Below are 55591 nucleotides of genomic sequence, written 5' to 3'. Positions count from 1 at the left end.
AGAACTTTTGTTCCGTTAATCGTGCCACACTGGATGCAATAAACTTGGGTCTATCATCTACAAATGCCATGATTTTTTCGCCCGTATGGGCCAAGAAATCAGCTTTGTACTTTTTGGATTCTTCTTGCAACCACCTAAAAAGGGCCTTCACTGTATTTCGATAAATATTCCCCTTTTTTTCCTTATTGATATTTTTATAATTGCACCCATTCAAAATACCGAACAAACGCCCTTCTCCGTCCGCCTTTTGCAAGTCTTTTTCCAGTCCTTCACCTCCAATAAATTCCGGTGGGGAACTAGGCAACAAAACATCATCCTTATACGATGGTGAAACAGTATGCACAGCGTCCGCGAACCGTATTCCCACTGCCATTAGGTTGATGCAATCTTGGTACCTATAATCCATCAATTTTTGATAATCCAAAGGCACATTGGGAAACCAGTTTTTTAAGGATGAATAGTTGCCATCAAATGGTCGTATTCCTTGAATGGCCAAGTTATGAATACTATAAACTACCCTAATGTCCTTCAGATTGGTGTATTCCGGATGATATTCCCTCAAAAACAACAACAAACTAGAATGCCAGTCGTGCAAGTGCACCATATCCACCTCTCCAAACGCTCCATGCTTTATGGCCTCCGCCACAGCGGTACAAAATATGAAGTATTTAATGGCATCGGTATAAAATGGTTCTTCGGGATCATTATGATAAATATGCGCAATGTCTCCGGCCTCGATTTCTGGATGATGCAGTACATAATGAAAAATGTTCGGAAACTCTTTTTTTGGCTTTACCTCATACAATTCGGCCGTATAAGTGATACCGCGCAGTGAAAAGTTTAAGGCAGTCCTGGGTAGTCCTCCATGATGAAGTCTGGAATACGCTGGTACAACAACGTGCACTTTATCGCCTCGTTCGGATATCTGCCGCGGCACATCCCGAACCACATCGCCCATACCACCTGCTTTACAGTTTTCTAAAGCATCGTTTTCGGCGGCGACAAAAAGAAAGTTATTCATGCGGGAGAATTTGAATTGTAGTTTAGTGAACGCTTAATTTAACCAAAGTTTGTTAGTGAAACAAAAAAAAGCCTTTCCCATTTGGAAAAGGCTTTTGTTATGCTAAAAAATCATTAAGCTTATTTTACCTTGAAAGCTTTTTCCTGAGGATAGTAAGCGATGTCACCCAACTCCTCCTCAATCCTCAATAATTGGTTGTATTTGGCCATACGGTCACTCCTTGAAGCAGAACCAGTTTTAATCTGACCTGTGTTCAATGCCACAGCCAAATCAGCGATGGTGTTGTCTTCTGTTTCACCAGATCTATGAGACATCACAGATGTGTAACCAGCATTCTTAGCCATATTTACGGCTGCGATGGTCTCAGTCAAAGTTCCTATTTGGTTCACTTTGATCAAGATTGAATTGGCGATGCCGTTTTCAATTCCACGAGACAAACGTTCTACATTGGTCACAAACAAATCATCACCAACCAATTGTACCTTGTCACCTATTTTTTCAGTAAGCAACTTCCATCCGTCCCAATCGTTTTCGTCCATACCATCTTCAATGGAAATGATTGGATATTTTTCACAAAGTTCCGCAAGGTATTGTGCTTGTTCTTCAGAAGTTCGAACTACTCCCTTGCTACCTTCGAATTTTGTATAATCGTAAGCACCATCCACATAAAATTCTGCCGAAGCACAGTCCAGGGCAATCATCACATCATCACCCAATTTGTAACCTGCTTTTTCGACTGCTTTTCCAATGGTATCCAAAGCATCTTCGGTACCGCCTTCCAAGGTAGGTGCAAAACCACCTTCGTCACCTACAGCGGTACTCAAGTTGCGGTCGTGCAATACTTTTTTAAGGTTATGGAAAATCTCAGTTCCCATTTGCATGGCATGGCTAAAATCTTTCGCCTTAACTGGCATTACCATAAACTCTTGGAATGCAATTGGTGCATCGGAGTGAGAACCTCCGTTGATAATGTTCATCATTGGAACAGGAAGCGTGTTGGCGCTAACCCCGCCCACATAACGGTACAACGGCATACCTAACTCGTTGGCAGCTGCTTTCGCTGCAGCCAAGGATACTCCCAATATAGCATTGGCTCCCAATTTTGATTTGTTTGGGGTACCATCCAATTCAATCATGGTTTGATCGATATAATTCTGCTCGAAAACAGAAGTTCCTATCAATTCCTCTGCTATAATGGTATTTACGTTGTTCACGGCTTTACCAACCCCTTTACCCATAAAGGAATCGCCACCATCGCGTAACTCAACGGCTTCATGCTCTCCAGTAGAGGCTCCGGAAGGTACTGCTGCCCTTCCCATAATTCCATTTTCGGTTACTACATCTACTTCTACTGTTGGATTTCCTCTGGAATCCAATATCTGTCTTGCATGAATGTTGATAATGATGCTCATTTTAATTCAATGTTTTTAGTTGTGATTATTGGGCTAAGATACAAAAGGTGACGTTTTTAACTCCATGATATTACTCACAAAACGCACTTAATTGCTTAAAAACAAAACTATAACGTTTTAGTTTTTCCTGGCCTTGATCAAATCGAAGAACTGATCGAACAGATAATCCGCATCGTGTGGACCAGGACTTGCCTCTGGGTGGTATTGTACCGAGAATACGTCCTTGTTTTTCATTTTAATACCGGCCACGGTTTGATCGTTCAAATGTGTGTGGGTGATTTCCAGCTCAGCGTTTGCTTCGGTTTCCTCTCTATTCACTGCAAATCCATGGTTTTGGGAAGTTATCTCTCCTTTTCCGGTAATTAAATTTAGAATTGGGTGATTGATACCTCTGTGTCCGTTGTGCATTTTATAGGTTGAAACTCCGTTGGCCAGAGCCAATACTTGGTGTCCCAAACAAATCCCGAACAATGGCTTGTCTGAGGCAATCATTTCTTTTGTTGCTGCCACAGCATCCGTCAAAGGTTCCGGGTCACCAGGCCCGTTGGATATAAAATATCCATCCGGATTCCACTCCTTCATTTCATCATAGGTTGTATTGTATGGGAAGACTTTTATATAGGCTCCTCTTTTTGCCAAGTTTCTCAGAATATTCTTCTTGATTCCAATGTCAAGTGCAGAAATTTTATATTCGGAGTTTTCATCACCGTAGTAATATGGCTCTTTTGTGGAAACCTTGGATGATAGCTCCAATCCTTCCATGCTTGGTACTGTACTCAACTCTTCTTTTAAAGCATCAATGTCGTCCACTTTTGTGGAGATCAACGCATTCATAGCACCATTGTCCCTTATGTAGCTCACCAAAGCACGGGTGTCCACATCGGATATGGCCAATAGGTTGTTTTTGTCCAAGAATTCCAAGAGACTCATTTTAGCATCTGGTCTTGAATAATCGTAACTGAAATTTTTACAAATAAGGCCTGCAATCTTTACGGAATCGGATTCCACTTCATCCTCGTGGGCACCGTAGTTTCCAATGTGTGCATTGGTGGTCACCATTAACTGCCCGTAGTAAGATGGGTCGGTAAAAATTTCCTGGTAACCTGTCATCCCAGTATTGAAACAAACTTCCCCTACTGCGGTACCTTCTCTTCCTCCAACGGCTTTACCATAAAATATGGTTCCATCCGCCAACAAAATCAACGCTTTTTTCTTTGTGTGATACTTCATTTCGTGCTCTAGTTTCAGTTAAGATAAAAAAACATAAAAAAAGGATAAGTTTTCACTTATCCTTTTTCTTAAAATACAATAGTTAATAACATTCTTCTTATTCTTCAGAATCGTCAGTTTTAGTTTCGGCTGCAGGAGCTGCTGGAGCTTCAGCTTGTTTAGCGCTTCCGCCTCCTCTTCTACTTCTTCTGGTTGATTTCTTCTTAGGCTTACCTGCGTTGTAAAGCTCGTTGAAGTCCACCAACTCGATCATTGCCATATCAGCGTTATCTCCCAAACGGTTACCCAATTTAATAATTCTTGTGTAACCTCCTGGTCTATCACCCACTTTTTCGGCAACAGTGCTGAACAATTCTGTTACAGCCTCTTTACTTCTCAAATTACTGAAAACAATTCTTCTGTTGTGCGTACCTTTTTCGGTAGTCTGATTGTTTTCGGTCTTTGCTTTAGTAATCAAAGGCTCGATAAACTTTTTCAACGCCTTGGCTTTTGCCACCGTAGTGTTGATTCTTTTATGTTCAATTAGGGAACTTCCCATATTGGCCAACATGGCCTTTCTGTGGGCAGCTGTTCTACCTAAGTGATTAAACTTCTTTCCGTGTCTCATTGTTATAAGTTATCATCTTGCTACCAAATCCCAATTAATCAGGAGAGCAAAATATGATTATTAATCTTTATCTAATTTGTATTTGGAAAGGTCCATACCAAATTGCAGGCCTTTGTTGATTACCAATTCTTCCAATTCGGTCAAAGATTTTTTACCGAAGTTTCTGAATTTCATCAAATCGTTTTTGTTGAAGGAAACCAAATCTCCCAAAGAATCAACTTCGGCAGCTTTAAGACAGTTCAAAGCCCTTACGGACAAGTCCATGTCTACCAATTTGGTTTTCAACAACTGACGCATATGCAATGATTCCTCATCGTAAGTCTCGGTTTGAGCAATTTCGTCGGCTTCCAACGTAATGCGCTCATCAGAGAACAACATAAAGTGGTGGATCAAAACTTTAGCGGCCTCGGTCAAGGCATCTTTTGGGTGGATGGAACCATCAGTAATGATTTCGAAAACCAATTTTTCGTAATCGGTTTTTTGCTCTACCCTGAAGTTTTCGATGCTGTATTTTACATTCTTTACAGGAGTGTAAACTGAATCAACCGCAATGCTCCCCAAAGGTGCGTTGGATTTTTTGTTTTCCTCCGCGGGAACATAGCCACGACCTTTTTCGATAACAATCTCCATGTTGATGCTCACTTTGGGATCCATGTTGCAGATTACCAAATCTGGGTTCAACACTTGGTATCCTGAAATGAACTTCTGGAAATCACCAGCGGTCATTTGTTCTTTTCCGCTTACGGAAATTGATACAGTTTCGCTCTCAACATCATCAATCTGTCTTTTGAACCTAACTTGTTTTAGGTTCAAAATAATTTCCGTTACGTCTTCAACAACGCCAGGAATAACAGAAAATTCATGTTCAACTCCATCTATGCGCACAGAAGTGATGGCAAAACCTTCCAAAGAGGAAAGCAATACCCTTCTCAGCGCATTCCCAACTGTTAATCCATAACCAGGTTCCAAAGGGCGAAATTCAAATTTCCCTTCGAAATCTGTTGAATCGATCATTATAACTTTATCGGGCTTCTGAAAATTAAGTAATGCCATAATTGGATTAATGTTGAATTCTTATTTAGAGTATAATTCGACGATCAGTTGCTCCTTGATATTCTCAGGGATCTGAAGTCTTTCTGGAACGGCAACAAATGTACCTTCTTTCTTTTCAGAGTTCCATGTGATCCATTCGTAAACGCTGCTATTGTTAGCCAACGAATCTTCTATGGATTGTACGGATTTTGATTTTTCCCTAACACCAACTACATCGCCTGCTTTAAGTGAATAGGATGGAATGTTTACTACCTCTCCATTAACGGTAATATGACGGTGCGATACCAATTGACGTGCTCCTCTTCTTGAAGGGGCAATTCCCATTCTGTAAACGACATTGTCCAAGCGGGACTCACACAATTGAAGCAAGATTTCACCAGCAACACCTTCTTTTCTTTTGGCTTGCGCAAAAAGGTTACGGAATTGCTTTTCCAATATACCATATGTATATTTTGCTTTTTGCTTCTCCATCAACTGGATTGCATATTCAGACTTTTTACCACGGCGTCTGTTGTTACCGTGTTGTCCTGGAGGGTAATTTTTCTTTTCGAATGACTTGTCGTCTCCGAAAATCGCTTCTCCAAATTTTCTAGCGATTTTTGATTTTGGTCCTGTATATCTTGCCATCTTCTATTAGTTGGAAAGTGCGATTATGAATTAAGGCTTATCCTTCGATAATCTAACTGCACCTTCGGGTGAAGACCCTTTTGGGGCCATTATTAATTAAATGAAAATTAAACTCTTCTTCTTTTTGGTGGTCTGCAACCGTTGTGTGGAAGTGGCGTAACGTCAATGATTTCTGTTACCTCTATTCCAGAGTTGTGAATGGAACGGATAGCAGATTCTCTACCATTACCTGGTCCTTTAACATAAACCTTCACTTTTCTCAATCCTGCTTCGTGAGCAACTTTAGCACAATCCTCTGCTGCAACCTGAGCTGCATAAGGAGTATTCTTTTTTGAGCCTCGGAATCCCATTTTTCCAGCGGAAGACCATGAAATAACATCACCTTTCTTATTAGTAAGAGAAATAATGATGTTGTTGAAAGATGCAACAACGTGCGCCTCTCCGGTAGATTCTACGACTACTTTGCGCTTTTTAGCTGATTTAGTACTTGCCTTTGCCATATTTTTTAGTTTCTAGTTGTTAGCTTTTAGTTATTGGAATCCTAGACTTTTACATTTCAAACAGATTCTTCTAACGTCTAAATACTAATGACTACTATATTGTATTATTTAGTTGCCTTTTTCTTGTTGGCAACCGTTTTTCTTTTTCCTTTTCTGGTCCTAGAGTTATTCTTGGTACGTTGGCCTCTTAACGGCAATCCAGATCTGTGACGAATTCCACGGTAACAACCAATGTCCATCAAACGCTTGATGTTCATCGAGGTTTCGGAGCGAAGCTCACCTTCTATTGTGTAAGCCCCAACGGCTTCCCTGATTTTTCCGATTTCATCATCGGTCCAATCAGAAACCTTGGTATCTTCACTTACTTGGGCCGCTGCCAAAATTTCTTGCGCCCTACTTTTACCTATACCGAAGATGTAGGTAAGCGAAATAACGCCACGCTTTTGTTTAGGTATATCTACCCCTGCAATTCTTGCCATAATTACCCTTGTCTTTGTTTAAATCTAGGATTCTTTTTGTTGATTACGTACAATCTGCCCTTTCTGCGAACAATCTTGCAGTCGGCACTTCTCTTCTTTATTGATGCTCTTACTTTCATGTAACTAGTATCTATAAGTAATTCTTGCTTTTGTTAAATCGTATGGACTCATCTCCAACTTCACTTTATCCCCGGGAAGCAACTTAATGTAGTGCATACGCATTTTCCCGGAAATGTGCGCAGTTACCACGTGCCCATTTTCTAATTCTACTCTGAACATTGCATTAGACAATGCTTCAATAATAGTCCCATCTTGTTCTATTGCTGGTTGCTTTGCCATAAATTATGCTACTTTTCTGTTTTTACCGGTTTTCATTAAGCCGTCGTAATGTCTGTTCAACAAATATGAATTTACTTGCTGTACAGTATCTATTGCTACACCAACCATAATCAATAGCGATGTACCTCCATAAAACAATGCCCATCCGGCCTGTACATCCATCAATTTTACAACTACCGCAGGCAATACGGCCAACAGTGCTAAAAAGACAGAACCAGGTAATGTAATCAAGGACATTATTTTGTCCAAATAATTTCCTGTTTCCTTTCCTGGGCGAATACCCGGGATGAAACCACCACTTCTCTTCAAATCATCTGCCATTTTGTTGGTAGGCACGGTGATCGCTGTGTAGAAGTAAGTGAATATTATAATCAATACTGCAAATAGAATGTTGTAAGCCAATCCGAAAATATCAGCGAATTGAACTTCCATCCATTGTCCCGCAGCAGTATCGTTAAATGTTCTACCAATCAAACTTGGTGCGAACATAATTGCCTGTGCAAAAATAATGGGCATTACACCGGATGCATTCAATTTAAGTGGAATGTACTGACGTGCTCCCATTACGTTCTTTTCGTATCCGCCAGAAGCAGTTCTTCTTGCGTACTGAACTGGAATTTGTCTAACAGCCATTGTTAGGTAAACACTGGCCAAAATCACCAAGAACCAAACTATTACCTCGATCAACATGAACATGATCCCTCCTGTGTTGTTGGCAGTTCTTGAAACAAATTCTTGAGCAAATGCTTGTGGTAATGTTGCGATGATACCCACCATAATCAATAAGGAAATACCGTTTCCGATACCCTTATCGGTGATTTTTTCACCCAACCACATTGCAAATACACACCCTGTTACCAATATGATAACAGCTGGAACGATAAAATCCAAACCTTTGCCCAAAACAAATGCACTATCTGGAACACCTAATGCGCCAAGACCATACAAATAAGCGGGGGCCTGAACAATACAGATACCGATGGTTAACCAACGAGTTATCTGATTGATGGTTTTTCTACCGCTCTCTCCTTCTTTTTGCAGTTTTTGCAGATAAGGAATTGCAATTCCCATCAACTGTACCACAATGGAGGCGGAGATGTAGGGCATAATACCCAAAGCGAATACCGAGGCATTCGCAAAAGCACCACCCGTAAAAGCATTAAGAATACCCAAGATACCATTTTCGGTGTTCGAGGATAATTGGGCCAATTGGGCGGTATCAATACCAGGAAGAACAACTTGGGCTCCGAATCGGTAAACCAATAGTAGTCCCAATGTAAGGATGATACGTTGTCTTAGCTCATCAATCTTCCAGATATTTGATATGGTCTCAATAAATTTCTTCATGCTATATTTCTTATAAACTTATTGCCTCACCTCCAGCTGACTCAATAGCAGCTTTAGCGGAAGCAGTAAATTTATGTACAGATACTTTTAGAGCAGCTTTCAATTCACCGTCTCCCAATATCTTTACCAAATCGTTTTTGTGGGCCAAACCGTTTTCAATAAGTGTTTCCAAAGTTACCTCTTTCTTGATGGTTCCCTTGTCTACTAATTCTTGAAGTTTTCCCAAGTTGATTCCCGTGTACTCTTTCCTATTGATGTTTGTGAAACCAAACTTAGGTACACGTCTCTGCAATGGCATCTGACCACCCTCGAAACCAATCTTCTTGGAATATCCAGATCTAGACTTGGCTCCTTTGTGTCCACGGGTAGAAGTACCTCCTTTACCGGAACCTTCTCCACGTCCTACACGTTTTCCTTCTCTGTGCACAGCGCCATCCGCTGGTTTTAGATTATTCAAATCCATGTGCCTTTATATTTTAAGCTTCCTCTGTGGAAACCAAGTGTTTTACCTTATTTACCATTCCAAGGATACTAGGTGTCGCCTCATGCTCAACTACCTGTCCGATCTTACGCAATCCAAGAGCCTCCAAAGTTCTCTTTTGGTTCTGTGGCTTTTTGATGCCGCTCTTTACTTGTTTAACCTTAATCTTTGACATAATATCCTCTATTTATCCTTTAAAGACTTTTTCCAAAGAAACTCCTCTTTGCTTTGCAACGGTGTCAGCACTCCTCAACTGCAACAAGGCATCGAAAGTAGCTTTTACAACGTTGTGCGGGTTGGAAGATCCTTGTGATTTAGACAGTACATCCTGTACACCAACAGCTTCCAATACGGCCCTTACAGCTCCACCGGCAATTACCCCGGTACCATGTGATGCAGGCTTGATGTAAACCCTTGCTCCACCGTATTTTCCTTTTTGCTCGTGAGGAAGTGTTCCTTTGTTCAATGGAATACGAACCAAGTTTTTCTTGGCATCCTCGATAGCTTTGGCGATAGCTGTGGCAACTTCTTTGGATTTTCCCAAACCATGTCCAACAACTCCGTTTTCATCACCAACAACAACAATTGCTGAAAAACCAAAGGCTCTACCCCCTTTAGTTACCTTGGTAACCCTTTGTACTCCAACCAAACGGTCTTTCAACTCCAGTCCTCCTGGCTTTACTGTTTCTACGTTTTTGTATTTCTGGTACATAGTTTATTAGAATTTTAGTCCTGCTTCCCTAGCTCCTTCAGCCAATGATTTTATTCTTCCGTGATATAGGTTTCCTCCCCTATCAAAAGCTACGGCTTCAACACCTAGCTTAAGAGCTTTTTCAGCTATGGCCTTACCCACGTTGGTTGCAACCTCGGACTTAGATCCTTTGGAGTCCACATCCTTATCTCTGGATGAAGCCGCCGCCAAAGTTACACCTTTATCGTCGTCAATCAACTGTGCGTATATTTCTTTATTGCTTCTGAATACAGACAACCTTGGTCTTGCTTCAGTTCCGAAGGATACTTTTCGTATTCTTCTTCGGATGCGTAATTTTCTTTCAGTCTTAGATAATCCCATAGTCTTAATTATTAAGCTGATTTACCTGCTTTTCTTCTTAATTGCTCACCTACAAACTTCACACCTTTACCTTTGTAAGGCTCTGGCTTACGGAAACCTCTAATTTTAGCGGCTACCTGACCTACCAATTGCTTGTCGTGAGATGTTAGTTTTACGATAGGGTTTTTCCCTTTTTCAGAGATAGTCTCAATCTTAACTTCTGGAGCGATGTCCAAAACAATGTTATGAGAGAATCCTAGGGCCAAATCCAATTTTTGTCCTTGGTTGCTGGCTCTGTAACCAACTCCTACAAGTTCCAATTCCTTGGTCCATCCATTGGATACACCTTCTACCATATTATTGATAAGAGCGCGGTATAAACCATGCTTTGATTTAGTTTCCTTGGAATCAGAAGGCCTTTCCAAAACAACGCTTCCGTCCTCGACTTTTATGTCAATTCCCGAAAACTCTTGGGTAAGTTCTCCCAATTTACCTTTTACAGTAACAACGGAATCCTTTACTTCTATAGTGACTCCATCAGGAATTTTAACTGGACTGTTACCTATTCTTGACATTTTTCTTCTCTTTTCTCAATTAATATACGTAGCACAATACCTCGCCACCTACGTTCTCATGCTGGGCTTGCTTACTTGTCATTACTCCGTGAGAAGTAGACACGATAGCGATCCCCAAGCCATTCAATACTCTGGGCAAATCGTTAGAGTTTGAATACTTGCGCAGTCCGGGCTTACTTACCCTCTGCAATTTTTTAATGATGGGCTCCTTGGTAAATTTATCGTACTTAAGGGCTATTTTAATGTTGCCCTGTACTTTATCTTCCTCGAATTTATAGCTCAAAATATATCCTTGATCGAACAATATTTTGGTAATCTGTCTCTTTAGATTGGAACCAGGGATATCTACAACCCTATGACCTGCCATGTTGGCATTTCTCAATCTGGTCAAATAATCTGAAATTGGATCTGTAAGCATTTCTTTTCTTTATCTAAATTACCAACTTGCCTTTTTAACTCCAGGAATCAACCCTTTATTGGCCATTTCTCTGAACATCACTCTCGATAAACCGAAAGTTCTCATGTAACCACGAGGTCTACCTGTTAATTTACAACGGTTTCTCATGCGAACAGGAGAAGCGTTCTTTGGCAACTTCTGCAAAGCCTCATAATCTCCCGCTTCTTTAAGAGCTTTTCTTTTTTCGGCGTATTTTTCTACCATTTTAGCCCTTTTTCTTTCACGGGCTTTCATTGATTCCTTGGCCATACTAGTTCTTTTTAAAGGGTACTCCCAGTTCGGTTAACAATGATTTTGCTTCTTTATCAGTTTCAGCGGAAGTAACAAATGTGATGTCCATTCCGTTGATTCTGTTAATTCTATCTATATTGATTTCTGGAAAGATGATTTGTTCAGTAACTCCCAAATTGTAGTTACCTCTACCGTCGAAACCTGTAGCTTTAACACCAGAGAAATCACGAACCCTAGGAAGGGCACTTGTAATCAATCTATCCAAAAATTCGTACATGCGTTCACCTCTAAGGGTCACTTTTGCCCCAATTGGCATTCCTTTTCTCAATTTGAACGTAGCAACGTCTTTTTTGGAAAGGGTAGCAACCGCTTTTTGACCTGTAATGTTGGTCAATTCATCTACAGCATGATCAATCAATTTCTTATCGGAAACAGCAGCACCGACTCCGCGGCTAACTACTATTTTTTGCAACTTGGGAACTTGCATTACGTTTTTGTAACCAAATTCTTCGGTTAGCGCCTTGATCACGCGCTCCTTATACTCTTGCTTTAATCTTGGAATGTAACTCATGACTAAATTACTTCATTGGATTTTTTGGAAAACCTTACTTTCTTACCATCCCTTACTTCGTATCCTACTCTAGTGGTTTCACCAGATTTTGGATCTATCAAGGAAAGATTGGAAATGTGTATTGGAGCTTCCTTTTTTGTTATGCCTCCTTGAGGGTTGTTAGCACTTGGCTTTTCGTGTTTGGACACCTCATTGACGCCTTCCACGATAGCTTTGTTCTTTTCACGGTCTACTTGAAGCACTTTACCTTCACTGCCTTTGTGGTCTCCCGCAATGACTTTTACCGTGTCCCCTGTTTTTATTTTCAACTTCATCTCTGTGATATTTCTTTTATAGCACTTCAGGCGCCAATGAAACAATCTTCATGAATTGTCTGTCCCTCAACTCTCTGGCAACAGGACCAAATACACGAGTTCCTCTCATCTCACCGGTTGGGTTCAACAACACACATGCGTTATCGTCGAAACGGATGTAAGAACCATCTGGTCTTCTCACTTCTTTCTTAGTTCTTACAACAACCGCTGTAGAAACAGAACCTTTCTTTACAGTACCGTTTGGAGTAGCTTCTTTTACGGTAACAACGATTTTGTCACCCAAGGAAGCATATCTCCTCTTTGTTCCTCCTAGTACGCGGATGGTCAAAACTTCTTTTGCACCGGTATTGTCCGCAACTCTTAATCTTGATTCTTGCTGTACCATAATTATTTAGCTCTTTCTAGGATTTCTACCAACCTCCAGCATTTTGTCTTACTGAGTGGTCTAGTTTCCATTATTTTAACGGTATCACCTTCGTTGCAATCGTTCTTCTCGTCGTGGGCAACATACTTCTTGGTCTTTAGAACGAATTTCCCGTACATTGGGTGCTTCACTCTTTTTACCTCAGAAACCACTATCGATTTCTCCATTTTGTTGCTGGTAACAACGCCTATTCTTTCTTTTCTTAAATTTCTGTTTTCCATAAGGCAGAACCGATTATTGTAATTCCCTTTTAGTTAATTCAGTTGCAAGTCTTGCTACCGTCCTTCTTGTCTTTCTGATCTGTAAAGGATTTTCCAAAGGAGTAACAGCGTGTGCCATTTTAAGATCAGCGTGTTGTTTTTTCAACTCGGCCAATCTCTCCTTTAGCTCTTCAATTGAAAGTTCTTTTATTTCTGATTGTCTCATCTTTCTTCTCAATTAAAAATTAGGCGGAATAATCCCTAGCCACAATAAACTTGGTTTTAACCGGTAGTTTTTGCGCTGCTAGCCTCAAGGCTTCCTTAGCAACATCCATTGGTACACCACCGACCTCGAACATGATTCTTCCAGGCTTAACTACGGCTACCCAATATTCTGGAGCACCTTTACCTTTACCCATACGAACCTCAAGAGGCTTTTTGGTGATAGGCTTGTCCGGGAATATTTTGATCCACAACTGACCTTGTCTTTTCATGTATCTTGTCGCAGCGATACGTGCAGCCTCTATCTGACGGGAAGTAATGAAGTGAGAATCCATAGACTTGATACCGAACATTCCATTGGAAAGCTGGTGTCCTCTCTGGGAGATTCCCTTCATACGCCCTTTCTGGGCCTTACGAAATTTTGTTCTTTTTGGCTGTAACATTTTACCTTACTTTATCTTAATTACTTTCTACGACGGGATTTCTTGTTATCCTTGCCGCCTTTTCCTTGACTCTTGCTCAATCCTACTAATGGGGAAAGATCTCTTTTACCATAAACCTCTCCTTTCATGATCCATACCTTAACTCCTAATCTACCGTAAGTAGTGTGAGCTTCGTGCAAGGCATAGTCCACATCTGCACGGAAAGTGGATAATGGAATTCTTCCTTCTTTGTAAGATTCGGAACGTGCCATTTCAGCGCCGTTCAAACGTCCGGAAATCTGAATCTTGATACCTTCGGCATTCATACGCATTGCTGCTGCAATAGCCATTTTAATAGCTCTTCTGTATGATATCCTGCTTTCAATCTGTCTTGCAACACTTGCAGCTACCAAGTTTGCATCAAGCTCAGGTCTCTTAATCTCGTGAATATTGATCTGAACCTCTTTGTTGGTAATTTTCTTAAGCTCTTCCTTAAGTTTATCCACTTCTTGTCCACCTTTACCGATAATAATACCAGGCCTAGACGTGGTAATGGTAATGGTGATCAACTTTAAGGTTCTCTCTATAATAACCCTAGATACACTAGCTTTCGCTAAACGTGCATAAAGGTATTTTCTAATCTTATCGTCTTCAGCCAGTTTATCGCCATAATCATTTCCTCCGTACCAGTTGGATTCCCATCCCCTGATAATTCCTAAGCGATTTCCTATTGGATTGGTCTTCTGTCCCATATTATTCTTCTAGCTTTGAACGTTGTTATTGGCCTCCAAAATCATAGTAACATGATTGGAACGCTTTCTAATTCTATGTGCTCTACCTTGTGGAGCTGGTCTCAACCTCTTCAACATAGTTCCTCCGTCTACGCGGATTTCCTTGATGTAAAGATCAGCAGCTTCGATATCAGCACCCTCATTTTTAGCTTCCCAGTTGGCAATAGCAGAAAGTAAAAGTTTTTCTAGCTTTCTGGATGCTTCTTTTGGGTTGAACCTTAGGGTAGCCAATGCCATTTCAATTTGCTTACCTCTTATCAAGTCAGCGACCAAGCGCATTTTTCTTGGAGAAGTTGGGCAATTGTTAAGCTTTGCAATAGCAAGTTGCTTTTTCTCTTCTTTTAACCTTTCGGCCATTTCTCTTTTACGAACTCCCATAGCTTACTTACTTTTTACCTTTGTTTTTAGCTCCTGCATGACCCCTAAAAGATCTTGTAGGTGAAAATTCCCCAAGTTTGTGACCCACCATGTTTTCAGTAACAAAAACAGGGACAAATTGTCTACCGTTATGCACTGCGATGGTTTGCCCAACAAAGTCTGGCGTTATCATTGAGGCCCTAGACCATGTTTTGATAACTGATTTCTTCCCTGATTCTATATTGGCCTGGACTTTTTTCTCCAGACTAAAATGAACGTATGGTCCTTTTTTTAACGAACGTGCCATTTACTTTTCTTTTATTTCTTTCTACGTTCTATGATATATCTATTGGTGTCCTTAGTCTTGGAACGAGTTCTAAATCCTTTAGCAGGAATACCGTTCTTAGATCTTGGATGACCTCCTGAAGCTCTACCTTCACCACCACCCATTGGGTGATCAACAGGGTTCATAGCTACAGGTCTAGTTCTTGGTCTTCTACCCAACCATCTGCTTCGACCCGCTTTACCGGATACTAGCAACTGGTGGTCTGAGTTGGAAACCGCCCCGATAGTGGCCAAACATGTAGCCAAAATCATTCTTGTTTCACCAGAAGGCAATTTCAAGGTTACGAACTTACCGTCCTTCGCCATCAACTGGGCAAAAGTTCCGGCGCTTCGTGCCATAATCGCTCCTTGACCAGGTCTCAATTCTATACAAGACACTATAGTACCCAATGGAATTTCGCTCAATGGAAGAGCATTTCCAATTTCAGGAGTAGCACCAGATCCAGACTTAATAGTCTGACCTACCTGCATTCCATTTTGGGCAACCACATATCTTTTCTCACCATCCTTGTACTCTACCAAGGCGATAAATGCAGTTCTGTTAGGATCGTACTGGATAGAAACTACAGTAGCTTCAACACCTTGCTTATCCCTTTTGAAATCGATGATTCGATATCTTCTTTTATGACCACCACCTCTGTGACGCATGGTCATTTTTCCTTGACTGTTCCTACCACCTGACTTTTTTAACGGAGCAAGCAAGCTTTTTTCCGGCTTATCAGTAGTAATCGCGTCAAATCCGTTTACTACTCTAAAACGCTGTCCAGGGGTTATCGGTTTTAATTTTCTAACTGACATCTCTCGTCTTTATAGATTACTGTAAAAATCAATAATATCACCTTCAGCCACATCAACAATTGCTTTTTTGATTGCATTTGTTTTACCGTGCTGAATTCCGGTTTTTGTATAACGACTCTTACGCATTGGACCATAGTTCATGGTTCTTACCTTCTCAACAGAAACACCATAAGTAGCCTCTACCGCTTCTTTGATTTCCAACTTGTTAGCACTTGGGTTAACAAAGAAACCATAGCGATTGAAAAGCTCGCTGTCAGCGGTCATTTTTTCCGTAATTATCGGTTTTATCAACACACTCATGATACTTTTATTTCTTTAGGTTCGATTCAATTCCTTCCAAAGCGCTTTCGGTCAATACTAAACTCGTTGCGTTAACAATTTTGTAAGTATTTAATTCTGAGCCCATTACAACTTCGGAGCGTTCCAAATTACGCGACGACAAATATACGTTATTATTTGAATCGCCCAACACAATAAGGGACTTTTTATTTTCTATCCCCAAGGAAGACAAGAAATTAACGAAATCCTTGGTCTTTGGAGCCTCAAAACTGAAGTCTTCCACAACCACTAAGGATTTTTCCTTAGACTTTAAGCTCAAGGCAGATCTTCTAGCCAATCGCTTCATATTCTTGTTCAACTTTTGGGTGTAGTCTTTTGGTCTTGGACCAAAAATTCTACCACCACCTCTAAATACAGGTGATTTGATACTACCTGCTCTCGCAGTACCAGTACCTTTTTGCTTTTTGATCTTTCTGGTACTACCAGCGATCTCTGCTCTTTCTTTGGCTTTGTGCGTTCCTTGTCTCTGATGGGCCAAGTACTGCTTTACATCCAAATAAATAGCGTGCTCGTTAGGCTCTATGGCGAAAACATCGTCAGAAAGGTCTACCTTTCTACCTGTTTCTTTTCCTTTGATATCTAAAACTGCAACCTTCATTACTTCTCAATTGTTACGTAAGCATTCTTATGACCTGGAACACATCCTTTAACTACCAAAAGATTTTTCTCAGGAACCACTTTCAATACTCTCAAGTTTTGAACTGTCACTCTATCACCACCCATTCTACCGGCCATGCGCATACCTTTCACAACTTTGGAAGGGTAAGATGCTGCACCAATGGAACCAGGGGCTCTCAATCTGTTGTGCTGACCGTGAGTCGCTTGACCAACCCCAGCGAAACCATGACGTTTTACAACACCTTGGAATCCTTTTCCTTTTGATGTACCAATAACATCAACAAATTCTCCTTCTACAAATAGATCGACACCTACGGTATCTCCCAATTTGTATTCTCCTTCAAACCCTTGGAACTCAATGACTTTCTTTTTGGGAGAAGCACCTGCTTTTTTATAGTGACCTGTTTCGGCCTTATTAGCACGTTTTTCTGCCTTGTCATCGAAACCTAGTTGAAGGGCACTGTACCCGTCCACCTCTTCGGTTCTGACTTGGGTAACCACGCATGGCCCAGCTTCCAATACGGTACATGGAACGTTCTTTCCATTCTCGTCGAAAATGCTGGTCATACCGATTTTCTTACCTATTAACCCAGACATATTTAATTAATTAACAATTATTTACTTTTTATAACTCAAGCCAATTTCTTGGCAAAAAAATTGGGTCAAGAAAAACATTCTGTTCTGACCCAGATTTTTTCTTTCTCCGTTTTTCCCGAACCATCGTTCGGGACATGTTGCTCCCGCCTAGGGCAGAAACATTATCAGACTTTGATCTCAACCTCAACACCACTTGGAAGCTCCAGCTTCATAAGGGCATCGATGGTTTTTGATGAAGAGCTGTATATATCCAATAATCTCTTGTAAGAGCTCAATTGGAACTGCTCTCTAGATTTTTTGTTCACGTGAGGTGAACGCAAAACCGTAAATATCTTTTTACGTGTTGGCAAAGGAATTGGTCCAGTTACCACAGCACCTGTTGTTTTTACTGTCTTCACGATCTTCTCAGCAGATTTGTCCACCAAATTGTGATCGTAAGATTTCAATTTTATTCTAATTTTTTGACTCATCTTGCTGAAAAATTAAGCGGTTACTCCTTTAGCTGCTTTAATAACTTCCTCGGCAATAGCGGAAGGAGTATCTGCATAGTGTGAAAATTCCATTGTGGATGTTGCCCTACCTGAAGACAAAGTCCTCAAGGAAGTAACATAACCAAACATCTCCGATAACGGCACTTCAGCCTTAACAACCTTCGCACCTGCTCTATCTGACATATTGCTAACCTGACCTCTTCTTCGGTTCAAGTCACCAACAATATCTCCCATGTTTTCTTCTGGAGTAAGCACCTCCAACTTCATGATTGGTTCCATAATTACCGCTTTCGCTTTCTTAGCAGCAACCTTGTATCCAAGTTTTGCAGCAAGTTCGAATGAAAGTTGGTCGGAATCCACAGGGTGGAAAGAACCATCTTTAAGGGTAATTTTCATAGAATCCATTTCGAAACCGGCCAAAGGACCATTCTTCATAGCTTCTTTGAATCCTTTTTCAACGGATGGGACAAATTCTTTTGGAATATTACCACCTTTAATCACGTTGACAAACTCAAGTCCTGATGTACCTTCTTCCGCAGGCTCCATGGTAAATACGATATCCGCAAATTTACCACGACCACCAGTCTGTTTCTTATATGTTTCTCTGTGATCAGCTATTCCGGTAATAGCCTCCTTGTACTCTACCTGAGGTTGACCTTGGTTAACATCCACCTTAAACTCACGTTTAAGACGATCACAGATAATATCCAAGTGAAGCTCACCCATACCAGAAATAATTGTTTGGCCAGAGGCTTCATCTGTTTTTACCTGGAAAGTTGGATCTTCTTCGGCCAATTTAGCCAAAGCCATACCTAATTTATCAACATCAGCTTTGGTTTTAGGCTCAACTGCGATACCGATAACGGGATCAGGGAAGTCCATACTCTCCAATACAATCGGAGCTTTTTCATCGGACATTGTATCCCCTGTCTTGATATCTTTAAATCCTACAGCTGCACCAATATCTCCAGCTTCGATATAATCAATGGAATTTTGTTTGTTGGAATGCATTTGGTAGATACGTGAAATACGTTCTTTTTTACCTGAACGATTATTCAAAATGTATGAACCTGCATCCAAACGACCAGAATATGCTCTAAAGAATGCCAAACGACCTACGAAAGGGTCTGTTGCAATCTTAAATGCAAGAGCTGCAAATGGCTCTTTTGGGTCTGGTTTTCTTGTGATAGCCTCTCCTGTATCAGGGTGCGTACCTACGATATCATCTTTATCCAAAGGTGATGGCAAGTAGCGGCAAACGGCATCCAACAAGAACTGAACTCCTTTGTTTTTAAAGGAAGAGCCACAAATCATTGGGATAATAGCCCTATCCATAACAGCAGCACGTAAAGCAGCGTGAACCTCATCTTCAGTAATGGAATCTTCATCTTCGAAGAATTTCTCCATCAACTCTTCATCATATTCTGCTACAGCTTCAATCAAGGCAGCTCTATACTCCTTAACTTCAGCCTTCATTTCTTCAGGAATATCAACAACATCAAATGTTGAACCGAAGTTATCCTCGTGCCATACAACAGCTCTGTTCTTGGCCAAGTCAACAATACCTCTAAAATCAGCTTCATCACCAATTGGCAATACAATTGGCACCGCATTGGAACCTAACATTTCCCGAACCTGCTTACACACGTTCAAGAAGTTAGAACCTTGACGGTCCATTTTGTTAACGAATCCAATTCTAGGCACCTTATAGTTATCGGCCAATCTCCAGTTGGTTTCGGATTGTGGCTCAACACCATCTACGGCACTGAACAAGAACACCAATCCATCCAACACACGTAGGGAACGGTTTACCTCAACCGTAAAGTCAACGTGTCCGGGAGTGTCAATAATATTAAAGTGGTAATCTTTTGTATCAGGCAAGGTTTGCGCATTTTCCATGGGAAACTTCCATGTACATGTAGTAGCAGCAGAGGTAATGGTAATACCACGCTCTTGCTCTTGCTCCATCCAGTCCATAGTAGCAGCACCATCGTGCACTTCACCAATTTTATGACTCACACCTGTATAGAAAAGAATACGTTCTGTAGTAGTTGTCTTTCCAGCATCAATATGAGCCGCAATACCTATATTCCTTGTATATTTTAAATCTCTTCCCATTGTATTGATTAGAATCTAAAGTGTGAGAATGCTTTATTGGCCTCGGCCATTTTGTGTGTATCTACTCTTTTCTTCACTGCCGCACCTTCTTCCTTAGCCGCTGCTAAAATCTCAGCTGCCAATTTCTGCGCCATGGATTTCTCGTTACGCTTTCTTGAAAAGCTGATCAACCATTTCATGGCAGTGGAAATTTTTCTATCTGGACGAATCTGCATTGGAATCTGAAATGTTGCACCACCAACTCTTCTACTACGAACCTCTACATGCGGCATAACATTGGAAAGAGCATCTTTCCACAATTCTAATCCTGTTTTTTCTTCGTCAGTGTTCTTTTCATCAACGATTTCAATTGCATCGTAAAAAATCTTAAATGCAACTGACTTCTTACCGTCCCACATCATCATGTTCACGAAACGTGTAACTAGTTGATCGTTAAATTTTGGATCCGGTAATAAAGGTCTCTTTTTTGCCTGCTTTTTTCTCATCGCTTCTTCTTAAAAATGATTAATTTTTAGGACGCTTTGCACCATACTTAGATCGTCGTTGCGTTCTTCCCGCAACACCTGCGGTATCCAATGCGCCACGAACGATGTGATATCGCACACCAGGCAAATCCTTTACTCTTCCGCCTCTTACCAATACTATCGAGTGCTCCTGGAGATTGTGACCTTCACCGGGGATATATGCGTTCACCTCTTTACCATTGGTCAACCTTACCCTTGCAACTTTACGCATTGCAGAGTTTGGTTTCTTTGGCGTTGTAGTGTAAACACGCGTACAAACCCCTCTTCTTTGAGGACACGAATCCAAAGCAGCCGATTTACTCTTCTTGGTAATCGTGGCCCTTCCTTTTCGTACTAATTGTGAAATTGTTGGCATTAAATTTCTTTTAAAAACTAAATAACCCTCATTTTGAGGGCTGCAAATGTAGTGATAATTCCCAATAATTCAAATCCAAGACGATTAAATTTAGAGCTAGACCAAAAAAAGTTTGAATGCCCAACAAAAAACCACCATTACACCCGACAAAACAATTCAACTATTTAAAGAAACAGGGCAAAAAAACAATTAAAATCTGATATATATATTAAGGTATAAATTTTCTAGGAAAAAAATTTACACCTCTTTAACATCTCTTTATCATAATATATGAGACAGAAAAAATAGCTAGCGGAAATAGAAAATGAGATTAAAAAACAGCCTCCCCCACCGCCAACAGGGCATTAAGAAAAACTATTTACATAAAGAACAATTCTACCCCCTTCAAATTACGTACTTCATAATCAGTTTTAATGATTTTGCGGTTATTTCATTTAAAAGGTAATTCTTAAAGATTTTATAAAATTAGTTTGGATTATTAACATGAAATTATGATTTTAGCGATTAGCTAATTCAAATAATTTAACAATGAGAACAAAACTTAATGGATTGTTAACGCTATTATTGGCGTTTGTTGTGCATATATCCTATGCACAAGACAAGACGATTACAGGTACTGTTTCGGACGCCGATGGGCTGCCGTTACCTGGGGTCAACATTGTCGTTGAAGGGACCACATCGGGTACCCAAACAGATTTTGATGGAAATTACGCCATCAGCGCAAGTGAAGGGCAAACATTGCTTTTCACCTACATCGGCCAAAAACCGGCCACAAGAGTAGTTGGCGCTGGCAGCGTAATCAATGTTCAGATGACAGAAGATGCTCAAGCTCTTGAGGAAGTGGTTGTAACCGCTCAAGGTATTAAGAGGGAGAAAAAAGCATTAGGTTACGCCGTAACCTCTGTTGGCTCTGAGGCTTTGGAAGATAGAGCGGAAGGTGATGTCGCCAGGGTGCTTTCGGGTAAAGCAGCCGGTGTAAACATTACTTCTGCAGGGGGCGCCTCTGGATCAGCCACCAACGTAGTAATTCGAGGCTTGAACTCATTTAGTGGTAATAACCAGGCTTTATTTATTGTTGATGGTGTTCCTTTTAGTAACGACACTAACCAGCAAGGAGACTTTATAGCTGGTAATACTGGTAGTTCAAGATTCTTGGACCTTGACCCTAACAACATTGCAAATATTGAAGTATTGAAAGGTCTTTCTGCTGCAACCTTATATGGTACGCAAGGAAGAAATGGTGTGATTTTAATTACCACCAAATCTGGTTCTTCAAGTACTGGACCTAAAAAGACTGAAATTACCGTTTCACAATCTTTCTTTGCGAACGATATTGCTTCTATGCCAAATTACCAACAACAATACGGTAACGGTTTTGACCAATCTTTTGGTTGGTTCTTTAGTAACTGGGGGCCAAGCTTTGATAGAGGTGGTACTGCAGGTTGGGGTGCACAATCGGCAATTGATGATAATGGCACTTTAGCACACCCTTACTCAACGGCTTCTTCTGCGACAGGTATTCCACAGGCATTCCCAGAATTTCAAGGTGCTCGTTATGATTGGAAACCATACGATTCGGTAGAAGATTTCTTTAGAACTGGTAGAACGTTGAACACAAATGTGAACATCTCCGGTTCAAGTGAAGACGGTAAAACTGCTTTTAATGCAAACGTTGGTTATTATAACGACATTGGTTTTACACCAGGAAACAAATTTGACAGGGTTAACATCTCTTTAGGTGGAGTTACAGAATTAAGTAACAAATTCACCATCCGTGGCACAATGAACTATGCTAGGTCAAATGTATTTACCCCTCCAATTGCATCAAGTAGAGGTAACGGTACTGATGGTCTTTCTGTATATGGTAACGTATTTTTTACACCTTTAAGTGTTGACTTAATGGGCTTACCATTTGAAAACCCAATTGACGGTTCTAGTGTATACTATCGTCAGAACAACAGTATTATCAACCCTAGATGGACTGCTAAAAATGTTGTTTACAATCAATTTACCAATCGTTTTTTCTGGAATTTATCTGCTAACTATGCATTGACAGAAAACTTAGATTTAAACTGGAGAACTGGTTTGGATTTCTATAACGAGCGTAACAACAACAGTTCCAATAAAGGTGGTGTTGAATTTAACTCTGCTATTTTTGGATTCCTACAGACTTATGACAATAATAACACCATTTGGGACCACTTTGTTTCTATAAATGGTAATTATGATATTTCTGAAAAACTTGGACTTAGTTTTACTGCTGGGGCAACTGCTAGATCGGATTCTTATGATAGAAGTGGTGTTTCAAGTACAGGTCAAATTGTATTCGGTGTCAAAAGACATTTTAATTACCAGAACCAGTTGCCACTCCAATTCTCAAGAAAAAGAAACATCGTTGGTCTTTTAGGTCAAGCGACCTTGGATTACGATGATTTTTTATTCTTGAATGTAAGTGCACGTAAAGACTGGGTATCTAACTTCCAAAGTGCCAACAACAGTATAACGTATCCAGGAGCAAGTTTGTCGTTCTTACCAACAAACGCATTCCCTGAACTTAAGTCAGAAAATGCATTGAACTTTTTAAAGATTAGGGCAAGTTATGGTACTTCCGCTAACTTTGATACTGATTCTGCATACCCAACTGTTGGTTTTACAGAACAAAACACACAAGTTTTTAACGATGGACTTTCTGGAGAATCCATTACAACTAACCAAGTTGCAAACTTTAAAGCAAATCCTGATTTGAAACCAGAGCTTTTGGAAGAATTAGAGCTCGGATTTGAATCTAAGTTTTGGAAAAATAGAGTGTCTTTAGACTTCACTTATTTCCTTAAAACAACTAATGATTTGATTGTTGAAGAGCCTTTAGCACCTGCAACAGGATTTACTTTAACTCAAAGTAATATTGGAGCTATAGAAAATAAAGGTATTGAAGCCGATTTGGGAATTGATATTATTAGCAGTGAGAATTTTTCTTGGAATTCCAGAGTTAACTTCTTCACCAATGACGTTATTGTTACCGAGCAAGAACAAGATCAAATTTTCTATTCTGGTTCTATCCCCGCAGGAGGTGGATTGTTTAGAGGTGGTAACGTAGCACAAAAAGGGAAATCATTAGGTTCTATCTATGGAACAGCCATTCAACGTGATGAAAATGGTGATTTCATAGTAAACAGTGCTGGTAGTTACCAAGTAGCGGAACAAGATGAAAATGGATTGGCTCCCATTGTTGGGGATGCCATCGCAGATTATTCCATGAACTTCATCAATACTTTTCGCTACAAAAGCCTGAGTTTAAACTTTCAGATAAACCACACTAAAGGTGGTGACATTCTTTCCAGTACTATTGCAACTTTATTGGGTAGAGGTCTTATTGAAGAAACGAAAGACAGATTGGGTACATACATATTACCAGGTGTTAAAGCAGATGGATCACCTAACAATACGCAGATCAATAACTCTACGTATTACTTCACCAACTTGTTGTTTGGACCTACCGAAACTAGAATTTATGATGCTTCGGTTCTTCGTTTGCAAGAAGTTTCATTGGCATATAGCCTACCTTCTAAATTTCTGGAGAAAACTCCATTTGGACAATTAACTTTTACAGTACAAGGATTTAACTTGTGGTATGATGCTTACAATACTCCAGATGGTGCTAATTTTGACCCTAACGTTCAAGGTGTTGGTGTAGGTAATGGACAAGGATTTGATTTCCTAAATGGTCCAAGTGCGAGAAGATATGGATTTAGCGTTAAAGCATCCTTCTAATAAAAATTGTTAATACGACTAAAGATTATGAAAAATATATTTAAACCTATTACATTAGTCTTACTAGCGGGCATAAGTTTTATGGCCTGTGAAACGACTGATTTGGACTTAACAATAAGCCCAAACGAACTAGCTCCGACCCAGTCGGATCCCAATTTGATACTCAATGCAGTACAATTGGCCTATGCTTCCAACCAAGATGATTTTGGTGACGTTGCCGCCCAATTGACCCGTGTTGAGTACTTTGGCTCCAGAAATTATTTTAACGGACTTCCAGGTACCACTTTAAATGCGCCATGGGCAAGAACCTACAGTTCTGATTTTACCATACCAGGCAATGGTAATGTTGATGTAGGTATTTTGACAAACCTTCAAGCCCTTGAGCTTATTGATGCTGAAAGTGATGTGGATTATTCTTTCCATATTGCCTTAGCAAAAATAATGTATGCCCATTCACTCTTTCAATTGGTGGATATGCTAGGTGTTGCTGCGGTTACAGAAGCTGGTAATCCAACCGAATTTCCTGCTCCAACTTTAGATAGCGGTGAAGAAGTATATGCTGCAGCGTTTGCACTTTTAAACGAGGCTGAAGCGCTACTCGCTGCTGATCCAAGCCCTCAAGGAGCCATAGATATGTTTTATGGTGGAGATACATCCAAATGGATAAAAGCCCTTAATTCTATTAAATTACGTTCCTATAAAAACACTGGAAACAAAGCGGCTTTTGATGCTATAATTGCCAGTGGAGATTATATTGCTTCAGCTGAAGACGACTTTCAATTTAAATATGGGGTAAGTGAACTACAACCTAGTGATCGTCACCCTGATTACGAAGCAAGTTATACTCCAACCGGTGTAGGACCATATAGATCAAACTGGCTAATGAATTTGATGCTGCAGAATGATGATCCTAGAATCAGATATTACTTCTATCGTCAAGCTAATGGTACTCCAGGGGCTATCGATGTTGATGGTGCAGCTGTGCCACCGAACGAAGAAACTATATCATGTTCCTTTTTTACTCCACCGGCACATTACGACGGATTTGTTTACTGTAGTGTAGACAATGGGTACTGGGGTAGATCTCATGGTAATGATGAAGGTGGACCACCAGATGGTTTCTTAAAAGCTGCTCCAGGTGTTTACCCAGCGGCTGGACGTTTTGATGACAGCCAATTTGATGACGTAGACGCAACTACCGGCGTACTTTTGGCACCTGGTGTTGGTCTTGGCCAAGGCGGTGGCGGTGCTGGTATAGAACCAATTATCCTATCTTCATATGTACAATTTTGGATTGGTGAAATGGCTACAAATGATGCTGATAGAGCTGATGCCCTTCAGGCAGGTTTAGAAGAGTCCATTGCAAAAGTTCAAAGCTTTGGTGCCTTGGATGGTTCCGCAGATTTGTCTTTTGAGCCAACCGAAACTGAAGTTGCGGATTATATTGATGATATAGTTACCGCTTTCAACGACGCAACTGGTGATGACAAAGAAAATATCTTTGCCGAACAATATTTTACAACTTTGTACGGTGGTGGTTTTGAATCTTATAACTATTATAGAAAAACTGGATTTCCTACAACTGTAGCCCCTAACTGGGAACCGGATCCAGGACCGTTTCCTAGAACGCTTTTATTACCACAAAATGAGGTGTTGAACAATCCTAATCTACAACAGAGGTCGGATTTGACTACTCAGGTGTTTTGGGATAACAATGCAGCTAGTCCAACATTTCCACCAGCTAACTAAAATTTTTTAGAAAAATGAAGAAAATTAATTTTATAAATAAAGTCTTTTTAGCTGGTATGGTAGGAATACTGTTCGCAGCTTGTGAAGATAGCGACAAAGTAATTGACCAAATAGTTGAAGCAGAAACTAGAGGGTCTATACTTAGAACCATTGAAATAACCGAGAATACAATTGATTATGACGTTCCAACCAGCACTCTGTTAAGTGGAGGGTTTGGTGCCACTGTCGAAGTTCAAGACCAGGAAAATGGAGAATTACTCCAATCTCTTGATGTATATTTAGGTTATAGTGACAATACCTCTGATAAAGGTAGTTCAACCATTGGCGATACCGAGATCCTTGTTCAGTCATATTCTTTAAGTGATGGAACGATCGGACCAACTGGATTGCCAAGGTTTACGTATACAGCAACTGCCGATGAAATGCAGTCCGCTTTAGGTTTAACAGGTGAAGAAATCTTCGGTGGTGATGCATTCACTATCCGATTTGAAATTGTAAGAACCGATGGAGCAGTTTATTCTGCTGCCGACAACTCAGGTACTTTGACTGGTTCTTACTTTAACTCTCCTTTTGAGTATACCTCTGTTTTGGTATGTGGACCTAAACCAACCCAAGCAGGAGAATGGACCGTAGAAATGCAAGATGCATTCGGAGACGGTTGGCAGCCAACAAATGCAGACGGAGGTGGTCCTGGTATCATCATTACATTAAGCGATGGCACTGTTTATGAAATAGGACTTTGCTCAGATTATGATGATTTTGGATTTGGATGTACCCCTGGTGCTAGTGAAGGAACTGCAACATTTGACGTTCCACCTGGTCAAACGGCGGCAGCCACAATTGATTTCCAAGGTGATTTTTGGGATGAGATGTCCTTTCAAATTTATACACCTGCAGGTAACTTAGTTGCAGACGTACCTGCTGGTACCGATGCTGGTCTTATTGAAATAGACTATTGCGCAGACTAATCACAAATAAGGATTAGTTCATCTTAATCGATAATTAACCATTAATTGTCGAAAATAAAGTAAAGGGGTTGCAATGCAACCCCTTTTTTTACAATATCACGGTTAAAAAATAATAATTAATATTCCTCCGTTAATTATGAATTTCTTAAAAGGAACAACGATACTATCATTGGTTTGTATTCTCACATCCGCATGTGAAGACGAAAAAAGCAATGATTCAAATGTCACATTAAATCAACCTATTTTCGAAAAAATTGATACTGAGTTCAGTGGTATCCAATTCCAAAACACCATACAAGAAAATATAGAGACCAAAGAAAATCTTTTTAATTACGACTATTTTTATAATGGTGCTGGTGTTGGAATTATAGACTTCAACAACGATGGGCTCCAAGATATTTTCTTCTGCGGGAATCAAGTTGAAAATAAGCTCTATAAAAATCTTGGAGATTTCAAGTTTGAAGACGTCTCAAACGCTGCAAATATCAATACCAATAAAAACTGGAGTAATGGTGTGAGTATTGTTGATATCAATAATGATGGTTGGCAGGACATTTATGTTTCTCAAGGTGGCCCCTATCAAAGAGAAAAACGTAGTAATCTCCTTTACATAAATCAAAAAAATGGAACATTCCTTGAACAAGCTGAAGAATTTGGTTTGGCCGACCAAGGAATAAGTACCCAAACCGTGTTTTTTGATTTTGATAATGACAATGACCTTGACTGCTTTGTCATGAACGAGAATGAGTTTTATGGTGTTGACCCAATCAACCTATTTAAACTAGTTGCTGAAAGTGAAGAAGCCAAATATTTCAATAGTTGTCATTTTTACGAAAATGATAACGGGAAATTTAAAGATATTACCAAAGAAGCTGGATTAGAACGTCCCTTTTTTGGCCTTGGTATCACGGTGACCGACATTAATAACGACAATCTTTTGGATTTTTATGTGGCCAGTGATTATTATATACCCGATGCACTTTTCATCAATAACGGGAACGGTACATTTTCGGACCAGATAAAATCCTATACCCAACAAATATCATATTACGGTATGGGTATGGATGTTGCAGATATCAACAACGATGGACTACAGGATATCTTTGTTTTAGATATGGCTGCCGACGATCATGTAAGGTCAAAAACTTTAATGGCATCCATGAATACCGCTAGGTTCGATTACTTAACCAATAAAGCAGGTTTTCACTACCAATATATGTACAATTCGCTTCAATTAAATTTGGGGAACAATACATTTTCAAATGTTGTGCAACAAAGTCATTTAGCCAATACCGATTGGAGCTGGTCCGTTCTTATGGCTGATTATGACCTGGATTCTGATAAAGATATTTTTGTAACCAATGGGTATCGCAGATATGCCCTGGACAACGACCTTCAACAAGAAGTCTACAAAGCCAAAGTAAAGTATAAAGGCAATGTACCCCTATCAATCAAAAGGCGTTTGTATGAATCAATGCCGTCAGAAAAACTTCCAAATATCTTGTTTGAAAACAACGGTGGTTTAAACTTTGAAGATAAAGCTAAAGATTGGGGGTTGGCAGATTTTTCGTTTAGCAATGGTGCTGCAATTGCGGACTTTGATAACGATGGCGATTTAGATGCCGTGGTAAATAATATGGACGAAGTTGCTTTTCTATACAAAAACACCGCTGCAGATAATAAAAAAGGTAATTTTCTAATTGTAGACGCAAAAAGTAAATTGAGTGAAGCCTATCCGAAAATTGAAATCTTTTATGACGGAACTACTTCGCAAATGGTTGAATCGAGAACAGTTCGTGGTTATCGTTCTTCTCACCAAAATATAGCTCATTTTGGTCTGGGAAATATCTCAAAAGTAGATTCTGTTTACATTTCTTGGCCAAATGGCAAGCATCACATCTCCTATGATGTCGATGTCAATAAAAAGCTTGTGGTAAATCAATCCGATGCCAATAATTTATCCGTTCCGGATTACAGAACACCAGCCTTATTTAAGGGGATAGATCCAGAAGAAATTGGTTTAGGCCATTCTCACAAGGAAAATATTTACGATGACTTTGAAAAAGAAATTCTACTTCCGTACAAACAATCTACACAAGGGCCTTTTATAGAAAAAGCTGATGTTAACAATGACGGTTATATCGACATTCTTTTAGGTGGCGCTTCGGATCAGCCAACTACTTTATTTGTCCAATCCCAACAAGGAAAATTTACCGAAAAGAAAACTCCAGTATTTTTAAACGATAAGATTTACGAAGATACCGCGGCATTATTTATAGATATTGAAAATGATGGAGATCTGGATTTGTTCATAGTTAGTGGTGGTAATGAATTTTTGGAGCATTCATCGCTTTACACAGATAGATTGTACTTAAATGATGGGAAAGGTAATTTTACAAGAAACCAACAAGAAGCCTTAAATAGTTTTCCAAAATCAGGAAAAACAATCGCTAGTTTAGATTTCAACCAAGATGGTTACTTAGATATAATTGTTGGCAATAGAATTAAACCTCAAAATTACCCTCGTTTTTCACCCTCCATAGTCTATCAAAATAATGCAGGAACACTAAAAGATGTTACCTCAGAAATCATTCCGGACCTTGAAAATTTCGGAATGGTCAATGATATCTTAATTACTGACTTTAATGGTGATGACAAAGAAGACTTGATAGCCGTTGGAGAATGGACCAATATTGGTTTTTTTAAAAACGAAGGAGGAACCTTTTCGCTTTTAGAAGACTATACCTTTGATAACGAAAAAGGTTGGTGGTACACGGTAAAAGAAACCGATGTAAATAATGATGGCATGCCCGATTACTTGGTTGGGAATGTTGGGCAGAACTTAAAGTTCCATGCAAGTAAAGAGAAACCGTTCAAAATTTATGCCAATGATTTTGATGATAATGGCACACCGGATATCGTTTTAAGTAAAAAATACAAGGGGGAATTTGTACCTGTCAGAGGCAGAGAATGCTCCTCTCAACAGATGCCCTTTATAAAAGAAAAGTTCGAAACCTTTGACGAATTTGCCAATGCAAAACTAGTTGATGTTTATGGTGAAAAATTGGACACTGCCTACGAAAATGAAGTAACTAATTTTAATTCTATTTTACTTTTGAACAAAGGAAACGGTGATTTTGTATTAAAAGAATTACCGACGGAAGCACAATCTTTTCCCGTTTTAGCAACCGTATTTAAAGATTTAAATGGCGATGGTTTTGAAGACTGTATTCTCGCAGGTAACATTTACCAAACCGAAGTTGAAACTCCTCGGTTAGATTTTGTTTCAGGCGTTGTGTTGATCTCGAATCAAAAAGATGGCTATAAAACAATGAATAGAAGTGAATCCGGGCTTTATCTCACAGGTAATGCTAAAGATTTAGTTTGGTTAAAAAGTGCTATCAACAAAGAATTATTATTAACTGCCACCAATAATAGTAGTTTAATTATCAACTCTTTAAATAATTGATATGAAGGCGTTACAAATAATAATTTTTACAAAATTTAACAATATTTAACGTTTGCATATTATATATTATAAACATTATTTATAGATTTCTCTAAATTATCAAATACACATGAGAAAATACATTTTTACTTATTTAGCCTTTGCTTGCATGTCAAGTGCAATTGGGCAAACTTTTGGAACTGTCAATGCAAGTCAAGTTTCTGGCACTTCCAGTAATAGCGCAGCTATTTCGTACTTGTTGGGAGATGTCAGTTCAGCAGATAAAAAAAGAAAAGAAAAAGATTTGGACATACAGGGTTCTGCCTATACTTCTGATAATTTTATACCCGGTAAGCTTTATTATAAAGATGATTTTGAATCTGACATTTTTTTCCGGTACAATGCCTATATGGAAGAAATTGAAATAAAAAGCGATAACACACCAAGTTCCCCTGTAAGTGGATTAAGAAGAGATAAGAGTATCAATATAAGGAGTTTGGATGGTAAACTTTTTAGCTTTAAAACCTTCATTGATAACTCCGGTTTAACACAAAACGGTTATTTAACATTACTATCTGATGGTGAATACAAATTTTACAAACGTGTTGATGTAAAGTTTACCGAGGGGCAGAAAGCGCAAAACTCTTTTGTTAAAGCTATTCCTCCAAGATTCTCTCAATTCACAGAATATTATTTGGAAGTTCCGGGACGTGATAGAATTGACGAATTGGTAATTAACAACAGGAAGTTATTAAAATTGTTACCTGCTGATAAGCAGAAAACCGTAAAGACCTATTTAAAAGAAAAGAAAATAAAGGTTAAAGACGAAGCAGATGTAATTGCTGTTCTAAAATGGCTTGAACAACATTAAGTTCTTAACTGAAAAATTTGAAAAGCACTCACAAAGAGTGCTTTTTTTATGTCTAAATTTGCGACATGAAAAACGAAAACATCATTTATGGCTTAAGGGCCGTTATAGAGGCCATAAATGCCAACCAGCCCATCAACAAGATATTTATACAAAAAGGGCTTAAAGGGGAGCTTCACAAAGAACTGGAATCTTCTGCACGTAAAAATGGTATCAGCCTATCTTACGTTCCCATAGAAAAGCTTAACCGCTTTACCCGAAACAACCACCAAGGTGTGGTAGCACAAATATCGCCGGTAGAATTCCACAACTTTGAAGAATTGGTGGAAAAAGTACTCTCCAAGGAAGAACATCCGTTGTTTCTGTTACTGGACGGAGTTTCCGATGTAAGAAATTTTGGCGCCATCATCCGTACTGCCGAATGTTCCGGCGTGCACGGAATCATCATCCCGAAAAATGGGGCCGCTCCCATTACGGAAGATACCGTAAAAACGTCTGCAGGTGCGGCTTTTAATGTACCCATTGCCAAGGTAGATCATTTGAAAGACGCTGTTTTCTACCTTCAATCCTCAGGAATAGTAATAACTGGTGCAACTGAAAAAGCGGAAAATGACATTTACGAAGTGGATTTTAATCAACCTACGGCCATAATTATGGGGTCCGAGGAAAAAGGGATCTCCCCTTCTACCCTCAGCAGTATTGACCACCAAGCTAAATTACCGCTTATGGGCAAAATCGGTTCCTTAAATGTTTCCGTGGCCTGTGGCGTTTTCCTTTATGAAGTGGTGAGACAAAGAAGCCGTTAGAAATCAATCCTCATCGGAGGATTCCTTATAATGATATTTGATTTCAATTTTTTGCTGGGTTTCCTCAGGGGCCATTTCGATAAAATTACCGTGCTCATCAAAATGTTTTAGAAAAGGGTCATCCTCCTCGTTGAAGTCTTCTCGTTCCCAGTCGTATTTTCGAACTTCAGCAACACGAACCCTTGTCACAAAAGCAAGTACAAGCCCTGTTACAAATCCTGCAAGGTGACCTTCCCATGAAATGCCGTCCTTTACCGGAAATATATACCAGATCATGCTGCCATAAATAAACACCACAACCAACGACAACGCGACCAAACGATAATTCTTGGCCAAAATTCCTTTAAAAAAGATAAAACTGGCGAGCAAATAAATTACTCCACTGGCACCAATATGGAAAGATGGCCTTGCGATTGCCCATGTGAGCAAGCCAGATGCTAGCGTCCCGAACAACAACACCCGAAGTGCTGCACTTTGATAAAAATAGAATAGAAAGGCGGTCAATACAGCCAATGGAATGGTATTATTGTACAAATGTTTGATAGAACCATGAATAAATGGGCTAAAAATCACTCCTTTTAATCCAGACAACGTTCTTGGATAAACCCCATAATCGTTCAGGTTGATGCCAAACTGTACCTCGACCCAAAACACAATCCAAATGGATAATACGGCCACCATTGGCGCCAGCACTACTGCATTTGAAAACTTAAAACCATCTGAATTCATAATCTCACAAAATCAAACATCCGGCCATAGCCTTAAATTTATACAAATTGTCAGGTTATCTTGGTAAACCTTTCCCTTTACAAGAACAAAAGACCATCAAATTTATTTTATTTTTGACCTATGAACGAACCTTTGGCAGAACGCATACGTCCAAAAACTTTGGAGGATTACATAAGTCAGCAACATTTGGTGGGTAAGCAGGGTGCTTTGACCACCCAAATCAAAAATGGCGTGATTCCTTCCTTGATTTTCTGGGGACCACCTGGAACCGGAAAAACTACTCTAGCCAATATAATAGCGACCGAAAGTCAGAGACCATTTTACACCTTAAGTGCCATTAGCAGTGGAGTCAAGGACGTTCGGGAAGTAATCGAAAAGGCAAAACAAAGTGGAGGCCTGTTCACTTCCAAAAACCCTATTCTTTTTATTGATGAGATTCACCGCTTTAGCAAATCGCAACAGGATTCGTTACTTGGCGCCGTGGAAAAAGGCTGGGTAACTTTGATTGGTGCCACTACCGAAAACCCAAGTTTTGAGGTGATACCTGCACTTCTATCAAGATGCCAAGTGTACACCTTGAACCCCTTTGGAAAAGAAGATCTTATTGCACTTTTGGAACGTGCCATAAAAACAGACACCAACCTTTCCAAGAAACAAATAGAATTAAAAGAGACGGAAGCCTTGTTGCGCCTATCCGGTGGCGATGGCAGAAAACTGCTCAATATTTTTGAGCTTATCATCAACTCGGAAACAGGTGACAAAATTACCATAACCAATGATTTAGTTCAAACCAAGGTTCAGAAAAACACGGTACGTTACGATAAAACCGGCGAGCAGCACTACGACATTGTTTCCGCTTTCATTAAGAGTATACGCGGAAGTGACCCCAATGCTGCTGTTTATTGGTTGGCCCGTATGATCGAGGGTGGGGAAGATGTGAAATTTATCGCACGACGAATGATTATTTTGGCCTCCGAAGATATTGGAAATGCCAATCCAACGGCATTGGTACTTGCCAATACTACATTCCAATCGGTTACTACCATTGGATATCCCGAGGCAAGAATAATTTTGAGCCAATGCGCCACCTATTTGGCAAGTTCCCCAAAGAGCAATGCCAGTTACATGGCCATTAACGAGGCACAACAAAAAGTACGTCAAACGGGAGACCTTTCGGTACCTATACCGCTCAGGAATGCACCTACCAAATTGATGAAGGATTTAGGGTATGGCAAAGGGTATGATTATGCCCATAACCACGAAAATAATTTTGTGGATTTTGAATTTCTTCCAAATGAAATCACTGGAACTAGCTTTTACAAACCGGGAAACAATCCCAGGGAAAATTCAATAAAAGACTTTTTGAAGAAAAGATGGAAAAACAAATATGATTTCTAAAACTTGATATTAAGTTCTTTCTGAACTTTTGTACCGTTCTCCGAATACTCCAACACCCATTTGCCGTCCTTTTTAAAAACCACCGCATTGTTCCCCTCGAAATCAGTCATAAAGACATCTTCCATGGACGTTTCTTCCAGTTTAAGCACAACTTTAGGGGTGCTGTCCACTAGTTGATAGCCATTCTCGGTAGGTTGGGCGTACAAAAGGCCTGTTAGCACCGGCGTAATCAGTGTTTTGGTTTCAGCAGCTTTAACAATGGTGGACGTTTTTGGCTCGACGCTTTTATACACCTGTTCTTCCGTGGTCGCTTTTTGCTCAAGCACATGCTCTTTTGGCTCGTTTTCCACTGATTTTACATCGTCTTTAAAGCTTACAGTTACCGTTTCTTCTTTTACATCCTCCTCTTCCATTGGCTCATATTCATAATTCATACCCGAAAAGGAAACAAATGCTCTTTGTAAAGCTTCCCTGTACGACTCGTCATATGCTTTGATCTTGCTGACACCCTTAACGGATCTAAATATCTCAACATTGTTGCAGTCTTTCAGAGAAATGTAAATCTTTGTGGTAAACATTGAAGAAACATCGATAACATCGGCTACAAGCCCTAAACATCTTTTGTTCGCCAGATCTTCAGGAAGGGCATCATCATAAACAGCCTCAAATCCATTTTCCTCAAAAAAATACTTGGTCAAAGTACTGGTCTGGTATTGGTTTATATATTTAAAATCCTCAAACTTCTTTGGGACAATAATATATTTATAGTTGTTCAACTGTGCGTTAACAGCTCCGCCAAACCCCATTGCAAACAGTAATATGTACACTATTTTAGATTTCATATAGAAGGATAATCAATTACCGTTCCAAGATATGATATTAAATCCGAACTGTAAAGAAGCATAATGACTGTCCGCAATATTAGAATAACTTAAAAGGTTATCCGCTAGAACATAAAAATTCACCGGGCCCAATTGAACGTTTGCACCCAATCCAATATTTGTAAAGGAATATTTATCGACTGTGTACGTACCTTTTATGGACAACACCCTCCCAAACCGCCTTTGGTAAAAACCGGTTAAAGCAGCTTGCACTCCTCTTGGCCTTTTCATCATAAACAATTGCCCTCCCAGACTGTTTCTGTAATAATCACGATTACTTCCTCCTCCACTGCCACCATTGACAGCGCACCCACAACTGTCTGAAACAGAGCCTCCGCCCTGGCCAAAATCATATTTAATGGAGCCATACATCTTTACAGGTCGCCAAGAAATATAGCTTGACTCATTTTCGCCATGCGGTAGAGCTTCATCAATATCATCTATGAGCTCTTGCCATAAATCGTTGTTTACATCATCAATATCCTCTGGCAGGAACACGGAAATTCCATCTGTAGTAGTGCTTCCGTTAAAGGTATAGTTCCAAATATCTTTGGAATTATTAATAAAACCAAGATCTAAAACACTTCCTGTTATAGTAGTTTGCGGATTTAGTTCGTAGCTGAACCCAACATCAAGACCCAACCCAAGGTTTCCTCCCAATAAAACACGTTCCGTGAACAGGCTTGTCACATCTTTTTGGGTTGTGCCGCTATCTTCCTCTATAATATCATAAAACCCTTTAACTCCTGCTGTTTGTAGTTCCATATCGGCATTAATGGAGCTCTCATAGATATTGTTTTGACCGAGCGTGGTAACAAATGAGCCTGAATTATTAATGGACTGAAATTGAAAGATACTCGAATATATTTTGGCCCTTGCACCTATTGTAAGTGCTGTACTCACTTTTCTATTGATGCCAAAATGAAATACATTGATCATTTCCCCGCGAAGATTTAAGTCCCCAAGATCAAAGTTCCTCCCAATATTGTTGCCCCCATTACCTTCAAAAGCCAAAATAGCCAAATCCTTTGGCCAATAGGAAATAATATCCATTTCCCCATACATTCCAAAGGAGTAATAGTCATCTGGCCTATTCCTACCCCTAAAACCAATGTTAAATCCTTCTATTTGACTTGTAGAACTAAAATCGTCCTTGTTTCCCATAACATCAAGGAGTCGTTCTTGGACTTTTGTGGTAAAATCAACACCATCATTAGCAAAAAGGTCGTTTACGGTAACTCCACTGGTAGCTCCCTGAAATGAGAGTCCAGATATTACTGGGATTCCCGCATGCCATTTTTGTGATGTCTTCACCCCTGGGTTTACCATCAAGGATTGCGGGATTTCATAAAAATCGTACAATAACTCCTTATTCTGAGCAAAAATACTTGCATTACAAAATAGGATGGCCAGTATAAGTTTAAGCATTAACTTCATTGTAGTTCAAATAGGAATTCTGCTCCGGACCTCAAAATTATTTTAGGGTCCTCTGCTGAAGAAACACTGGTGCCATCACCTAAATTGTTGGCCAAGACTCTAAGGCTGGAGGTGTTCGCTAAAATATCTATTGATTTGCCACCAGGACCGTAGGACACCTCCCGAACCACGGTTTCTGAAGGGTCTGCTTCAATAGTAAAGATTTCCCTATCCAATGGTCGTCCAGCTTCATCCAAAAATTCAATGATTATTCGTAATTCTTTGCTGGTGGTATTATCCATTTCGTAGCTAATCACGCCCTCCAAAAGACGCTCTGCCACATATTGTTCGTTAAAAGCATCAAAATTGATTTCTTGGGAGTAAAAAGAATTAAGTGCTCCTGCCGCGTTTATTGTAGCCTCATCAGATTCCATATAAAAAAGTCCGGAAGCCAACGTCGGTGTGACTCGCAAGTCATCAATCTGACCAAAATCTTGTTCTTCGGTACATGATGTAGTTAAAAATAGCACAACCGCTGTAAAGAAAACGGAATACAGTAATCGCTTCATAGCCAAAAACATTTTCAATAGTCAACAGATAGGGTATACTGCTTTGTTTATAACTCTATAAAATGTTTTTTATTTCAATAAGGTCGTTAATCATTGTGCATACGCCGTGCTCGGAATCGTTATGGAAATTATAATGCAACACTTGCATTCCCATAGCCTTCGCCCCCAATATATCGGCTTCGAGATTATCGCCAATCATTAAGGAGTTTTGTGGACGTACTTGCGCCATGTCCAAAGCCAGTTCAAAAATATAAGGGTCGGGTTTCTTTACCCCCGCCATTTCAGAATCGATAATTTTTTGGAAATAATGATGAATACTACTGCCTTTTAGCTTTCTTTCCTGTACTTCTTGAAAACCATTGGTTATGATATGCAATTTGTATTTTGGAAAGAGGTATTCCAAAGTTTGAACCGTATTGGGCAACAAATGGGTGAAGGAAGACAAATGAGCTATATAATCGTGCGCCAAGCTGTCAATCACATCATCCGAAACATACACATGCAGGGCATCAAAAGTTTGTTTTAAACGTTGGTATCTTAGTGCTGACTTACTAATTTCATTTTCACGGTACAAAGCCCACATCTGGAAATTTATAGGAGAATAAACCTCTAAAAAATCGTCCAAATCAACCTGTAGTTTATGGTTTTCCAAAATTTTGGCAAACGTTAGGGCCGAGTTCTTTTCAAAGTCCCAAAGCGTGTGGTCAAGATCAAAAAAGATATCTGTTACTTTGCAATCAAACATAGTAGCGTTTTAATACAAATTGATAGAGCTCCATCCAGTCCAACTGTTGCTTACTGCCCAAGAGTTCATTGGAAAAAACCAAGATAAAGTCTCCTTTTACCTGTTTTACCAAACGATATACCCTATCCATTTTTTCAAAAACCTCATCTTTGGTTTTATAATTTACCAAGGCGTAATCGTGCATGGCAAAAGGGTGTATTTTTATAGGTTGCCTTACTTCGGTATTGATATCATAAAAATAAAATGGCGTGCATGTCCCCGCTCTAAAACCAATTTCGTGCGTGTATCCCATAGAAAAATCATCAGTAAACTCGGTCTCCACCAAGTTTCTATAGGTAGCAGGAACATTAACCTTGTTGTACCTGAGCCTTGCATAATTTATAGGCCTATTAATGAGATTTCCAAGCTGCTTTTTTTCTTCCCGCAGCACATTTTTGTCCAAAGAGGACACAAACGAAGTACTTAAAGAAACCACACTGTAATCAGCAACGGATTTAATTAAATTACGGAACCTGTTATTATTTGTTGATATATTCTTATCATGGGCGGAGTGCTTAGCAAACTGAAAAAAGAACATGGTTTTGATAGGAAATTTTTTATGAATGTCCACCAGCTCAAAAAAATTATCATACGGGTCTTTTTTGAGCCGCAACATTACGGAAAAACGTTCCCAAACATTTCGAAATTTAAAATTTCCCAAATCCAGCAAAAATCCACCGATGGTTCTTGCAATCCCTCGCATGGCATAGGCATGAGAGGTGGTTACATTTATAATGGATGTGAAACGATAATTCTTCTCCTTAGTTTCCAAATCTGGGAAACGTACTTTTAAAGCTTCCAATAATTTGTAGGCCCAAAGATCTACCACAGGAAGTTCCAAAAAGTTATTTTGATAGGCGATGCTTTCCTTTACAGGAAACCTCCCCACACTATCCTTTACATGTGGCAAATACTCCTCGTACCGGCTCAATAGAAAAAAACTTGCGGAAAAGATATCAAAAGGAATGGTGCTTTTATCCCCTGATGAGAAAAAACAGGGAATACCATCCCAATCCGAAATTTTGACCTCTAAATCGTTGATGCCCTGCTCAAACAACAAGTCGTTGCTCCTAATAAAAAATTCGTTCTGCAGGGGTTGCTTGGAATAGGTCATTTTTGGCCCACTATGTTTAATAAAATCCTCAACCTTCGTGGTAAAACCTATCTCCACTCCCAAGATTTTCTCAAAAATCTGTTTGGCAGTGTAAGTTAGTCGGTTGGTTACCTTATGGGTAAATATCAATAACATAGGCTAGAGTGTTCCTTTATCCGCAAAACTTAAATATTGATGACGGGCCAAAATCAAATGGTCCAGAATTTTGATATCCAACGCTTCTGAAGCCACATTCAATTTTTCGGTTATTTGCTTATCGGCAGTACTTGGCTGCCATGTTCCGGAGGGATGGTTATGAGCAAGAATAATCCCTATGGCACCTAACTCCAAAGCTTGTTTCAACACCAATCCAACATCCACTAAAGTACCTGTAATACCCCCTTTGCTCAACTGTGCCTTATGGACCACCTTATTGGAATTGTTCAGATAAACAATCCAAAACTCTTCTTGCTGTAGCTCACCTATCAAAGGATAAAGCAATTCAAAAACATCGTGGCTACTTTTTATTTTTATGATTTTTGAGGTATCCTCCATCCTTCTGCGCCTGCCCATTTCCAGAGCAGCCGCAATGGTTACAGCCTTTGCCTCTCCAGTTCCTTTGAACCGCATCAACTGGTTGACAGAGAGATTGCCAAGTTCGTTCAAATTATGGTTAACGGAGGCCAATAGGCGCTTGGAAAGTTCCACGGCACTCTCATCACGGCTTCCTGAACCGATTAAAATGGCAATCAGCTCGGCATCTGATAGTACAAAACTGCCCTTTTGCACCAATTTCTCTTTGGGCCTGTCATCATCGGCCCAGTTTTTAATGGAAAAAGAAGCTAGTTTTTCTTGCATGGGCTAAAGATAGGAGAATAATTTTATGTATTTTTCATGATAAATCATTTCAAAATGAAATCCCTTTTCAACACTGAGGCCCATGAAGAGATTTTATCTCGCATCGACAAACTTTCTGATTCATCAGAAGGTCAATGGGGGAAAATGAAGGTAGCCCAAATGCTTCACCATTGTCAATATCCCATAAAAATTTCTCTAGGAAGATACAATCCCAACAATAAGCCCAACTTAATGTTGAAGTTGATGGGCAAACTGTTTAAAAAAAGCCTTTACAACGATAAGCCTTGGCGGCAAAATTTACCAACTGCCAAAGCACTGAAAGTGGTGGAGGACAAAAATTTTGTTGACGAGAAAGAGGTGTTGATTGGTTTAATCAATGACTTTCACAAAGAAAAAAATAGAAAAACCTGGGACCCTCACCCTGCATTTGGCTCCTTTACCCACGAGCAGTGGGGACAAATGCAATACAAGCATTTGGACCATCATTTAAGGCAGTTCAATGTTTGATTTTGTTTAATGCTTCGGATTAGAATTGATCATCTTCATCTTCTACCTCATGCTGTTCTAGATTCTTTCTAGAATCATTTATCATTCTATCTTCTTGTAGAAACACATTGGAAATTCCCAACATAAATGCCAAAAATGCAACGGAAATCAATCGCTTGAGTCTAAAGAAGCAAAAATATAGGAGACGTTTCACCCATATTATCAAGCAATTACCGTTCCCTGAAAATTCACTGACAAAATTACATTTTGTCTGCTACTAATCTTTAAAGTTGAACTGCTATTGGTAAGTGGCCATGGCCTCATAGAACTCAACCTCATCAACACCCATTTGCTGACATATCCATTTGGCACCTGCCATATTCCTTAAACTTGTGGCTCCTGAAATTTCCAAAGGCAATTCACCATCGGGTGTATCCAAGAACACTTCTCCATCCGCTTCTTGGTATTGTGGAGTCACATAAGGGAACTTTCTGATTGGATTTTCTGATGATTCCACGAGTTTCTTCACTTCTGCGTCCTCATCATTATAGGTAATACTACCTCCCTTCACAATACTATCCACAAAAACACTGTATTGTTCGGTATAGCTTTCAATATTTGAATAATTTCCATTGTCCGTAAACTCAATATCGCTCAACAAAGCTATGTTTGGTTGATATAATTGAAACTGTGGGGTTGTATCGATCATAGATGAAGGATTGTCTCCTCCCCCAATAACAATAAAATCATTTTCCTTGGTAAGCCGGACTCCGTTTGGAGTTGCCAATGCATAATCTACGTCAACATCATTGTATTCCAAAACATGTAAAATCATTGAAGTAACCATGGCCCTGTTCTGACTACCTGCGACTACAACCCTAGTTTTATATTGGGTTTGTTGGTACAGAAATTCTGGAAAGGAAAAGATGCTTAAACCCAGTTCTTGGGCCTTAATCAACTCTGGATTATCTTTTTTTACTTTTGACCCTACTACCACAGCATCCAATTGCGCATGGATTTTGTTGGAAGACCACCCTTTGCCATCGGATAATAATCCCTGTTGCTCCATCATTGTCTTGAGTGATTCATCAAATACATCATCACTACCGGTAACAGTTTCCCCTTTTTTATGTAGAGCGGCAGCCAAATTAAACAGATTGACTTCTCCTAAACCTATAAAATGTACCCGCATCAGTTCAATTTTAGGGTTCAAAAATAGCCAAAGCGGTTACCATTCCAAACCCAAAGCTTTATATTAATTTCTATCTTGGTGCTAAATTTGAAAACAATGAATCTATCAGAAATCGAACCAAAGGAAATAATGCCGGGCTACCATGGAAAATTGGTTCATGGCAAACGTATGAGCTGGGTGTTTTGGGATGTGGATCAAGATGCCGAAGTACCTGAACACCAACACGACCACGAACAGATAATGCATGTAGTGGAGGGCACTTTTGAATTTACACTAAACGGAAAAAAAGATACCTATAAACCGGGAGATGTTGTAATAATCCCATCCAATGCTCCACATAGTGGCAAGGCCTTGACCCCTTGTAAATTGATGGATATTTTTAGTCCCACTAGAGACGAATACCGTTAATCCATGGAGATATCACTAAAAGGAAAAAACGCCCTGGTTGGCGGCAGCAGTAAAGGAATCGGTGAGGCCATTGCACGACAACTGGCCGAAAGTGGTGCCAATGTGACCATAATGGCCAGAAGCGAAACACGTTTGAAAAAACTGACTGATGAAATGGACAGCTCCCAAGGACAAAAACACCAATATCTAACCGTTGATTTCACCAACTTTGATGCCTACAAAGCAAAAATATCTGAGTTTTTTAGTTCCAATACCGTAGATATTTTGGTGAATAACACCCAGGGGCCCGAAGGTGGTGGCGCATTGGAAAAAAATGTGGAGGACTATCAAAATGCTTTCGACCTACTTTTCAAATCTGTTGTTTTTACTACCGAGCTTGCCTTAAAACATATGCAAGAAAACAAATGGGGCCGAATTATTAATATCGCTTCTATTTCAGTGAAGGAACCCTTGAATTATTTGGCGCTCTCCAATACCATAAGGGCTGCGGTGGTTACCTGGGCCAAAAGTTTGGCTTATGATGTGGCCAAAGATGGCATAACCGTAAACAGTACCCTAACCGGTTATTTTGACACGGACCGTATTGCTCAATTAAATTCAAAAAAAGCTGAAAAACTGGGAATCTCCCCAAGCGAGGTTCGCTCCAATATGGAAGAACAAGTACCCGTAAAACGTATTGGCGACCCTAAAGAATATGGTTATTTGGTGACGTTTTTAGCTTCGGACAAAGCAGCTTTCATAACTGGGACCAATATTCCGATTGATGGCGGCTTGTTGAAATCTCTTTAAAAAACTGATTCACAATAAATTAAAACACTTAAAAAATTACCACATGTTTAATTTTTGAATACATTTATTGTATAATCATTAAAATAATGCCTTATGAATTCAAAAATTTTTATGATGGTTCGTATCCTTTTAGGGCTTTTTGTCCTAATATTTGGACTAAACAAGTTTTTAAATTTTATCCCAGCGGGAGGTGAAATGTCGGAGCCAGCGATGACATACTTTGGCGCACTTTCATCTACAAGCACAATTCAACTTGTAGCCATTGTTGAGATTTTGGCCGGGCTCGCCTTTATCTTTAATAAGTATGGCGCTTTGCTGGCGCTAATTTTGATGAGTGTTTCCGTCAACGCAGTTTTATTTCACGCCACATTGGATGCTGCAAACATAGGACCAGCTTTAGCTATGCTTATTTTGAACATTGTGGTCTTGATCGGATACAAGGATAGGTACAAAGACATATTGCGGGCATAGACCAAAAAAGGTAGCTTTCTGTCAATTCGAGCGGAGTCGAAAATGTATTGGTCGTCTCTGATGGTATGAAGGTTTCGACTGCGCTCAACCTAACAAGACTCAGATTTAATTACTTTTTAGACCTTTTCTTTTTTATAAACTCATACGGTCTTTAAAAATGTAGGATTGTCGGCGGGAAACCTCAACTTCTTCCCCATTTTTCATGGTGAGCTTTAATTTCCCATTGAACCAGGGCACTACGTTTTCTATGTAATTGGTATTAATGATTTGTTGTCGATTGGCCCTAAAAAAAGAATCCTCGGGCAACTTTCCCTCTACTTGGTTGAGCGATTTATACAGCATAGGTTTCTTGTCCTCAAAAAATACGCGGGTATAATTACCCACGATTTCGAACAAAGAAATATCACCAATCTTAACCAACCAACAGGATTCACCATCCTTTATAAATATCTGACTACTGTACGTTAATTTTTTTTCAGTCGATGAGCCATCTCCCTTCGACGCCATTTTGGAGCGCACCTTTTCCAGGGCCATATCAAAGCGTTTATTGCTTACAGGTTTAAGCAGGTAGTCCAATGCGTTGTACTCGAACGATTTTATAGCATACTCATCGTACGCCGTAGTAAAAACGGTAATGGGGACATCGTCCAACATTTCCAATAGGTCAAAGCCATCCTTTTCGGGCATGTTGATATCGAGCAATAACAAATCAGGAGATTCCGATTGAATCAATTCAACCCCGTCGTCCACATTACCAGCTTCACCCACCAGCTCCAAATCATCATGAAGTTTGATGAGCTCTTTCAGCTCATTCCTCGCCAATCTGGAGTCTTCAACTATCACCGCTCTAATTTTCATGCCAAGGGAATTTTTATTTGTGCCAGCACCTCATCGGATATTTCCTCCAATTTAAAGGATGCACGCTCAGCATACAACAATTTTAGCCTTTGCTCAATATTTTTTAATCCCAACTGCGTAGAATCCTCGGAAATCTTCAGCTTTCCTGTATTTTTCACTTCGATAAAAAGGTCATCATCCTTCTTGAAGATGGCCAAAAGAATTCGTCCTCCATTTTTAAGGTTGGAAATACCATGTTTTACTGCGTTTTCAATAAGTAATTGAATCACCATTGGAGGTATTCTTAAATCCAACGTATCATCGCTTACTTGCTTTACAAACTCAAGACGATCTTCAAATTGAATCTTTGACAAATCGATATAATTATCCACCACTTCCAATTCTTCATGAACCGGAATGTCGTTGATGTTGTTTTTGGTTAGGGAATATCGAATAATTTCAGAAAGTTTAGTGAGCATCTCTCTTGATTTATCCACATCTTCCAGCATTAGTCCACGAATATTGTTGAGGCTATTGAACATAAAATGTGGATTAATCTGCCCCTTTAAGGTATTCAACTGGGCCTGCTTAAGAGTGGTGTTCAATTCCAAGCGCTCTATCCTATTCTGATTCAGTTTCAAGAGCAATTTAATCACCAAATACGTGATTACCCATGCCCCGACCAAGAAGACAGAGTTCAACACCTGAACCATAATTTTGTCGTACCCCTCGAACATGTGCATTTCAGCCTCGGTGAGTTCCGGGCCAAACTTTACATAGATGTATCCAAAAAAGACATTCAAAAGGCCGAATATCAAAGAAGCCAACAATGTGGACACAATAATTTTGATGACCTCTTTGCCTCCAAAGGAATCAAAATGCACGTTTCTTTTAAGGTACCAACGTAATATGGAGGTAGAAAATACTCCTATAAAAATCCCAACGATGACCGAAAAAATGGTCATCTCTAAACTTATATTCTGAGGTATCAAAGCTGCTATGGAGTTGATAAAACCCCAACCAAGCAATTGAAGAACCCAAAATGCAATATTTCTTTTCCTTGAACTTAACTCCATTATGTTGAGCGTGAATTGCCCAAATTTACATTAAACTTTAACGGTATAAACTATACTAAGATTTTTGGGCTTCTTTTCTCCTAAAGGGATTGTAACAAGATTTTTTTTGTGGCAAAAAGACAATCCACATCATGGTTGAACCTGTATAGAAAAACGGAAAGTAATCCATATATTCCCATGCATTGAATCTACCGTAGATTCCTATTAGAACACCAAGGACACCCATGGCAAATATTACTTTTTGTTTCGTGTTCAGTTTTCTCATATTGATGAATTTTTTATTCGTTTAAACGGATTATAAAATAATACTTACTAAAAGTGAAATGATGAATTTTGCTAGTGCTATCATGACTGTTCGGTTTTAGATTTTAATTCCTATGCTAAAGTAATGGACAACACTTGTCTTATAAAGTGATTTATGACAAGTGGTAATTTGGCCCAACCGAACGGTAAAAGCAGTTTCTTTTTAAACAAGAAAACCTAATAGACTGATTTTGAACTTTATTTTGCTTTTGGCGGAAATTGTGAAAACACCTTTTTCACCAAAGCCCGTAGTTGATTTTCCTTTACACTGGGTGATGCATTCTCGCGGAACCCACTCTCTGCCACAGCTTGCCAAACAAGGGCGTCTCGCTGCGCATCGACTAAATCAAATTGGATACTGCGCTGCAAGTTGGGACCGCCTATGGGCAATCCTACGGAAATGCCTCCACCAACATTACGTCCACCACCCCCAATGCCAACACCAACATTATTTCTTGGAGCACTTCTGTACTCATCACTCATAATATTGATGAAGAGCTCTGGTTCTTCGGCCAATCGGTAACCTCGAGATTTCAACGTTGAATCCAAAGCTCGAAGCAGACGTCTTTCATCCAACTGATTTAAACCAGATTCCATGTCGGAAAAATAATTGTAGGTAGAGTAACTTGAAAAGTCCACCCCCTTATCGTAGTCATAATTTACCTTGACGGAACTACAAGACGTTAGGATAAAAACCAACACTATGGAAAGTAAATAGCGCATGATGGATATTTGGGTTCACCTAAATTTAATCAATATATTGATTAGGTAGGTAGGAGAATGCCCATTATTCGTTCAACAACTGCCAAAGTCTATCTTTAAGTTGCTGTATTCCCAACCCGCTCACCGATGATATAAAGGTATAGGGGACATCCTTAAAATCCTCTTTCATATCCGCATCCATTTCCTCTATAAGCTCTTGGTCCAACATATCACATTTAGAGATAGCTACAAGTCTTGCCTTGTCCAACAGCTCTGGGTTGTATCGTCTCAGCTCATCCAACAGGATTTGATATTCCTGACTGATATCCTTACTATCGGCGGGAATCAAAAATACGAGCGTAGCATTTCGTTCTATGTGACGTAGAAAATAATGCCCCAATCCCTTGCCTTCCGCAGCACCTTCAATAATCCCGGGAATATCGGCCATTACAAAACTTTGAAAGTCCCGATATTCCACTATGCCCAAATTGGGCTTTAGGGTAGTAAACTCATAATTGGCAATTTTTGGCTTAGCCGAGGTCATTACCGAAAGCAACGTGGATTTTCCTGCATTTGGAAAACCTACAAGGCCCACATCGGCCAAAACCTTAAGCTCCAAGGTCAGGTGTCCCTCTTGCCCCTTTATTCCCGGCTGTGCATACCTTGGGGTTTGGTTCGTGGAACTTTTAAAATGCCAGTTTCCAAGACCTCCCATTCCACCTTCCAATACAATTTTTTCTTCACCATCTTCGGTGATTTCAAAAAGTATCTCATTGGTTTCGGTATCTCGAATCACAGTACCCAAGGGTACTTCCATATAAACATCCTCGCCATCGGCCCCTGTGCTACGGCTTTTACTTCCGTGCTCTCCGTGACCGGCCTTAAAGTGCTTTTTAAATTTGAAATGGACCAGCGTCCATAAGTTTTTGTTCCCCTTCACAATAACATGACCTCCGCGACCACCATCACCACCATCGGGACCACCTTTCGCCACATATTTCTCGCGACGTAAATGCGCAGAACCTTTACCTCCGTTTCCGGAAGAAATGTGCACTTTTACGTAATCAACAAAATTGCCTTCGGTCATATTCTAATTTAAAAAAGTATGTATCGGGAATCAATTATAGAGCGTCGATCACCTTGCTCAAACGCTCGGTAATCTCTTCAATCTCCCCGATTCCATTTACGGAGTGGAATTTTCCTTGTTTTTCGTAGTAGGCTTTTAAAGGAGCTGTTTTTTGATTGTACTCATCAAAACGGTTACGAATCTTGCTTTCATCTTGATCATCGGAACGGCCACTACTTTTACCTCTTTCCAATAGACGGGACACTAAAATATCATCTTCAGCTTCAAGTGCAATGGTAGCATTTACCTTCATATCCTTGGATTCCAAGAAATTGTCCAATGCTTCTGCTTGCGCCGCAGTTCGTGGAAATCCGTCAAAAATAAAACCTGCTGCATCTGGGTTTTTTTCCACCTCAGCCTTAAGCATGTCAATAGTTACCTCATCGGGCACCAAATCACCTTTATCAATATAGGATTTGGCCAACTTTCCAAGTCCGGTTCCATTTTTAATATTGTAGCGGAAAACATCTCCCGTAGAAATGTGTTTCAAATTATACTTTTCCTTTAGGAACCCTGCTTGGGTACCTTTTCCTGCTCCTGGCTTTCCAAAAAGCACTAGGTTGATCATATCTGTTTGATTTAATTCGTAAACTTCTCTAAGATTTCGGCCGAGCTCGTTATAATCCAGCCCATAGCCCACAATAAAATGGTCGGGGATCTCCAGCCCTACATAATCAATGGAGTATTCACCGTTGTACACATCGGATTTATAAAAAAGTGTTCCGATCTTAAATTCTTTTACATTAGTATTGGAGAACAAATGCACCAATTGCTTCAAGGTGCGGCCGGTATCCACCACATCTTCCAAAATAATGACACTCTTGCCCTCGATATCTTCTGGCACATCCAAAAGCGTCTCAACAATCCCTGTTGAAGTCAAACCTTGATAAGAGCTCAATCTCACAAAAGAGACTTCGCACGGATGCTGGTATGCTTTAAGAAAATCCGCCACGAACATAAAAGCTCCATTGAGCACACCAACAAATAAAGGCGTTTCATCCTTATAATCTTCAGCAATCTCCTTGGCCATTTTATCTATGGCCGCAAGGATTTCATCTTCCTTTAAATATGGTTTAAAAATCTTGTCGTGGAGCTTAATCAATGTGTTCAAGTTATGGTCAGGTTGGCAAAGATAATATTTTTAAAGCTGCTAAGCCCTCACATCTTTTATAGCCTCGTGGATTTCATGTATTTTTGTTCAAATTCAATTTACAAATCAATGCAATTTTTCTCTTCCGATTTTAAGTTAGGAATTTTAGGTGGTGGGCAATTGGGCAAAATGATGCTCTACGAAACCAGAAAATGGGATATCCAAACCAAAGTAATGGATGCTTCGGAGGAAGCGCCTTGTAAAATAGCATGCAACGAGTTTGTTCAAGGCAGTTTGATGGATTTTGATACCGTTCATGATTTCGGAAAAGATGTGGACGTGCTCACAATCGAAATTGAAAACGTGAACGTGGATGCCCTTGAAAAATTGGAACATGAGGGAGTTCAAGTATATCCCCCGACAAAAACTTTGCGGACCATTCAAAACAAAGGGGTCCAGAAATTATTCTATACCGATCACGATATTCCAACGGCACCGTTTACACGATTTGCCTATACTTCCGAAATCAAAGATAGTATACGTAACGGAGGGCTTTCACTACCTTTTGTTTGGAAGAGCGCTCAATTTGGTTACGATGGTCAAGGCGTCAAAGTCGTCCGCAAGATCGAGGACCTCAAAGACTTGCCCAATGTGGAGTGCATTGCGGAAAAAATGATTGATTTTAAAAATGAATTGGCGGTAGTTGTAGCACGGAACACCAAAGGTGAAGTAAAAACCTATCCTGTGGTGGAGATGGAATTCCATCCGGAGGCCAATCAAGTAGAATATGTAATCTGCCCCGCAAGAATTGATGATACCGTGGCCAAAAAGGCCCAAGAAATTGCCTTGAAGGTTTCAGAACATATGAAACATGTAGGATTGCTGGCCGTAGAAATGTTCCAGACCAAAGACGACAGAATTTTGGTGAACGAATCAGCCCCGAGACCACACAATAGTGGACATTACAGCATTGAAGCAGCCTATACCAACCAGTTTGAGCAACATATCCGCGCCATTTTAGGCTTGCCCCTTGGCAAAACCGATAGTAAAGTGGCTGGAATAATGGTTAACTTGGTGGGTGCCGAAGGCCATACTGGTGAGGTAGTTTATGAAAACATGGAAAAAATACTGGGAATGGATGGGGTTACCCCGCACATTTACGGTAAAAAACAAACAAGACCTTTCCGTAAAATGGGCCACGTAACCATTGTTGATGAAAACATGGCCAGGGCCCGAGAAGTGGCTCAGCAGGTAAAAGAAACCATTAAAGTGATAAGTAAATAAGATATGAGCAAAGTAGCCGTAATCATGGGAAGTACAAGCGACCTTCCCGTTATGCAAGAAGCCATTGATATATTGAAAGAATTGGGCGTTGATGTGGATGTGGATATTGTTTCCGCCCACAGAACACCTGAAAAATTGTTCAGCTTTAGCAAGAGTGCCCACACCAATGGCTATTCCGCCATTATTGCAGGAGCAGGTGGCGCAGCACATCTACCAGGCATGGTGGCATCGTTATCGCCCCTACCCGTTATCGGAGTTCCGGTAAAAAGTAGCAACTCCATTGATGGTTGGGATTCAGTATTGTCCATTTTACAAATGCCCGGTGGGGTTCCTGTAGCCACCGTAGCTTTGAACGGTGCAAAAAATGCCGGTATACTCGCTGCACAAATAATAGGAAGCTCCAATCGTGAAATTATGGACAACATTATTTCTTATAAAGAAGGGCTTAAGGAAAAAGTCATTAAAGGTGCAGAAGAAGTAAAGAAAACATTCTAACGCAAACTTTGTCCACTCATGAACTACAATCAAATTGGCATATTATTGGGGATTTTTGCCATTGCCTTTTTTGGATTTACGGTAAAAAAAGTGAGCAACCCTTATCTAAAAGGGATTTGGAATAGTGCCATTTTGGTTTTCACCATGTATGCCGCCCTCTTAATTTATATTGAAATACGATGGCAATTTATTTCGGACTATGCCGGTAAATTTGATTTGAATGGAAATGGCTTTGTGGACCTCAACGAGTATTCTGAAGAGGCCATCAAGGCTATGAACCGGAGAACCTATGGAGCAAACATTAGATTATATGCACCGCTGACCATGGCCGTATTTTCCTCCATTATTGGTTTTGCCTATTTATTGAGTGATTGGACCGTAACACGTTTTAAAAACAAAGAACAGAAGTAAAAAGTATGAGCAATCCACTTTTGGAGCCTTTTAATCAAGCTCCATTTTCAAAAATAAAAAACGAACATTTTAAACCTGCCTTTCTTCAAGCTATTGAGGACACCAAAAAGGAAATCGATGCTATTGTACATAACCCGGAGCCACCGACTTTTAAAAATACGTTGGAAGCTTTGGATTTTTCCGGACAACAATTGGACCGTATCTCCAGTGTTTTTTTCAACTTGAATTCTGCGGAGACCAATGAGGAAATTCAGAAAATCGCCCAAGAAGTATCCCCCCTTTTGTCAGAGTTCAGCAATGACATCACTCTGAACCAAGGGCTTTTTGAGCGTATCAAAACTGTTTATGAACAACGAGATTTGTTGGATTTGACAAAAGAACAGCAGACACTTCTGGAGAAGAAATACAAGAACTTTAGTAGAAACGGGGCTAACCTTAATGAAGAGGATAAAAAACGTCTTCGTGAAATAGATGCAGAACTGTCCAAATTAAAATTGACATTTGGCGAAAATGTTCTGGCCGAGACAAACAAATATGAAATGTTGCTCACGGACGAAAAAGATATAGAAGGACTTCCTGAGGGAGTCAAAGAAGCTGCAGCCCAATTGGCCGAATCCAAAGGCAAAGAGGGTTGGTTGATCACTTTGGATTATCCGAGCTATATCCCGTTTATGAAATACGCAAAGAACAGGGAATTGCGCAAGGAGCTTTCTTTGGCATTTGGTAGCAAAGGATTCCACAATGATGAGCTGGACAATCAAGCAAATGTAAAACGTATAGTGAACCTTCGCTTTGAACGGGCCAATCTTTTGGGCTATAAGACCCATGCACATTTTGTACTCGAAGAACGCATGGCCGAAACTCCGGAAAAAGTACTGGATTTTTTAAGCGAACTATTGGAAAAAGCAAAACCAGCTGCAGAAAGAGAGTTTGCGGAACTGGAAGGCTTTGCCAAAGAACTCGATGGGATTGACCACTTGGAAAAATGGGACAGCGCTTATTATTCAGAAAAATTGAAGCAAAAGCTGTTCAATTTGGACGATGAAAAGTTGAAGCCCTATTTCAAACTGGAAAATGTGATCAGTGGGGTGTTCAAAGTTGCAGAAAAGTTATTCGGACTTACGTTTAAAGAAATTGACCATGTGGACAAATACCACGAAGAAGTAAAAACCTTTGAAGTGTATGAAAATGATAACTTCATATCCTTGTTTTATGCCGATTTCCACCCTAGACCCGGAAAACGTGGTGGCGCTTGGATGACCTCCTTTAAACCACAATATACCTTGGGTGGAAAAAACAGTAGACCACATATTTCCAATGTGTGCAATTTTACAAAACCTACCAGCTCAAAACCATCCTTATTAACGTTTAATGAGGTAACCACACTATTCCACGAATTTGGGCACGCCTTGCACGGGATGTTGGCCAACACTACCTATCCAAGCTTATCTGGCACCTCTGTGTATTGGGATTTTGTAGAGCTTCCAAGTCAAGTGATGGAGAACTGGTGCTACGAAAAAGAGGCCTTGGAGCTTTTTGCCCATCATTATGAAACCGGTGAATTGATTCCTATGGAATTAGTAGAGAAAATCAAGGAGTCTGCCACTTTTCAAGAAGGTATGGCTACTGTCCGCCAATTAAGTTTTGGAATATTGGACATGGCTTGGCACGGAAAAGACCCGTCAAATATAGAAGATGTAAAAGCCTATGAGGCCAAGGCTTTTGAGAGCACCAATTTGTTCCCAGAAACACCGGAAACTTGCATGAGCACATCTTTCGCCCATATTTTTCAAGGTGGGTATTCTTCCGGATACTACAGTTATAAATGGGCCGAGGTTTTAGATGCGGACGCCTTTGCCCATTTTAAGGAAAATGGAATATTCAGCAAAATGGTAGCGGACAAATTCAAGGAGCATGTGCTATCCAAAGGTGGTACCGAAAATCCTATGGAACTGTACAAACGATTTAGAGGTGCAGAGCCAAACATTGATGCCTTGTTAGAGCGTGCAGGACTTGTTGAGACCAACAATTAAATTCCGTAATATCCTAAAAAACAGTTAATATAGCGAGTTTACTGTTAGCATATTATCAGGGATGCGTCTAACACATTCCCAACCATGGAATTATATGTCCAAAAACCATTACATTTGGTAATTCGATAGGAATATGGCCAAACACAAACTTCAACCAGACCATTGGGTAGACCAATATGCGGATTACCTGTTCAACTATGCAGTTTCTCGTGTTAGCGATGCGGAAATTGCAAAAGACTTGGTGCAGGAAACCTTTTTTGCAGGTCTCAACTCGGCCAAGAACTACAAAGGTGATGCTGCCGAACGCACGTGGTTGGTATCTATACTTAAACGAAAAGTAATAGACCATTACCGAAAAATAAACTCCAAAAAAGGAAAAGCAGAAGTACGCATGAACTACAGTTCCGATTCGGAAGCTGAAGGTGATTGGCTGGAACAGCAAGTGGCCGACCCTTATAGCAAAGATGGTGACAACGTGCTTGAAAATGAAGAATTGGGGTCTGCAATTCAAGATTGTATCACAAAACTACCTCAAAAACAGGCTTTGGTTTTCAAATTGAAAACAATTCAAGGCATGAGCACTGAAGATGTTTGTAATGAACTGGATATAAATCCGTCCAATCTGTGGGTAATGATCCATAGAGCAAGGACGGCACTCATGGGTTGTTTAAACGAAAATTGGTTTTAGGTATGAAGATTTCATGTAAAGAGGCATCAGGCATTTGTGACAAGTCCCAATATAAGGAGGCTAATTTGTGGGACATCATTAAACTTCGCATCCACCTAACATATTGCAAGGTTTGCCGCGCGTACTCCAAAAAGAATAGCGAACTAACTTCACTATGTGATAGAGCTGGACTTACCATGCTATCTGATGATGACAAGAAAAAAATGAAAAGAGACCTAGAAGATAAGATCTAAAAATAATTTTCAGTCCACCAAAACAGAAGAAACCAGAAAATCGGTATTGCCTCCACCCAAAACATTACAAAATATCTTGACTGCAATCGCTTTCCCGAACAAAGTACAAGAACAAGGGCTGCTGACAAAACTAACCGAAGTGCAATTTCAAGCTGATGTAGTTCATCCTTCAAAAAAGTCAACAGGAAAAACATCAGGGCAATACCAATTCCCAATCGCTTCGTATTTTTAATTCCAAGTACTTGAGGCAATGTTCGGAGACTTTTATGGTCCCATTGCATATCCCTAATCTCAAAAGGTAGAATAAGTACTAAAACCAATAGCATCCTTTGAATAAACGTTACCGAAAAATCCCAATTTAAAGACATATTGGCATCCAAAACTGGTAGCAAAACCGAAAAACCGGCCCAAACAAAGGCCACAATATATATTTTCAACCCTGCCAAATTCCGTAAGTTCTTGGCTCTTGGCAACAATGGAACCGCATACAGGGCAGAAAGTACACCCAAAACAACGGTAGCCAGCCAAATTTCCTCATCCAATTGAATCAAAAAGTAAATGGCAAAGGCAAAGGATATAAAACTGAATATTTGAATGATTTTATGGTAGGCGTTGGACACAATTAGGTATTTGTAGGCTTCCACTCCATACTTGATAAAATTGTAACAAACAATCACACTAAAAAAAATAAAACCTAAAAGGTCAATGTCCGACGAACTCCCCAAAAGATGAAAGGTAACCCCAGCCATTGAAATCACCGCTACAGCCACATGAATGCTCGCATCCAGATAAAAATCGAAAAAAGCCTTTAAGGTTCGCATGGAGTAAAATCTAGTGCATTTTCCCAAAGGTTAACTTGTGGTTAACAACTTTGGTTCAGAGTCTTTCAAAATTGACCATTTTCATCGAATTAATCCCTAATTTTGTGCACTTTATTGGATTGAACATGAACACAGAGGTTTTTGCCGCCAGACACATTGGCATCACAGAAAGAGACTTACCCCACATGCTTGAAACCATTGGGGTGGAAAATGTGGAACAACTCATTAATGAGACCATTCCCGATGACATCAAATTAAAAAGACCACTAGATCTTCCAGAAGGTATTAGCGAACATGAGTTCCTAAATCACCTACAAGATTTGGCCAAAAAGAACAAGGTTTTTAAAACCTATATTGGTTTAGGGTACCATGAGTCCCTTACGCCATCGGTCATCAAAAGAAATATTCTGGAAAATCCAGGTTGGTATACCGCCTACACACCGTACCAAGCGGAGATTGCCCAAGGTAGATTGGAAGCTCTTTTAAACTTCCAAACCATGGTAAGCGATCTTACCGGTATGGAACTTGCCAATGCCTCTCTTTTGGACGAAAGTACCGCTGCCGCAGAAGCCATGAGCATGCTGTTCGAGGTGCGTAGCCGCCAACAAAAAAAGGGCGATGTTGTAAAATTCTTCGTTTCTGAAGAAATACTTCCCCAAACCATGAGTTTGCTCGAAACACGTGCTACGCCCTTAGGTATAGAGTTGGTTTTGGGTAATCATGAAGATTTTGATTTTTCTGATAAGTTCTTTGGTGCATTATTGCAATACCCGGGAAAACATGGTCAAGTAAATGATTATGCATCCTTTGTGGAAAAAGCCAAGGCCAAAGAAATTAAAGTAGCGGTTGCCGCAGATATTTTAAGTTTGGTAATGCTGACTCCTCCGGGAGAATGGGGAGTAGATGCAGTTG

At 39.9% G+C, this 55591-nt stretch carries 69 protein-coding genes (2 of these 69 only partly in view); 18 read left to right on the top strand and 51 right to left on the bottom strand.

What is annotated here, in order from left to right:
- The 35 genes from D2V08_RS04015 to rpsL form a co-directional block, all read right to left on the bottom strand.
- Positions 1–1021: the 5' portion of a glycogen synthase gene (locus D2V08_RS04015; protein ID WP_119606797.1), read on the bottom strand. The gene continues 518 nt to the left of window position 1, outside the view; 1021 of the gene's 1539 nt are visible here — the first part of the coding sequence; its start codon is at positions 1019–1021; the stop codon falls past the left edge of the window.
- A gap of 119 nt (positions 1022–1140) precedes the next feature.
- A complete protein-coding gene (gene eno, locus D2V08_RS04010) occupies positions 1141–2433 on the bottom strand; it encodes a phosphopyruvate hydratase (protein ID WP_119606796.1) in 1293 nt (430 codons plus the stop codon).
- A 117-nt stretch (positions 2434–2550) separates the two neighbouring features.
- Positions 2551–3663 (bottom strand): glutamine-hydrolyzing carbamoyl-phosphate synthase small subunit, encoded by a 1113-nt coding sequence (gene carA, locus D2V08_RS04005; protein ID WP_119606795.1) that lies wholly within the window; start codon positions 3661–3663, stop codon positions 2551–2553.
- A 97-nt stretch (positions 3664–3760) separates the two neighbouring features.
- Positions 3761–4270 (bottom strand): 50S ribosomal protein L17, encoded by a 510-nt coding sequence (rplQ, locus tag D2V08_RS04000; RefSeq protein WP_119606794.1) that lies wholly within the window; start codon positions 4268–4270, stop codon positions 3761–3763.
- Between the two features lie 60 nt (positions 4271–4330).
- Complete coding sequence (locus tag D2V08_RS03995; RefSeq protein ID WP_100816187.1) at positions 4331–5323, bottom strand: DNA-directed RNA polymerase subunit alpha; 993 nt, start codon at positions 5321–5323, stop codon at positions 4331–4333.
- Positions 5324–5344: 21 nt separating this feature from the next.
- Complete coding sequence (rpsD, locus tag D2V08_RS03990; protein WP_119606793.1) at positions 5345–5950, bottom strand: 30S ribosomal protein S4; 606 nt, start codon at positions 5948–5950, stop codon at positions 5345–5347.
- A gap of 107 nt (positions 5951–6057) precedes the next feature.
- Positions 6058–6450, bottom strand: a complete 393-nt coding sequence (gene rpsK, locus D2V08_RS03985) for a 30S ribosomal protein S11 (RefSeq protein ID WP_100816189.1) — start codon at positions 6448–6450, stop codon at positions 6058–6060.
- A gap of 104 nt (positions 6451–6554) precedes the next feature.
- Positions 6555–6929, bottom strand: coding sequence for a 30S ribosomal protein S13 (gene rpsM, locus D2V08_RS03980; RefSeq protein ID WP_014031990.1), 375 nt, complete (start codon positions 6927–6929; stop codon positions 6555–6557).
- A gap of 2 nt (positions 6930–6931) precedes the next feature.
- Positions 6932–7048 carry a type B 50S ribosomal protein L36 gene (gene ykgO / locus D2V08_RS03975; protein ID WP_010519235.1) on the bottom strand — a complete coding sequence of 39 codons (117 nt, stop codon included), beginning with the start codon at positions 7046–7048 and terminating at the stop codon, positions 6932–6934.
- Between the two features lie 4 nt (positions 7049–7052).
- The gene (gene infA, locus D2V08_RS03970) at positions 7053–7268 is read right to left on the bottom strand and encodes a translation initiation factor IF-1 (RefSeq protein WP_014031991.1); all 216 of its coding nucleotides are present in this window, start codon (positions 7266–7268) and stop codon (positions 7053–7055) included.
- A 3-nt stretch (positions 7269–7271) separates the two neighbouring features.
- Positions 7272–8615: a preprotein translocase subunit SecY gene (gene secY, locus D2V08_RS03965; protein WP_119606792.1), complete on the bottom strand. Its 1344-nt coding sequence runs from the start codon at positions 8613–8615 to the stop codon at positions 7272–7274.
- A 10-nt stretch (positions 8616–8625) separates the two neighbouring features.
- On the bottom strand, positions 8626–9078 hold the full coding sequence (rplO, locus tag D2V08_RS03960; protein ID WP_119606791.1) for a 50S ribosomal protein L15: 453 nt from the start codon (positions 9076–9078) through the stop codon (positions 8626–8628).
- A gap of 13 nt (positions 9079–9091) precedes the next feature.
- Positions 9092–9271, bottom strand: a complete 180-nt coding sequence (gene rpmD, locus D2V08_RS03955; RefSeq protein WP_119606790.1) for a 50S ribosomal protein L30 — start codon at positions 9269–9271, stop codon at positions 9092–9094.
- 12 nt (positions 9272–9283) lie between these two features.
- Entirely contained in the window at positions 9284–9808 is a 525-nt protein-coding gene (gene rpsE, locus D2V08_RS03950) for a 30S ribosomal protein S5 (RefSeq protein WP_119606789.1), read from the bottom strand.
- A gap of 6 nt (positions 9809–9814) precedes the next feature.
- On the bottom strand, positions 9815–10168 hold the full coding sequence (gene rplR / locus D2V08_RS03945; protein ID WP_119606788.1) for a 50S ribosomal protein L18: 354 nt from the start codon (positions 10166–10168) through the stop codon (positions 9815–9817).
- Positions 10169–10179: 11 nt separating this feature from the next.
- Complete coding sequence (gene rplF, locus D2V08_RS03940; RefSeq protein WP_119606787.1) at positions 10180–10722, bottom strand: 50S ribosomal protein L6; 543 nt, start codon at positions 10720–10722, stop codon at positions 10180–10182.
- A gap of 19 nt (positions 10723–10741) precedes the next feature.
- The gene (gene rpsH / locus D2V08_RS03935) at positions 10742–11140 is read right to left on the bottom strand and encodes a 30S ribosomal protein S8 (RefSeq protein WP_119606786.1); all 399 of its coding nucleotides are present in this window, start codon (positions 11138–11140) and stop codon (positions 10742–10744) included.
- A gap of 18 nt (positions 11141–11158) precedes the next feature.
- Positions 11159–11428, bottom strand: coding sequence for a 30S ribosomal protein S14 (gene rpsN, locus D2V08_RS03930; RefSeq protein ID WP_014031999.1), 270 nt, complete (start codon positions 11426–11428; stop codon positions 11159–11161).
- A 1-nt stretch (position 11429) separates the two neighbouring features.
- Positions 11430–11981 (bottom strand): 50S ribosomal protein L5, encoded by a 552-nt coding sequence (rplE, locus tag D2V08_RS03925; RefSeq protein ID WP_108246819.1) that lies wholly within the window; start codon positions 11979–11981, stop codon positions 11430–11432.
- A gap of 2 nt (positions 11982–11983) precedes the next feature.
- The gene (gene rplX / locus D2V08_RS03920) at positions 11984–12295 is read right to left on the bottom strand and encodes a 50S ribosomal protein L24 (RefSeq protein WP_119606785.1); all 312 of its coding nucleotides are present in this window, start codon (positions 12293–12295) and stop codon (positions 11984–11986) included.
- A 16-nt stretch (positions 12296–12311) separates the two neighbouring features.
- Positions 12312–12680 carry a 50S ribosomal protein L14 gene (rplN, locus tag D2V08_RS03915; protein ID WP_014032002.1) on the bottom strand — a complete coding sequence of 123 codons (369 nt, stop codon included), beginning with the start codon at positions 12678–12680 and terminating at the stop codon, positions 12312–12314.
- A 2-nt stretch (positions 12681–12682) separates the two neighbouring features.
- On the bottom strand, positions 12683–12940 hold the full coding sequence (gene rpsQ, locus D2V08_RS03910) for a 30S ribosomal protein S17 (protein ID WP_014032003.1): 258 nt from the start codon (positions 12938–12940) through the stop codon (positions 12683–12685).
- Between the two features lie 13 nt (positions 12941–12953).
- A complete protein-coding gene (gene rpmC / locus D2V08_RS03905) occupies positions 12954–13145 on the bottom strand; it encodes a 50S ribosomal protein L29 (protein ID WP_100816201.1) in 192 nt (63 codons plus the stop codon).
- A gap of 19 nt (positions 13146–13164) precedes the next feature.
- A complete protein-coding gene (rplP, locus tag D2V08_RS03900) occupies positions 13165–13584 on the bottom strand; it encodes a 50S ribosomal protein L16 (protein WP_119606784.1) in 420 nt (139 codons plus the stop codon).
- A 20-nt stretch (positions 13585–13604) separates the two neighbouring features.
- A complete protein-coding gene (gene rpsC / locus D2V08_RS03895; RefSeq protein WP_119606783.1) occupies positions 13605–14315 on the bottom strand; it encodes a 30S ribosomal protein S3 in 711 nt (236 codons plus the stop codon).
- 9 nt (positions 14316–14324) lie between these two features.
- Complete coding sequence (gene rplV, locus D2V08_RS03890; RefSeq protein WP_119606782.1) at positions 14325–14732, bottom strand: 50S ribosomal protein L22; 408 nt, start codon at positions 14730–14732, stop codon at positions 14325–14327.
- 7 nt (positions 14733–14739) lie between these two features.
- Positions 14740–15018 (bottom strand): 30S ribosomal protein S19, encoded by a 279-nt coding sequence (rpsS, locus tag D2V08_RS03885; RefSeq protein ID WP_014032008.1) that lies wholly within the window; start codon positions 15016–15018, stop codon positions 14740–14742.
- An 11-nt stretch (positions 15019–15029) separates the two neighbouring features.
- Positions 15030–15854 (bottom strand): 50S ribosomal protein L2, encoded by an 825-nt coding sequence (gene rplB / locus D2V08_RS03880; protein ID WP_119606781.1) that lies wholly within the window; start codon positions 15852–15854, stop codon positions 15030–15032.
- 9 nt (positions 15855–15863) lie between these two features.
- Positions 15864–16154, bottom strand: a complete 291-nt coding sequence (rplW, locus tag D2V08_RS03875; RefSeq protein WP_119606780.1) for a 50S ribosomal protein L23 — start codon at positions 16152–16154, stop codon at positions 15864–15866.
- Positions 16155–16161: 7 nt separating this feature from the next.
- Positions 16162–16791 (bottom strand): 50S ribosomal protein L4, encoded by a 630-nt coding sequence (gene rplD, locus D2V08_RS03870; RefSeq protein WP_119606779.1) that lies wholly within the window; start codon positions 16789–16791, stop codon positions 16162–16164.
- Positions 16791–17408: a 50S ribosomal protein L3 gene (rplC, locus tag D2V08_RS03865; protein WP_119606778.1), complete on the bottom strand. Its 618-nt coding sequence runs from the start codon at positions 17406–17408 to the stop codon at positions 16791–16793. The genes rplD and rplC overlap by 1 nt, the downstream gene beginning before the upstream one ends.
- 164 nt (positions 17409–17572) lie before the next feature.
- Positions 17573–17878, bottom strand: a complete 306-nt coding sequence (gene rpsJ, locus D2V08_RS03860; RefSeq protein WP_014032013.1) for a 30S ribosomal protein S10 — start codon at positions 17876–17878, stop codon at positions 17573–17575.
- 12 nt (positions 17879–17890) lie between these two features.
- Positions 17891–20017, bottom strand: coding sequence for an elongation factor G (gene fusA / locus D2V08_RS03855; RefSeq protein WP_119606777.1), 2127 nt, complete (start codon positions 20015–20017; stop codon positions 17891–17893).
- Between the two features lie 8 nt (positions 20018–20025).
- Positions 20026–20502 carry a 30S ribosomal protein S7 gene (gene rpsG, locus D2V08_RS03850; protein WP_014032015.1) on the bottom strand — a complete coding sequence of 159 codons (477 nt, stop codon included), beginning with the start codon at positions 20500–20502 and terminating at the stop codon, positions 20026–20028.
- A 19-nt stretch (positions 20503–20521) separates the two neighbouring features.
- Positions 20522–20896, bottom strand: a complete 375-nt coding sequence (gene rpsL / locus D2V08_RS03845; RefSeq protein WP_014032016.1) for a 30S ribosomal protein S12 — start codon at positions 20894–20896, stop codon at positions 20522–20524.
- Between the two features lie 528 nt (positions 20897–21424).
- Here rpsL and D2V08_RS03840 point away from each other — a divergent pair.
- The 6 genes from D2V08_RS03840 (at position 21425) to rlmB (ending at position 32506) form a co-directional block, all read left to right on the top strand.
- Positions 21425–24667: a SusC/RagA family TonB-linked outer membrane protein gene (locus D2V08_RS03840; protein ID WP_119606776.1), complete on the top strand. Its 3243-nt coding sequence runs from the start codon at positions 21425–21427 to the stop codon at positions 24665–24667.
- 27 nt (positions 24668–24694) lie between these two features.
- On the top strand, positions 24695–26416 hold the full coding sequence (locus D2V08_RS03835; RefSeq protein ID WP_119606775.1) for a SusD/RagB family nutrient-binding outer membrane lipoprotein: 1722 nt from the start codon (positions 24695–24697) through the stop codon (positions 26414–26416).
- Positions 26417–26472: 56 nt separating this feature from the next.
- Entirely contained in the window at positions 26473–27384 is a 912-nt protein-coding gene (locus D2V08_RS03830; protein ID WP_147374065.1) for a hypothetical protein, read from the top strand.
- Positions 27385–27520: 136 nt separating this feature from the next.
- Positions 27521–30853 (top strand): VCBS repeat-containing protein, encoded by a 3333-nt coding sequence (locus D2V08_RS03825; RefSeq protein ID WP_119606773.1) that lies wholly within the window; start codon positions 27521–27523, stop codon positions 30851–30853.
- A 109-nt stretch (positions 30854–30962) separates the two neighbouring features.
- Positions 30963–31703 (top strand): hypothetical protein, encoded by a 741-nt coding sequence (locus tag D2V08_RS03820; RefSeq protein WP_119606772.1) that lies wholly within the window; start codon positions 30963–30965, stop codon positions 31701–31703.
- Between the two features lie 65 nt (positions 31704–31768).
- Entirely contained in the window at positions 31769–32506 is a 738-nt protein-coding gene (rlmB, locus tag D2V08_RS03815) for a 23S rRNA (guanosine(2251)-2'-O)-methyltransferase RlmB (protein ID WP_119606771.1), read from the top strand.
- A 3-nt stretch (positions 32507–32509) separates the two neighbouring features.
- Here rlmB and D2V08_RS03810 read toward each other — a convergent pair whose 3' ends face one another.
- Positions 32510–33235: a rhomboid family intramembrane serine protease gene (locus D2V08_RS03810; RefSeq protein ID WP_119606770.1), complete on the bottom strand. Its 726-nt coding sequence runs from the start codon at positions 33233–33235 to the stop codon at positions 32510–32512.
- A 120-nt stretch (positions 33236–33355) separates the two neighbouring features.
- Here D2V08_RS03810 and D2V08_RS03805 point away from each other — a divergent pair, with 120 nt between their 5' ends.
- On the top strand, positions 33356–34633 hold the full coding sequence (locus D2V08_RS03805) for a replication-associated recombination protein A (protein ID WP_119606769.1): 1278 nt from the start codon (positions 33356–33358) through the stop codon (positions 34631–34633).
- On the opposite strand, the gene D2V08_RS03800 is transcribed toward D2V08_RS03805, so the two are convergent.
- From D2V08_RS03800 to radC, 6 genes are read right to left on the bottom strand one after another with little or no spacing between them, the layout of a single operon-like run.
- Positions 34630–35475 (bottom strand): hypothetical protein, encoded by an 846-nt coding sequence (locus D2V08_RS03800; protein ID WP_119606768.1) that lies wholly within the window; start codon positions 35473–35475, stop codon positions 34630–34632. The genes D2V08_RS03805 and D2V08_RS03800 overlap by 4 nt on opposite strands.
- A 12-nt stretch (positions 35476–35487) precedes the next feature.
- Positions 35488–36942, bottom strand: coding sequence for a DUF5723 family protein (locus D2V08_RS03795; protein ID WP_313790098.1), 1455 nt, complete (start codon positions 36940–36942; stop codon positions 35488–35490).
- A 5-nt stretch (positions 36943–36947) separates the two neighbouring features.
- Positions 36948–37499 (bottom strand): hypothetical protein, encoded by a 552-nt coding sequence (locus D2V08_RS03790; RefSeq protein WP_119606875.1) that lies wholly within the window; start codon positions 37497–37499, stop codon positions 36948–36950.
- 55 nt (positions 37500–37554) lie between these two features.
- Positions 37555–38244, bottom strand: a complete 690-nt coding sequence (locus D2V08_RS03785) for a YjjG family noncanonical pyrimidine nucleotidase (RefSeq protein ID WP_119606766.1) — start codon at positions 38242–38244, stop codon at positions 37555–37557.
- Positions 38237–39532, bottom strand: a complete 1296-nt coding sequence (locus D2V08_RS03780) for a polysaccharide deacetylase family protein (RefSeq protein WP_119606765.1) — start codon at positions 39530–39532, stop codon at positions 38237–38239. Before D2V08_RS03780 ends, D2V08_RS03785 begins: the two co-directional genes overlap by 8 nt.
- 3 nt (positions 39533–39535) lie before the next feature.
- Positions 39536–40234: a RadC family protein gene (gene radC / locus D2V08_RS03775; protein WP_119606764.1), complete on the bottom strand. Its 699-nt coding sequence runs from the start codon at positions 40232–40234 to the stop codon at positions 39536–39538.
- A 54-nt stretch (positions 40235–40288) separates the two neighbouring features.
- Between radC and D2V08_RS03770 the strand changes: the two genes are divergently transcribed.
- On the top strand, positions 40289–40741 hold the full coding sequence (locus tag D2V08_RS03770; protein ID WP_119606763.1) for a DUF1569 domain-containing protein: 453 nt from the start codon (positions 40289–40291) through the stop codon (positions 40739–40741).
- 19 nt (positions 40742–40760) lie between these two features.
- Here D2V08_RS03770 and D2V08_RS17640 read toward each other — a convergent pair whose 3' ends face one another.
- Both D2V08_RS17640 and D2V08_RS03765 read right to left on the bottom strand, forming a co-directional pair.
- Positions 40761–40892 carry a hypothetical protein gene (locus D2V08_RS17640; RefSeq protein WP_262696692.1) on the bottom strand — a complete coding sequence of 44 codons (132 nt, stop codon included), beginning with the start codon at positions 40890–40892 and terminating at the stop codon, positions 40761–40763.
- Between the two features lie 126 nt (positions 40893–41018).
- Positions 41019–41912, bottom strand: coding sequence for a Mur ligase domain-containing protein (locus tag D2V08_RS03765; RefSeq protein WP_119606762.1), 894 nt, complete (start codon positions 41910–41912; stop codon positions 41019–41021).
- A 96-nt stretch (positions 41913–42008) separates the two neighbouring features.
- On the opposite strand from D2V08_RS03765, the gene D2V08_RS03760 reads away from it, so the two are divergent.
- The 3 genes from D2V08_RS03760 (at position 42009) to D2V08_RS03750 (ending at position 43580) form a co-directional block, all read left to right on the top strand.
- Entirely contained in the window at positions 42009–42320 is a 312-nt protein-coding gene (locus D2V08_RS03760) for a cupin domain-containing protein (protein ID WP_119606761.1), read from the top strand.
- Between the two features lie 3 nt (positions 42321–42323).
- Positions 42324–43109: an SDR family oxidoreductase gene (locus tag D2V08_RS03755; RefSeq protein ID WP_119606760.1), complete on the top strand. Its 786-nt coding sequence runs from the start codon at positions 42324–42326 to the stop codon at positions 43107–43109.
- Between the two features lie 93 nt (positions 43110–43202).
- Positions 43203–43580 carry a DoxX family membrane protein gene (locus tag D2V08_RS03750; RefSeq protein WP_119606759.1) on the top strand — a complete coding sequence of 126 codons (378 nt, stop codon included), beginning with the start codon at positions 43203–43205 and terminating at the stop codon, positions 43578–43580.
- 132 nt (positions 43581–43712) lie between these two features.
- On the opposite strand, the gene D2V08_RS03745 is transcribed toward D2V08_RS03750, so the two are convergent.
- The 6 genes from D2V08_RS03745 to D2V08_RS03720 form a co-directional block, all read right to left on the bottom strand.
- Positions 43713–44438, bottom strand: a complete 726-nt coding sequence (locus D2V08_RS03745) for a LytR/AlgR family response regulator transcription factor (RefSeq protein WP_119606758.1) — start codon at positions 44436–44438, stop codon at positions 43713–43715.
- Entirely contained in the window at positions 44435–45493 is a 1059-nt protein-coding gene (locus D2V08_RS03740; protein WP_119606757.1) for a sensor histidine kinase, read from the bottom strand. Before D2V08_RS03740 ends, D2V08_RS03745 begins: the two co-directional genes overlap by 4 nt.
- 55 nt (positions 45494–45548) lie before the next feature.
- Positions 45549–45758, bottom strand: coding sequence for a hypothetical protein (locus D2V08_RS03735; RefSeq protein ID WP_119606756.1), 210 nt, complete (start codon positions 45756–45758; stop codon positions 45549–45551).
- A 236-nt stretch (positions 45759–45994) separates the two neighbouring features.
- A complete protein-coding gene (locus tag D2V08_RS03730; RefSeq protein ID WP_119606755.1) occupies positions 45995–46519 on the bottom strand; it encodes a DUF4136 domain-containing protein in 525 nt (174 codons plus the stop codon).
- Positions 46520–46583: 64 nt separating this feature from the next.
- On the bottom strand, positions 46584–47585 hold the full coding sequence (gene obgE / locus D2V08_RS03725) for a GTPase ObgE (protein ID WP_119606754.1): 1002 nt from the start codon (positions 47583–47585) through the stop codon (positions 46584–46586).
- 34 nt (positions 47586–47619) lie between these two features.
- Positions 47620–48726: an adenylate kinase gene (locus D2V08_RS03720; protein WP_119606874.1), complete on the bottom strand. Its 1107-nt coding sequence runs from the start codon at positions 48724–48726 to the stop codon at positions 47620–47622.
- A gap of 117 nt (positions 48727–48843) precedes the next feature.
- Between D2V08_RS03720 and D2V08_RS03715 the strand changes: the two genes are divergently transcribed.
- From D2V08_RS03715 to D2V08_RS03690, 6 genes are all read left to right on the top strand, one after another.
- Complete coding sequence (locus tag D2V08_RS03715) at positions 48844–49998, top strand: 5-(carboxyamino)imidazole ribonucleotide synthase (protein WP_119606753.1); 1155 nt, start codon at positions 48844–48846, stop codon at positions 49996–49998.
- A gap of 3 nt (positions 49999–50001) precedes the next feature.
- Positions 50002–50493 carry a 5-(carboxyamino)imidazole ribonucleotide mutase gene (purE, locus tag D2V08_RS03710; protein ID WP_119606752.1) on the top strand — a complete coding sequence of 164 codons (492 nt, stop codon included), beginning with the start codon at positions 50002–50004 and terminating at the stop codon, positions 50491–50493.
- A gap of 18 nt (positions 50494–50511) precedes the next feature.
- Positions 50512–50904: a hypothetical protein gene (locus D2V08_RS03705; protein WP_119606751.1), complete on the top strand. Its 393-nt coding sequence runs from the start codon at positions 50512–50514 to the stop codon at positions 50902–50904.
- 5 nt (positions 50905–50909) lie between these two features.
- Positions 50910–52937, top strand: a complete 2028-nt coding sequence (locus D2V08_RS03700) for a M3 family metallopeptidase (protein ID WP_119606750.1) — start codon at positions 50910–50912, stop codon at positions 52935–52937.
- Between the two features lie 133 nt (positions 52938–53070).
- Positions 53071–53625, top strand: coding sequence for a sigma-70 family RNA polymerase sigma factor (locus D2V08_RS03695; protein ID WP_119606749.1), 555 nt, complete (start codon positions 53071–53073; stop codon positions 53623–53625).
- Positions 53626–53627: 2 nt separating this feature from the next.
- Positions 53628–53858 carry a hypothetical protein gene (locus D2V08_RS03690; RefSeq protein ID WP_119606748.1) on the top strand — a complete coding sequence of 77 codons (231 nt, stop codon included), beginning with the start codon at positions 53628–53630 and terminating at the stop codon, positions 53856–53858.
- On the opposite strand, the gene D2V08_RS03685 is transcribed toward D2V08_RS03690, so the two are convergent.
- A complete protein-coding gene (locus D2V08_RS03685) occupies positions 53855–54679 on the bottom strand; it encodes a UbiA prenyltransferase family protein (RefSeq protein WP_119606747.1) in 825 nt (274 codons plus the stop codon). The genes D2V08_RS03690 and D2V08_RS03685 overlap by 4 nt on opposite strands.
- A 125-nt stretch (positions 54680–54804) precedes the next feature.
- Between D2V08_RS03685 and gcvP the strand changes: the two genes are divergently transcribed.
- Positions 54805–55591, top strand: the beginning of a protein-coding gene (gene gcvP, locus D2V08_RS03680) for an aminomethyl-transferring glycine dehydrogenase (RefSeq protein WP_119606873.1). It continues 2069 nt past the right edge of the window; the window shows 787 of its 2856 coding nt (coding positions 1–787); its start codon is at positions 54805–54807; its stop codon lies beyond the right edge, outside the window.

The organism is Flagellimonas lutimaris (assembly GCF_003581615.1).
GTDB classification, from domain to species: domain Bacteria; phylum Bacteroidota; class Bacteroidia; order Flavobacteriales; family Flavobacteriaceae; genus Flagellimonas; species Flagellimonas lutimaris.
Note: the sequence above shows the minus strand (reverse complement) of the source record. Positions and strands in the feature narration are given on the sequence as shown.

Coding starts and splice junctions, on each gene's coding strand:
- eno (WP_119606796.1), bottom strand. CDS start 2,433: ATGAGCATCATTATCAACATTCATGCAAGACAGATATTGGATTCCAGA.
- carA (WP_119606795.1), bottom strand. CDS start 3,663: ATGAAGTATCACACAAAGAAAAAAGCGTTGATTTTGTTGGCGGATGGA.
- rplQ (WP_119606794.1), bottom strand. CDS start 4,270: ATGAGACACGGAAAGAAGTTTAATCACTTAGGTAGAACAGCTGCCCAC.
- D2V08_RS03995 (WP_100816187.1), bottom strand. CDS start 5,323: ATGGCATTACTTAATTTTCAGAAGCCCGATAAAGTTATAATGATCGAT.
- rpsD (WP_119606793.1), bottom strand. CDS start 5,950: ATGGCAAGATATACAGGACCAAAATCAAAAATCGCTAGAAAATTTGGA.
- rpsK (WP_100816189.1), bottom strand. CDS start 6,450: ATGGCAAAGGCAAGTACTAAATCAGCTAAAAAGCGCAAAGTAGTCGTA.
- rpsM (WP_014031990.1), bottom strand. CDS start 6,929: ATGGCAAGAATTGCAGGGGTAGATATACCTAAACAAAAGCGTGGCGTT.
- ykgO (WP_010519235.1), bottom strand. CDS start 7,048: ATGAAAGTAAGAGCATCAATAAAGAAGAGAAGTGCCGACTGCAAGATT.
- infA (WP_014031991.1), bottom strand. CDS start 7,268: ATGGCAAAGCAACCAGCAATAGAACAAGATGGGACTATTATTGAAGCA.
- secY (WP_119606792.1), bottom strand. CDS start 8,615: ATGAAGAAATTTATTGAGACCATATCAAATATCTGGAAGATTGATGAG.
- rplO (WP_119606791.1), bottom strand. CDS start 9,078: ATGGATTTGAATAATCTAAAACCAGCGGATGGCGCTGTGCACAGAGAA.
- rpmD (WP_119606790.1), bottom strand. CDS start 9,271: ATGTCAAAGATTAAGGTTAAACAAGTAAAGAGCGGCATCAAAAAGCCA.
- rpsE (WP_119606789.1), bottom strand. CDS start 9,808: ATGTACCAGAAATACAAAAACGTAGAAACAGTAAAGCCAGGAGGACTG.
- rplR (WP_119606788.1), bottom strand. CDS start 10,168: ATGGGATTATCTAAGACTGAAAGAAAATTACGCATCCGAAGAAGAATA.
- rplF (WP_119606787.1), bottom strand. CDS start 10,722: ATGTCAAGAATAGGTAACAGTCCAGTTAAAATTCCTGATGGAGTCACT.
- rpsH (WP_119606786.1), bottom strand. CDS start 11,140: ATGCTTACAGATCCAATTTCAGATTATTTGACCAGATTGAGAAATGCC.
- rpsN (WP_014031999.1), bottom strand. CDS start 11,428: ATGGCCAAGGAATCAATGAAAGCCCGTGAAAGAAAAAGGGCTAAAATG.
- rplE (WP_108246819.1), bottom strand. CDS start 11,981: ATGAGTTACATTCCAAGATTAAAGCAAGAGTATAAGGAGCGCGTGATC.
- rplX (WP_119606785.1), bottom strand. CDS start 12,295: ATGAAGTTGAAAATAAAAACAGGGGACACGGTAAAAGTCATTGCGGGA.
- rplN (WP_014032002.1), bottom strand. CDS start 12,680: ATGGTACAGCAAGAATCAAGATTAAGAGTTGCGGACAATACCGGTGCA.
- rpsQ (WP_014032003.1), bottom strand. CDS start 12,940: ATGGAAAACAGAAATTTAAGAAAAGAAAGAATAGGCGTTGTTACCAGC.
- rpmC (WP_100816201.1), bottom strand. CDS start 13,145: ATGAGACAATCAGAAATAAAAGAACTTTCAATTGAAGAGCTAAAGGAG.
- rplP (WP_119606784.1), bottom strand. CDS start 13,584: ATGTTACAGCCAAAAAGAACAAAATTTCGTAAGGCCCAGAAAGGGCGT.
- rpsC (WP_119606783.1), bottom strand. CDS start 14,315: ATGGGACAGAAGACCAATCCAATAGGAAATCGCTTAGGAATTATCAGG.
- rplV (WP_119606782.1), bottom strand. CDS start 14,732: ATGGGAGTTCGTAAAAGAGAAATGGCCGAAAGGTTAAAAGAAGAGAAA.
- rpsS (WP_014032008.1), bottom strand. CDS start 15,018: ATGGCACGTTCGTTAAAAAAAGGACCATACGTTCATTTTAGTCTGGAG.
- rplB (WP_119606781.1), bottom strand. CDS start 15,854: ATGTCAGTTAGAAAATTAAAACCGATAACCCCTGGACAGCGTTTTAGA.
- rplW (WP_119606780.1), bottom strand. CDS start 16,154: ATGAGTGTGTTGATAAAACCGATAATTACGGAAAAAATGACCGCTGAC.
- rplD (WP_119606779.1), bottom strand. CDS start 16,791: ATGAAGGTTGCAGTTTTAGATATCAAAGGAAAAGAAACAGGTAGAAAG.
- rplC (WP_119606778.1), bottom strand. CDS start 17,408: ATGTCTGGGTTAATAGGTAAGAAAATCGGTATGACCAGCATTTTCGAC.
- rpsJ (WP_014032013.1), bottom strand. CDS start 17,878: ATGAGTCAAAAAATTAGAATAAAATTGAAATCTTACGATCACAATTTG.
- fusA (WP_119606777.1), bottom strand. CDS start 20,017: ATGGGAAGAGATTTAAAATATACAAGGAATATAGGTATTGCGGCTCAT.
- rpsG (WP_014032015.1), bottom strand. CDS start 20,502: ATGAGAAAAAAGCAGGCAAAAAAGAGACCTTTATTACCGGATCCAAAA.
- rpsL (WP_014032016.1), bottom strand. CDS start 20,896: ATGCCAACAATTTCACAATTAGTACGAAAAGGAAGGGCCACGATTACC.
- D2V08_RS03840 (WP_119606776.1), top strand. CDS start 21,425: ATGAGAACAAAACTTAATGGATTGTTAACGCTATTATTGGCGTTTGTT.
- D2V08_RS03835 (WP_119606775.1), top strand. CDS start 24,695: ATGAAAAATATATTTAAACCTATTACATTAGTCTTACTAGCGGGCATA.
- D2V08_RS03830 (WP_147374065.1), top strand. CDS start 26,473: ATGGTAGGAATACTGTTCGCAGCTTGTGAAGATAGCGACAAAGTAATT.
- D2V08_RS03825 (WP_119606773.1), top strand. CDS start 27,521: ATGAATTTCTTAAAAGGAACAACGATACTATCATTGGTTTGTATTCTC.
- D2V08_RS03820 (WP_119606772.1), top strand. CDS start 30,963: ATGAGAAAATACATTTTTACTTATTTAGCCTTTGCTTGCATGTCAAGT.
- rlmB (WP_119606771.1), top strand. CDS start 31,769: ATGAAAAACGAAAACATCATTTATGGCTTAAGGGCCGTTATAGAGGCC.
- D2V08_RS03810 (WP_119606770.1), bottom strand. CDS start 33,235: ATGAATTCAGATGGTTTTAAGTTTTCAAATGCAGTAGTGCTGGCGCCA.
- D2V08_RS03805 (WP_119606769.1), top strand. CDS start 33,356: ATGAACGAACCTTTGGCAGAACGCATACGTCCAAAAACTTTGGAGGAT.
- D2V08_RS03800 (WP_119606768.1), bottom strand. CDS start 35,475: ATGAAATCTAAAATAGTGTACATATTACTGTTTGCAATGGGGTTTGGC.
- D2V08_RS03795 (WP_313790098.1), bottom strand. CDS start 36,942: ATGCTTAAACTTATACTGGCCATCCTATTTTGTAATGCAAGTATTTTT.
- D2V08_RS03790 (WP_119606875.1), bottom strand. CDS start 37,499: ATGAAGCGATTACTGTATTCCGTTTTCTTTACAGCGGTTGTGCTATTT.
- D2V08_RS03785 (WP_119606766.1), bottom strand. CDS start 38,244: ATGTTTGATTGCAAAGTAACAGATATCTTTTTTGATCTTGACCACACG.
- D2V08_RS03780 (WP_119606765.1), bottom strand. CDS start 39,532: ATGTTATTGATATTTACCCATAAGGTAACCAACCGACTAACTTACACT.
- radC (WP_119606764.1), bottom strand. CDS start 40,234: ATGCAAGAAAAACTAGCTTCTTTTTCCATTAAAAACTGGGCCGATGAT.
- D2V08_RS03770 (WP_119606763.1), top strand. CDS start 40,289: ATGAAATCCCTTTTCAACACTGAGGCCCATGAAGAGATTTTATCTCGC.
- D2V08_RS03765 (WP_119606762.1), bottom strand. CDS start 41,912: ATGCGGGTACATTTTATAGGTTTAGGAGAAGTCAATCTGTTTAATTTG.
- D2V08_RS03760 (WP_119606761.1), top strand. CDS start 42,009: ATGAATCTATCAGAAATCGAACCAAAGGAAATAATGCCGGGCTACCAT.
- D2V08_RS03755 (WP_119606760.1), top strand. CDS start 42,324: ATGGAGATATCACTAAAAGGAAAAAACGCCCTGGTTGGCGGCAGCAGT.
- D2V08_RS03750 (WP_119606759.1), top strand. CDS start 43,203: ATGAATTCAAAAATTTTTATGATGGTTCGTATCCTTTTAGGGCTTTTT.
- D2V08_RS03745 (WP_119606758.1), bottom strand. CDS start 44,438: ATGAAAATTAGAGCGGTGATAGTTGAAGACTCCAGATTGGCGAGGAAT.
- D2V08_RS03740 (WP_119606757.1), bottom strand. CDS start 45,493: ATGGAGTTAAGTTCAAGGAAAAGAAATATTGCATTTTGGGTTCTTCAA.
- D2V08_RS03735 (WP_119606756.1), bottom strand. CDS start 45,758: ATGAGAAAACTGAACACGAAACAAAAAGTAATATTTGCCATGGGTGTC.
- D2V08_RS03730 (WP_119606755.1), bottom strand. CDS start 46,519: ATGCGCTATTTACTTTCCATAGTGTTGGTTTTTATCCTAACGTCTTGT.
- obgE (WP_119606754.1), bottom strand. CDS start 47,585: ATGACCGAAGGCAATTTTGTTGATTACGTAAAAGTGCACATTTCTTCC.
- D2V08_RS03715 (WP_119606753.1), top strand. CDS start 48,844: ATGCAATTTTTCTCTTCCGATTTTAAGTTAGGAATTTTAGGTGGTGGG.
- purE (WP_119606752.1), top strand. CDS start 50,002: ATGAGCAAAGTAGCCGTAATCATGGGAAGTACAAGCGACCTTCCCGTT.
- D2V08_RS03705 (WP_119606751.1), top strand. CDS start 50,512: ATGAACTACAATCAAATTGGCATATTATTGGGGATTTTTGCCATTGCC.
- D2V08_RS03700 (WP_119606750.1), top strand. CDS start 50,910: ATGAGCAATCCACTTTTGGAGCCTTTTAATCAAGCTCCATTTTCAAAA.
- D2V08_RS03695 (WP_119606749.1), top strand. CDS start 53,071: ATGGCCAAACACAAACTTCAACCAGACCATTGGGTAGACCAATATGCG.
- D2V08_RS03690 (WP_119606748.1), top strand. CDS start 53,628: ATGAAGATTTCATGTAAAGAGGCATCAGGCATTTGTGACAAGTCCCAA.
- D2V08_RS03685 (WP_119606747.1), bottom strand. CDS start 54,679: ATGCGAACCTTAAAGGCTTTTTTCGATTTTTATCTGGATGCGAGCATT.